This window comes from Stenotrophomonas sp. 610A2 (assembly GCF_030549615.1).
Classification (GTDB): Bacteria; Pseudomonadota; Gammaproteobacteria; order Xanthomonadales; family Xanthomonadaceae; genus Stenotrophomonas; species Stenotrophomonas pigmentata.
The window spans coordinates 4622501-4680171 of sequence record NZ_CP130832.1; the positions used below are offsets into that span (position 1 = coordinate 4622501).

The 57671-nt window shown below is 64.4% G+C and carries 42 protein-coding genes and 1 pseudogene (1 of these 43 cut by a window edge); 16 read left to right on the forward strand and 27 right to left on the reverse strand.

Annotated elements, in window-relative coordinates; translation table 11 throughout:
* The first annotated feature begins 31 nt into the window (after positions 1-31).
* A complete protein-coding gene (locus tag Q5Z11_RS20460; RefSeq protein ID WP_303748088.1) occupies positions 32-1222 on the forward strand; it encodes a benzoate/H(+) symporter BenE family transporter in 1191 nt (396 codons plus the stop codon).
* Between the two features lie 60 nt (positions 1223-1282).
* Here Q5Z11_RS20460 and Q5Z11_RS20465 read toward each other — a convergent pair whose 3' ends face one another.
* The 3 genes from Q5Z11_RS20465 to Q5Z11_RS20475 all read right to left on the reverse strand — a co-directional run bounded on the left by Q5Z11_RS20465 (position 1283) and on the right by Q5Z11_RS20475 (position 5066).
* Entirely contained in the window at positions 1283-2014 is a 732-nt protein-coding gene (locus Q5Z11_RS20465; RefSeq protein WP_303748089.1) for a GYF domain-containing protein, read from the reverse strand.
* 88 nt (positions 2015-2102) lie between these two features.
* Complete coding sequence (locus Q5Z11_RS20470; RefSeq protein ID WP_303748090.1) at positions 2103-4262, reverse strand: lytic murein transglycosylase; 2160 nt, start codon at positions 4260-4262, stop codon at positions 2103-2105.
* A 405-nt stretch (positions 4263-4667) separates the two neighbouring features.
* Positions 4668-5066, reverse strand: a complete 399-nt coding sequence (locus tag Q5Z11_RS20475; RefSeq protein ID WP_303748091.1) for a YchJ family metal-binding protein — start codon at positions 5064-5066, stop codon at positions 4668-4670.
* Between the two features lie 88 nt (positions 5067-5154).
* Here Q5Z11_RS20475 and Q5Z11_RS20480 point away from each other — a divergent pair, with 88 nt between their 5' ends.
* From Q5Z11_RS20480 to Q5Z11_RS20495, 4 genes are all read left to right on the forward strand, one after another.
* Entirely contained in the window at positions 5155-5934 is a 780-nt protein-coding gene (locus Q5Z11_RS20480; RefSeq protein ID WP_303748092.1) for a sulfite exporter TauE/SafE family protein, read from the forward strand.
* Between the two features lie 95 nt (positions 5935-6029).
* Entirely contained in the window at positions 6030-7661 is a 1632-nt protein-coding gene (locus Q5Z11_RS20485; RefSeq protein WP_303748093.1) for an EAL domain-containing protein, read from the forward strand.
* 76 nt (positions 7662-7737) lie between these two features.
* Positions 7738-8481 carry an SDR family NAD(P)-dependent oxidoreductase gene (locus Q5Z11_RS20490; RefSeq protein WP_303748094.1) on the forward strand — a complete coding sequence of 248 codons (744 nt, stop codon included), beginning with the start codon at positions 7738-7740 and terminating at the stop codon, positions 8479-8481.
* Between the two features lie 144 nt (positions 8482-8625).
* A complete protein-coding gene (locus Q5Z11_RS20495; protein WP_303748095.1) occupies positions 8626-11502 on the forward strand; it encodes a TonB-dependent receptor in 2877 nt (958 codons plus the stop codon).
* A gap of 192 nt (positions 11503-11694) precedes the next feature.
* On the opposite strand, the gene Q5Z11_RS20500 is transcribed toward Q5Z11_RS20495, so the two are convergent.
* From Q5Z11_RS20500 to Q5Z11_RS20565, 14 genes and pseudogenes are all read right to left on the reverse strand, one after another.
* A complete protein-coding gene (locus Q5Z11_RS20500; protein ID WP_303748096.1) occupies positions 11695-12072 on the reverse strand; it encodes an MAPEG family protein in 378 nt (125 codons plus the stop codon).
* A gap of 252 nt (positions 12073-12324) precedes the next feature.
* A pseudogene (locus tag Q5Z11_RS20505) lies at positions 12325-15882 on the reverse strand (ATP-binding protein); the annotation flags it as partial.
* 73 nt (positions 15883-15955) lie between these two features.
* Positions 15956-16666 carry a DUF4194 domain-containing protein gene (locus tag Q5Z11_RS20510; protein ID WP_303748097.1) on the reverse strand — a complete coding sequence of 237 codons (711 nt, stop codon included), beginning with the start codon at positions 16664-16666 and terminating at the stop codon, positions 15956-15958.
* On the reverse strand, positions 16653-18122 hold the full coding sequence (locus Q5Z11_RS20515) for a DUF3375 domain-containing protein (RefSeq protein WP_303748098.1): 1470 nt from the start codon (positions 18120-18122) through the stop codon (positions 16653-16655). Before Q5Z11_RS20515 ends, Q5Z11_RS20510 begins: the two co-directional genes overlap by 14 nt.
* A 22-nt stretch (positions 18123-18144) precedes the next feature.
* The gene (gene folE / locus Q5Z11_RS20520) at positions 18145-18744 is read right to left on the reverse strand and encodes a GTP cyclohydrolase I FolE (protein WP_303748099.1); all 600 of its coding nucleotides are present in this window, start codon (positions 18742-18744) and stop codon (positions 18145-18147) included.
* A gap of 163 nt (positions 18745-18907) precedes the next feature.
* Complete coding sequence (locus tag Q5Z11_RS20525; RefSeq protein ID WP_303748100.1) at positions 18908-20179, reverse strand: HipA domain-containing protein; 1272 nt, start codon at positions 20177-20179, stop codon at positions 18908-18910.
* A complete protein-coding gene (locus Q5Z11_RS20530; RefSeq protein ID WP_303748101.1) occupies positions 20179-20421 on the reverse strand; it encodes a helix-turn-helix domain-containing protein in 243 nt (80 codons plus the stop codon). The genes Q5Z11_RS20525 and Q5Z11_RS20530 overlap by 1 nt, the downstream gene beginning before the upstream one ends.
* A 178-nt stretch (positions 20422-20599) precedes the next feature.
* Positions 20600-21133, reverse strand: a complete 534-nt coding sequence (locus Q5Z11_RS20535; RefSeq protein ID WP_303748102.1) for a DUF3828 domain-containing protein — start codon at positions 21131-21133, stop codon at positions 20600-20602.
* Between the two features lie 203 nt (positions 21134-21336).
* Entirely contained in the window at positions 21337-23358 is a 2022-nt protein-coding gene (gene recD / locus Q5Z11_RS20540) for an exodeoxyribonuclease V subunit alpha (protein ID WP_303748103.1), read from the reverse strand.
* Complete coding sequence (locus tag Q5Z11_RS20545) at positions 23355-26981, reverse strand: UvrD-helicase domain-containing protein (protein WP_303748104.1); 3627 nt, start codon at positions 26979-26981, stop codon at positions 23355-23357. The genes recD and Q5Z11_RS20545 overlap by 4 nt, the downstream gene beginning before the upstream one ends.
* Positions 26978-30340: an exodeoxyribonuclease V subunit gamma gene (gene recC / locus Q5Z11_RS20550; RefSeq protein WP_303748105.1), complete on the reverse strand. Its 3363-nt coding sequence runs from the start codon at positions 30338-30340 to the stop codon at positions 26978-26980. The genes Q5Z11_RS20545 and recC overlap by 4 nt, the downstream gene beginning before the upstream one ends.
* A 164-nt stretch (positions 30341-30504) precedes the next feature.
* Positions 30505-31107 (reverse strand): hypothetical protein, encoded by a 603-nt coding sequence (locus tag Q5Z11_RS20555; RefSeq protein WP_303748106.1) that lies wholly within the window; start codon positions 31105-31107, stop codon positions 30505-30507.
* A 59-nt stretch (positions 31108-31166) separates the two neighbouring features.
* A complete protein-coding gene (locus Q5Z11_RS20560; protein WP_303748107.1) occupies positions 31167-31586 on the reverse strand; it encodes a hypothetical protein in 420 nt (139 codons plus the stop codon).
* Between the two features lie 44 nt (positions 31587-31630).
* A complete protein-coding gene (locus Q5Z11_RS20565; protein WP_303748108.1) occupies positions 31631-32746 on the reverse strand; it encodes a PAAR domain-containing protein in 1116 nt (371 codons plus the stop codon).
* A gap of 366 nt (positions 32747-33112) precedes the next feature.
* On the opposite strand from Q5Z11_RS20565, the gene Q5Z11_RS20570 reads away from it, so the two are divergent.
* The 6 genes from Q5Z11_RS20570 (at position 33113) to Q5Z11_RS20595 (ending at position 37453) form a co-directional block, all read left to right on the forward strand.
* Positions 33113-33910, forward strand: coding sequence for an ABC transporter ATP-binding protein (locus Q5Z11_RS20570; protein WP_303748109.1), 798 nt, complete (start codon positions 33113-33115; stop codon positions 33908-33910).
* A 214-nt stretch (positions 33911-34124) separates the two neighbouring features.
* Positions 34125-34874: an MlaE family lipid ABC transporter permease subunit gene (locus Q5Z11_RS20575; protein ID WP_282267696.1), complete on the forward strand. Its 750-nt coding sequence runs from the start codon at positions 34125-34127 to the stop codon at positions 34872-34874.
* A gap of 91 nt (positions 34875-34965) precedes the next feature.
* Complete coding sequence (mlaD, locus tag Q5Z11_RS20580) at positions 34966-35490, forward strand: outer membrane lipid asymmetry maintenance protein MlaD (RefSeq protein ID WP_296247276.1); 525 nt, start codon at positions 34966-34968, stop codon at positions 35488-35490.
* Complete coding sequence (locus Q5Z11_RS20585; RefSeq protein ID WP_303748110.1) at positions 35487-36155, forward strand: MlaC/ttg2D family ABC transporter substrate-binding protein; 669 nt, start codon at positions 35487-35489, stop codon at positions 36153-36155. Before mlaD ends, Q5Z11_RS20585 begins: the two co-directional genes overlap by 4 nt.
* Positions 36145-36453: an STAS domain-containing protein gene (locus Q5Z11_RS20590; protein WP_303748111.1), complete on the forward strand. Its 309-nt coding sequence runs from the start codon at positions 36145-36147 to the stop codon at positions 36451-36453. Before Q5Z11_RS20585 ends, Q5Z11_RS20590 begins: the two co-directional genes overlap by 11 nt.
* Position 36454: 1 nt before the next feature.
* Entirely contained in the window at positions 36455-37453 is a 999-nt protein-coding gene (locus Q5Z11_RS20595; protein WP_303748112.1) for an MlaA family lipoprotein, read from the forward strand.
* Positions 37454-37633: 180 nt separating this feature from the next.
* On the opposite strand, the gene Q5Z11_RS20600 is transcribed toward Q5Z11_RS20595, so the two are convergent.
* Both Q5Z11_RS20600 and rmuC read right to left on the reverse strand, forming a co-directional pair.
* A complete protein-coding gene (locus Q5Z11_RS20600; RefSeq protein WP_303748113.1) occupies positions 37634-38179 on the reverse strand; it encodes a glutathione peroxidase in 546 nt (181 codons plus the stop codon).
* A 482-nt stretch (positions 38180-38661) separates the two neighbouring features.
* A complete protein-coding gene (gene rmuC, locus Q5Z11_RS20605) occupies positions 38662-40200 on the reverse strand; it encodes a DNA recombination protein RmuC (RefSeq protein ID WP_303748114.1) in 1539 nt (512 codons plus the stop codon).
* 120 nt (positions 40201-40320) lie between these two features.
* Between rmuC and Q5Z11_RS20610 the strand changes: the two genes are divergently transcribed.
* From Q5Z11_RS20610 to Q5Z11_RS20620, 3 genes are all read left to right on the forward strand, one after another.
* Positions 40321-40869, forward strand: a complete 549-nt coding sequence (locus Q5Z11_RS20610) for a nucleoside 2-deoxyribosyltransferase domain-containing protein (protein ID WP_303748115.1) — start codon at positions 40321-40323, stop codon at positions 40867-40869.
* A gap of 18 nt (positions 40870-40887) precedes the next feature.
* Positions 40888-41517: a leucine efflux protein LeuE gene (leuE, locus tag Q5Z11_RS20615; protein ID WP_303748116.1), complete on the forward strand. Its 630-nt coding sequence runs from the start codon at positions 40888-40890 to the stop codon at positions 41515-41517.
* Between the two features lie 228 nt (positions 41518-41745).
* Positions 41746-43182, forward strand: a complete 1437-nt coding sequence (locus Q5Z11_RS20620) for an amino acid permease (protein ID WP_303748117.1) — start codon at positions 41746-41748, stop codon at positions 43180-43182.
* 312 nt (positions 43183-43494) lie between these two features.
* On the opposite strand, the gene Q5Z11_RS20625 is transcribed toward Q5Z11_RS20620, so the two are convergent.
* Complete coding sequence (locus Q5Z11_RS20625; RefSeq protein ID WP_303748118.1) at positions 43495-44736, reverse strand: dipeptidase; 1242 nt, start codon at positions 44734-44736, stop codon at positions 43495-43497.
* Positions 44737-45121: 385 nt separating this feature from the next.
* Complete coding sequence (locus Q5Z11_RS20630; protein WP_303748119.1) at positions 45122-46291, reverse strand: class I SAM-dependent rRNA methyltransferase; 1170 nt, start codon at positions 46289-46291, stop codon at positions 45122-45124.
* A gap of 285 nt (positions 46292-46576) precedes the next feature.
* Between Q5Z11_RS20630 and Q5Z11_RS20635 the strand changes: the two genes are divergently transcribed.
* Complete coding sequence (locus Q5Z11_RS20635; RefSeq protein WP_296247417.1) at positions 46577-47536, forward strand: TerC family protein; 960 nt, start codon at positions 46577-46579, stop codon at positions 47534-47536.
* 96 nt (positions 47537-47632) lie between these two features.
* On the forward strand, positions 47633-48421 hold the full coding sequence (locus Q5Z11_RS20640) for a rhomboid family intramembrane serine protease (protein ID WP_303748120.1): 789 nt from the start codon (positions 47633-47635) through the stop codon (positions 48419-48421).
* A gap of 254 nt (positions 48422-48675) precedes the next feature.
* Here Q5Z11_RS20640 and Q5Z11_RS20645 read toward each other — a convergent pair whose 3' ends face one another.
* The 6 genes from Q5Z11_RS20645 to yidC form a co-directional block, all read right to left on the reverse strand.
* Positions 48676-49710 (reverse strand): glycerophosphodiester phosphodiesterase, encoded by a 1035-nt coding sequence (locus Q5Z11_RS20645; RefSeq protein WP_303748121.1) that lies wholly within the window; start codon positions 49708-49710, stop codon positions 48676-48678.
* 127 nt (positions 49711-49837) lie between these two features.
* Positions 49838-51454, reverse strand: coding sequence for an ATP-binding cassette domain-containing protein (locus Q5Z11_RS20650; RefSeq protein WP_303748122.1), 1617 nt, complete (start codon positions 51452-51454; stop codon positions 49838-49840).
* A 213-nt stretch (positions 51455-51667) separates the two neighbouring features.
* Positions 51668-52054: a VOC family protein gene (locus Q5Z11_RS20655; protein ID WP_303748123.1), complete on the reverse strand. Its 387-nt coding sequence runs from the start codon at positions 52052-52054 to the stop codon at positions 51668-51670.
* A gap of 56 nt (positions 52055-52110) precedes the next feature.
* A complete protein-coding gene (gene mnmE, locus Q5Z11_RS20660) occupies positions 52111-53460 on the reverse strand; it encodes a tRNA uridine-5-carboxymethylaminomethyl(34) synthesis GTPase MnmE (RefSeq protein WP_303748124.1) in 1350 nt (449 codons plus the stop codon).
* Positions 53461-53463: 3 nt separating this feature from the next.
* Positions 53464-56142, reverse strand: coding sequence for a polysaccharide deacetylase family protein (locus tag Q5Z11_RS20665; protein WP_303748125.1), 2679 nt, complete (start codon positions 56140-56142; stop codon positions 53464-53466).
* A 258-nt stretch (positions 56143-56400) separates the two neighbouring features.
* Positions 56401-57671 carry the 3' portion of a membrane protein insertase YidC gene (yidC, locus tag Q5Z11_RS20670; RefSeq protein ID WP_303748126.1) on the reverse strand. Its footprint extends 439 nt past the window's final position, so only the last 1271 of its 1710 coding nucleotides appear in the window; its start codon lies off the right edge, out of view; the stop codon is at positions 56401-56403.

A 57671-nucleotide genomic window follows, 5' to 3' on the forward strand; every position in this document is an offset into this window, starting at 1 on the left:
ATGCGGGTTGATCTGTTGCACCTCTATATAGATGACCAATCCGGCTCCGCGTTCGTTCTTTCGTGATCTCTCGTTGCCTGCCGTGGTTGCCGGCTTCATTACGGTGCTGGTGGGCTTTGCCAGCTCGGCGGTGATCGTGTTCCAGGCAGCGCAGGCGGTTGGTGCCGGACAGGCCGAGATCGCGTCGTGGATGTGGGCACTGGGCATCGGCATGGGCGTCACCTGTATTGGTCTGTCGCTGCGCTACCGGGTGCCGGTGGTGACGGCCTGGTCCACGCCCGGTGCGGCGATGCTGGTGGTCGGGGCAACCACGCTGCCGCTGTCCGATGCGATCGGTGCATTTGTGCTGGCCGCGTTGATGGGCGCGTTGGCCGGTTTCTCGGGGGTGTTCGAGAAGGCGATGCGAAGGATCCCGGTGTCGCTGGCCTCAGGCATGTTGGCCGGTGTGCTGCTGCGCTTTGGCCTGGATGTCTTTGTATCGGTGAACACCCAGCCGCTCTTGGTGCTGCTGATGTTTGCCACCTACTTGATCGGGCGGCGCTGGTTGCCGCGCTATGCGGTGATCGCGACCTTGCTGGTGGGCGTGGCGATCGTCAGCGGCAAGGGGCTGATGCACATGGAACAGGTGCAGCTGCAGATGGCGCTGCCGGTGTTCACCATGCCGACGCTGTCCTGGGCGGCGCTGTTCGGCATCGCCCTGCCTTTGTTCATCGTCACCATGGCCTCGCAGAACGTGCCGGGCGTGGCGGTGTTGAAGGCCTCCGGCTATGACGCACCGATATCGCCGGTGATCGGTTGGATCGGGGTGGTCAATACCGCCTTGGCACCATTCGGTGGCTATGCCTTGAACCTGGCGGCGATCACCGCGGCGATCTGCATGGGCCGGGATGTGCATGAGGATCCGGCGCGGCGTTATACGGCGGCAGTGAGCGCAGGCGTGTTCTACATCGTGATCGGCTTGTTCGGGGCGACGGTGGCGGCGGTGTTTGCGGCATTCCCGAAGGAGCTGATCGCGACGCTGGCCGGCATCGCCCTGCTTGGAACCATCGGCAACAGCCTGGCGGTGGCCTTGAAGGAAGAGGCTGAGCGCGAGCCCGCGCTGGTGACCTTCCTGGTGACGGCGTCTGGGCTGTCGATGGCGGGTATTGGTTCTGCGTTCTGGGGCTTGGTCGCTGGTGTGATCACGCTACTGGTGCTGCGCCGGCCTGCGCCACTGCGCTGACTTCTGTACATGCAGTCAGTGCGCATCGGCTCGATATCAGCCGGTGCGCACTGACGTTTTTCACATGATAGTGAATGCGATTGTCACGTTGATCACGATCATCACAAAAATACCCGTGAACACGGCGGCGATGCTGGTTCCGCCACGCAGGCGCAGCTGCGCCCGCAGCGCATGGGCACCCCCGGTGTTTGCAGCGGTCACCTGCTGAATCTGCTTCTGCGCATGCTTCAGGTAGAAGGCGTTGCCCAGGCCACCCGCGGCAACCGCAATACCAACGCTGACACCCCATGCCGCAAGATCCGGGATACCCATCAAGCGCAGCGCGGTTGAAAGCAGCAGGGACCCAACTCCCCACATCACCGCGAGCAGGTACATCTTGCGGTACAGCATCCACATCAAACCGAAGCAGAAGGCAGGCCAATGCCAGGTGTCCTTGGCATGGGGATGTTTTGCATCCAGGTGCCACTTCCGGCGGTACTTATCAAAGTTGCTGCCGACAAAATCGGCGTAAGGCTTCAAGGTATCGTCCATCAACGCGAGCGACGGCTCACCGACAACGGCAGCTGGAGCCGCGTACGGATTACTGCCGTCGTGCTTGCCTTCTGCCGGCTCCGGCCAGGCCAGTTCCAGCGCGAAGTCCTGCACTGGCTGCCATTGCTCCATGCCCGCACGCCATACCAGCGCAGATGGCGCCAGCCCACCCTCGGCAAACAGCAGCTTCATCTGTGCGGTGGCGAGCGGACCCTGCCGCTCGTGCTGGGCGTCGGTGTAATACCACTGGGTATTCGGCATTGCTTCTTCCTTGATGGAACGACTACTGCCTTCATGGCAGCGGGATTGACGCTAGTTCGCGCGCGTAAGCCTCACAAGCGGATTGCACTCAAAGTGGTTTGACCTCGAATACTTGCTTGAGTGTGTGGCGTCCGCCGGGCGCCAGCTCGATCACGTCCGGGCCGGCATTGGCGGCTTCCACGCAGACGTAGTTGCGCCACGCTGCACCGATGTCGTCCATCTTTGCAGCACCGGCTTCGCCGGCATTCCAGACCACGGCGGTGCGGCTGCCGCTGGTGCTGATGTCGATGGCCCGCTTGAAGCCCGGGTCGCGCAGTACGTAATGGCCACCGGCCTGGGTGTAGAGGCGATCGCTGCGGCCGGGGTCACGCGGGTCGCGCAGGTTCCAATCACCCTTCTGCACGTGGGCGTTGCCGTTGTCGAGCTTGTCCAGGTAGGTGAGCCCATCCAGTCCGGTGACATCCACCTTCAAGGCATCGCTGACATTGAAGTAGTTGTGCAGGGCCTGGGTGAAGCTGGTCGCCTGGCTGCCGGTGTTCTCGGTGATCAACTCCTGCTCCAGGGTGCGGCCGATGCGCACCACCATCTGCAGGCGCAGCCCGAGGTTGTCCATCGGCGACGGTGCAAGGGTCAAGACCACGCTGCCATCGGCTTCGCGACGGGCGTCGCGCAGCTCCCAGGCGACAGTGCGCACGAAACCATGCGCAGGCACGTCATTGCCCTGCCCTTGCCGCGAGAAGTACGGCCAGCACACCGGCGCACCGCCACGGATGGGCGTGGGCGGTTGCTTGGCACTGGGCGAAAGCCACATCACGTCCTGGCCACCATTGGGCACGAAGGACAGCAACTGCCCGCCGAACACGCTGATGGCCGCGGTGGAGAACGGGGTTTCCACCTTCCAGGCGGTGAAGCCCTTGAAGTCGCCTGTGCTCAGGCCCTGCGCATCCTTCATTGAAACGTTGCTCCGTACGATCGGTGATTGGACAAGTTGCTGGTAATTGGGCGGCAGCTGGAACGCCGTCGGCTGCGCCGGCTTGGCACTGCGCAGTGCCTGCAGGATGCGGGTGCCGGCACGGCCGTCTGCGTTCTTCCAGCCGAGGCGCTGCTGTTCGACCTGGATGGCGCGGCGGGTGGCGGTGCCGACCATGCCGTCAGCGCTGCCGATATCGTGCCCGCGCGCGAGCAGCAGGGTCTGCAGTTCGCGACGCTCATCGCGGCCGATGCCGGGGTCATCGGTGGGCCAGGCCGCACTCAGACCGCTGCCGCCGCGCAGGCGGTCGGCCAAGGTGGCGATCGCCAATGCGTAGCTCTCTGCTGCGTTATAGGAATAAATCGCGTCGTAATTGCGGAATACCAGCAAGGCCGGGCCCTTGGCGCCGGCCGGCAACAGCAAAGCGGCATTGCTGTCGTCAGTGATCGCCGATACCTGCAGCGGCTTGCCGTCGGCCAAGGTGATACCCAGCGCGCGCCAGTCCGCCAGCGGCTTGCGCTTGGTGCGACCGGCGAGTGCGGCGTTGAAGTTGGCCGGGATGCGTACTTCCACGCCCCACGGCTGGCCGGTACGCCAGCCCGACTGCTTCAGGTAATTGGCGGTGGAGGCCAGCGCATCGGGAATGCTGGCGACCAGGTCACGGCGGCCATCGCCGTCGCCATCCACCGCGATGCGGGCGTAGGTGGATGGCATGAACTGGGTGTGGCCGAAGGCGCCGGCCCAGGAGCCGGTCAGGCCAGTCGGGTTCAGATCGCCTTTGTCGATCAGCTTGAGCAGAGCCAGCAGTTCACCTTTGAAGAAGGGCTGGCGGCGGCCGTTGCAGGACAGGGTGGCCAGCGACTGCAGCAACGGGCGCTTGCCGAACACGCGGCCGTAATCGCTCTCCACGCCCCAGACCGCGACGATGGTGGCTGGATCGACACCATACTGGGCGCTGACCTGATCCAGCAGCACGCGGTGCTGGCTGAGCAGCGCGCGGCCATCGGCGATGCGGCGGCTGTCGACCAGCGAGGCCAGATAATCCCAGATCGGGGTGGTGAACTCGGGCTGTGCATCGAGCAGTGGCAGCACGCTCAGGTCGGGGGTGATGCTGCTGAAAACCTGATCAAACTTTTCGCCGTTGATGCCCTGGGCGACGGCGGCGGTCTTGAGTGAGGCACCGCAGCTGCCGAAGTCGGTGATCGCAGCGTTGGCTGAGAAGGCCAGCGTGAGCGCGGCCAGCGTGGTGCCTGCACGCAGCAGGTTGATCGGGTTCATCCATACGCTCCTTGCACTGGAGCTTGATGATAAGCGGTGTGGGTGTGTGGTTGCGGCTGGTTCTGCTTGGTTGTGGGAACGGCGTGAGCTGCGAAGCTGGGGATGTTTGAGGGGCGAAAGCCGAAAATCCAAAAGCTGAAGGTCAAAAGCCAAAAGCACCCCTCCCCAACCCTCCCCTGCGCTGCGCGCAAGGGACGGGGCGGAAGCGTAGTGCCGAGCCGTGCTCGGCAGAGGCTTCACCGGTAAGGCCCCAGCCGAGCATGGCTCGGCTCTACCAAATGGCTTCACCGGTAAGGCCCCAGCCGAGCGTGGCTCGGCTCTACCAAATGGCTTGGCCGGTAACGCCCCTGCCGAGCATGGCTCGGCACTACCTGTGGGTTCCTGCGCTGCGCGCAAGGGAGGGAGTTAGGTGCCGGCGGCGTCCAGGTAATACCAGCGGCCGTCGATGCGCTGGAAGCGGCTGTGCTCGACCATCTTTACCGCGCTGCCACCGCCTACGCGGTAGCGGGCGGTGAATTCGACTTCGGCCGTGTCTTCGCCGGTGATCACGTGCCGCTGCACGCTCAGGCCCAGCCATTGCGTGCGTTGGCCCGGGGCATCGTCCAGCGACAGCGTGGCCGGGCGAGTGTCCGGGTGCCAGCTGGCGAGCAGGTAATCAACGTCCTTGATTACATAGGCGCTGTAGCGCGATCGCATCAGCGACTCGGCATCCGGCGCGGCTTCGCCGGCGTGGTAGCGACCACAGCAGGCGGCGTAGGTCTGGTCCCGGCCGCAGGGACAGGAAGATGTGGGAGATATCTGCATGCGCGCATTTTCATCCACGTCCGCCGCAGTTCCAAGCGATCTGCGGCCGCACTGAGCGTATGCTGTCGCGCCCTGCGCCGGAGTTGCCATGCTGGAGTTGATTCCACCCGAACTGCCTTGGTTGCTGGTCATCGCCTTCATCGCAGGGTTGGTGGACGCAGCGGTTGGCGGTGGTGGCTTGATCCAGTTGCCAGGCTTGTTCACTGCGTTGCCGCAGCAGACACCAGCGGCCTTGCTCGGCACCAACAAGTTCAGCTCGGTATTCGGCACCGGCGCCTCGGCGCTGCGCTATGCGCGCGCAGTGCGTTTCCCATGGCGGCCGGTGTTGCTGGCGGCTGCAGCCGCTTTCGCGTTCTCCTTCCTCGGTGCCACCGCGGTGACGCTGCTGTCGAAGGAAGCGGTACGGCCTTTGGTGCTGACCCTGCTGATCGTGATGCTGGGCTATACGCTGGCCAAGAAGGATTTCGGCGCACTGCACCGGCCACGCGAGGTTGGCCGCCGCGAATTGCTGATCGCGCTGGCGATGGGCGGGGTGATCGGTTTCTACGATGGCTTCTTCGGACCGGGCACCGGCAGCTTCCTGATCTTCCTGTTCGTGCGCTTCTTCGGGCTGGACTTCCTGCGTGCCTCGGCCGCTTCCAAGGTGGTCAACCTGGCAACCAATATCGCGGCATTGTCGTTCTTCGTGCCCAGCGGCAATGTGCTGCTGGCACTGGCCATCCCCATGGCGGCAGCCAACGTGCTGGGGGCGGTGACCGGCACCCGGCTTGCCCTGCGCGGCGGCACCCCATTGATTCGCAAGCTTTTTGTGGTGCTGGTAGTGGTGCTTATCGCACGCATGGCCTGGGATACCTTCAGCGCGGCGTGAAGCAGGCTTGCACATAGCTAAATTTCGATCACTGGAAATTCTTGACGTACGTCACATAGTGGTGCAGTAAGAAGCCAACCGGGGATGGCGCATCCATGACCAAACGTTATCGAATCGCTGCGTTGCTGCTGCTTGCCGCAGCGATACTTGCCTGTGTGCCAGTGCTGTATTCACTGCACCAGGCACGCAAACAGGCCATCCGCGAGAAGTATGTGTTGCTCGATGACGTCTCCACGAGCATCCGCCGCGAGGTCGCTGGCACCATCGGTGTGATCGAGCGCCTGAGCGCGGAGATGCGCAGCAGCGGTGATGCCCCCTGCAGCCCGGCCGGGCTGCTGCGGATGCAGCGCTTCGGCATCAGCTCGCACATCGTCAAGAGCACCCTGTACCTGCAGGACGGCAAGGTTGTCTGCTCCTCCGGCGGCGCACTGATGCAACAGATCGCGCTGCCTCCGAACCCGTTGCGTGCAGCGGACGGTGTGCTGGTCTACACCCAGGTGCAGGTTCCGGGTCTGCCCGGGCACGAGTACGTGATACTGGAGAAGGACGGCTACGCCCTGCTGGTCTATCCGGACGGGCTGATCTCCCCGTTCGCCCGCCCCGACCTGTCACTTGGCCTGTTCAACAGCATGGACGGCCGCTACGCCGCGCGTCAGGGCACCCTGCTGCCGGGCTGGACAACGACAACGGCGGACAAGAACCACGACGGCCACTTCACCGATGCCGAGGCGGGCTACCTGGTGGTACGCCGGGTACTGCGCCCCGGCGGCACCGGCGTGATCGTGGCCACGCCGCTGGCCACGATTGATACGCGCATGGCCCAGTTCGCCCATTGGTTCATTCCGATCGGCATCGTCGCCGGGCTGGCGGTGCTGGGCATGGCGCTGGTGATGATCCGCCGGCAATGGTCGACCCGTGCCGAGCTGTTGCGTGCCATCAACAAGGGCCACTTCTTCCTGGTGTACCAGCCGGTGTTCTGCCTGCAGGACGACACCTGCATCGGCGCGGAGGCGCTGCTGCGCTGGGAGCACGAGGACGGCACCGTGGTTCCACCGGACCGCTTCATTCCCTTTGCCGAGGATGCCGGGCTGATCCAGCTGGTCACCCGCCGGGTGCTGGAACTGGTGGTGCAGGACCTGAGCGGCTTCTTCCGCCAGTACCCTCGCTTCCGCCTCGGCGTGAACCTGTCGCCGCGCGACCTGCAATCGATGGACACCCCGCAGCTGCTGGCGGAGATGCAGCAGGCCATCGGCCCCGGCAATGGCCAGTTCGTGGTGGAAGCCACCGAACGCGGCCTGCTGGAGGAAACCAGCGCGCAGGATGTGGTGGCGGCGATCCACGCGCTGGGCATCGAGATCGCCATCGATGACTTCGGCACCGGCTATTCCAGCCTCGCCTATCTGACCACCTATCCGTTCGACATCCTCAAGGTGGACAAGAGCTTCACCTCCACCGCCTGCACTGAAGCGGTCACCAGCCAGGTCGCCACCCACATCATCGAGCTGGCATCCAGCCTGAACATGCAGACGCTGGTAGAGGGCATCGAGAGCCAGGAACAGGCCGATTTCTTCCGCAGCAGGGGCGTGCTGTACGGACAGGGCTATTTCTTCGCCCGCCCGATGCGTGCCGAAGACCTGGCCGCGTTCGTGCCCTTGCATACGCATCCCGGCCAGCATGCGGCGCGGCCGCCGGCCGAAAAACACGAATCCGCAACCACTCCGGATTGATCCCACGCAATGCGCCTGCAAGGCAAACGCGGGACGCTGCCCACATGCGGAATGACCGCAGCTGTGGAAATGTCACATGCAACACGATTTTGCCGGCCGCATCGCGCTGGTTACCGGTGCCGCCTCCGGCATAGGTGAGGCGGTAGTTCGACAGCTGGCCGCACGCGGTGCAAGCGTATTGGCCGCCGATATCGACGGTGATGCCGCCACCGCGGTCGCGCTGTCATTGGGCGAACGGGTACAGGCGCTGCAGGTGGATGTCAGCGACCCGGATGCAGTGCGGCTGATGGTCAACGCCTGCAACGAACGCTTCGGCGGCCTGCATCTGGCGGTCAACAACGCCGGCATCAGCGGCGCCAGCCTGCAGACCGCCGATTACCCGCTGGAAGAATGGCACCGCGTGCTCGGGGTCAACCTGCACGGCGTGTTCTATTCGATGAAGTACGAGATCCCGGCCATCCTCGCCAGCGGCGGCGGTGCGGTGGTCAACATGGCCTCGATCCTGGGCAGCAATGGCTGGGCCGGCGCGGCTGCTTACGTGGCCGCCAAGCACGCGTTGATCGGCATGACCAAGAGCGCAGCGCTGGAGTACTCCGCGCGCGGGCTGCGGATCAATGCCGTGGGCCCTGGTTTCATCGATACACCGCTGCTGCAGGACATGGATGACCGCGCCTACGCCGGACTGGTGGCGCTGCACCCGGCCGGTCGGCTGGGCAAGGCAGAGGAAGTCGCGGCGTTGACCTGCTTCCTGCTGTCGGACAAAGCCTCGTTCATCACCGGGAGCTACCACTTGGTCGACGGCGGCTATTCATCACGGTGAACTGACGTAACAACGGTTTCATTACGCGGATTCAGGTTCGCGTTGAGACGCCTCTGCTTGTTTGCGCCTAACGAATTGCTTACAAATCGGCTACGCCCGTCATGGTGGCGGGCACGTAGTCCGGCAATCACCAGGAGCATTCCGATGACGTTGTTACCGCTACGCCCGCGCCGCCTGAGCTGCGCTGTCCGCTTGTCATTGTTGTGTTTGCTGCCCGGCGCGGCCTTCGCGCAACAGGCGCCAGACAGTACCCCCAAGACCCTGGACAGCATTCAGGTCACGGGTACCCGCATCAAGAAAGCCGAGCTGGAAACTCAGGTTCCGGTGCAGGTACTCAGCCGCGAAGCCATCGAGCGCACCGGTTACAGTTCGGTCGCCGACGTGGTCCAGCACCTCACTGCCAGCGGCGCATCGCTGAGCACCAAGCTCAACTCCAGCGGCAACTTCGGCTTCCCGCCCGATGGCGGCGGTGTCGGCGCCGGTGCGGCAACGGTGGACCTGCGTCATCTCGGGCCCAAGCGCGTACTGGTGCTGGTGGATGGCATCCGCTGGGTCAATGAATCCTCCGGCTCGGGCGTGGGCTCGTCGGTGGACTTGAACACCATTCCACTGGCAATCGTCGATCGCATCGAAGTGCTGGAAGACGGCGCCTCCTCGATCTACGGTTCCGATGCCATTGCCGGCGTGGTCAACATCATCACCAAGAAAGGCGCCGAAGGCGGCCACGTCGAGGTGCAGTACGGCGACTACAACCTCAAGGGCGGCGACACCAGCAGCATCGACCTGAGCTTCGGCGGCAGCAGTGAGCGCGCGCAGTGGATTGTTGGTGCGTCGTGGTTCAAGCAGAAGGAGATCTCCTCCAGGGAGTACGAATGGGCGACGGTGCCGGTGCCCGGTACCGGCCTCGCCAACGGCAGCTCGGCCACGCCGCAGGGACGCCTGGTATTCGCCGACCCCAGCGGCAATACCTACAACATCACGTCCAACACCGGAGTTACCAACCCGGTATTCGATCCCAGCCAGACCGGCTGTACCCGCACCGATGACTATCACTGCTTCAGCACAGCGGACCGCTACAACTTCGCGCCCAACAACCTGTTGCTGACCCCGAACGAACGCAAGTCGGTATTCGGCCAGGTACGCTTCGAGTTCACCCCGAACGTCAGCGGTTGGTTCCGCGGCTTGTACAGCGAGCGCGAGTCCGCCAACCAGGCCGCGCCGGAACCGTTCTTCCTCGGCACCGATGCCGGCGTCTACAACGAATGGGCCGAAACCAAACTGGTCATCTCGGCCAACAATCCGTACAACCCCTTCGGCTTCGACCTGACCACGATGGGGGCCAATCCCAACCTGTTCCTGCTCGGCCGACGACCGGTGGAAGGTGGCCCGCGCCGCTACGAGCAGGACGTAAAAACCTGGTACGCGGCCGGTGGTCTGGACGGCATCTTCGAGGTCAACCAGCGCAGCTGGAACTGGGACATCAACGTGATGTCCAGCGAGAGCAAGGCCACCCAGACCAATACCGGCAGCTACAACGTCAAGCACATCAACCAGGCCTTGGGCGATCCAGCGGCCTGTGCGGCGATTGCCGGCTGCGTACCGCTGAACCTGTTCGGCGGACCGGGCACCATCACTCCCGAGATGCTGGCGTGGATCTCGCCGATCGTGCGCGACCGCAGCAAGAACACGCTGTCGCTGGGTTCGGCCAACATCACCGGTGAACTGTTCGACATCTGGGCCGGCCCGCTGTCCTTCGCCGCCGGCGCGGAATGGCGTCGCTACAAGGGCGAATACCACCCCGACCCGATCACCATCGCCGGCGAATACAACGGCGTGCCATCCGGCGTGACCATCGGCAGCTATTCGGTGAAGGAAGGCTACGTAGAGTTCGATGTACCACTGGCGCGCGAAGGCTTCTGGGGCAAGAGCCTGGACCTGAGCATCGCCGGCCGCTATTCGGACTACTCCACCTTCGGCGGCACCGGCACCGGCAAGATCGGCCTGCGCTGGCAGCCGGCCGATGAGCTGCTGCTGCGCATGTCGTTCGCACAGGGCTTCCGTGCGCCGTCCATCGGTGAGCTGTACGGCACGCTGAGCCGCTTCGACGCCACCATCGTCGACCCCTGCAACAACGCCGCTTCGACGACCCCGAAGTGCGTCGCCGATGGTGTACCGCCGGGCTATGAGCAGGCCAACCCGCAGATCTCGGTGGTGACTGCGGGCAACCGCGACCTGGAGCCGGAAGAGAGCCGCTCGTTCATGGCCGGCGCAGTATGGAGCCCGAGCTGGGCAGAGGACAGCAGCTGGGCCAGCAAGCTGGATCTGGGGGTGACCTTCTATCGCCACACCATCGACAAGGCGATCCAGGCACCGGATGCGCAGTCGATCATGGACCGTTGCATCGACACCCGCGATGCCTTCGCCTGCGCCAGCTATACCCGCAACGACCGCGGCCAGATCGTCCGCTTCGAGGACATCCTCGCCAACCTCGGCACCATCAACACCAGCGGCTGGGACTTCACCGCGCATTGGTTGCTGCCGGAAACCGGCTGGGGCCAGCTTGGCTTTGACTGGAAGGCGACCTGGGTAACCCGCTACGAACTGATCAACGAATCCGGCCAAGCCGAACCGAAGGGACCTGGCATCGAGGTCAGCGACAGCGCGATTCCGGAATGGAGCTCGACCTTCGCCACCAACTGGGATTACCAGAACTGGAACGTGAACTGGACGATGCGCTATATCGATCGTCTGCGCGAAAGCTGTGCTGGTGCCAATGGCTTTGCGATCTGTACCGACAGCGTTGCCGATCAACACTGGCTGGGTTCCACCACCTACCACGACGCGCAGATCAGCTGGCGTACCGATGCGTGGATGAAGGGCGTCAAGCTCAGCGTCGGTGTCAACAACGTGTTCGACAAGAACCCGCCGATCTGCCTGAGCTGCACGCTCAATGGCTATGACCCGGGAACCTACGACCTGCCCGGCCGCTACACCTACGCCAGGCTCAGCATGGATTTCTGAGTTGGAAAACGACCAAGGGAGCCGCGAGGCTCCCTTGGTTTCAGCATTGTTGTTGTGGGAGCGGTGTAAACCGCGAAGCTGGCGATGCCAGAGGCCGTGCAAGCAATGCAATTGCAGATCTAGCTGCAACTGCTAGGCCATGAGCTTCGCGGTTTACACCGCTCCCACAAAAGCGGGAAAAAGCCGGATTACTCAGCGCAGGAACGCGCCAGCGAGCGCCATCAGCAGCAGTACCAGCACCGGCAGCATCGACAGGCCGAAGCCCAGGCCGCGGCTGGACGGATTGCCGACATAGGCGCGCCAGTAGATGAAGCGGCCGACCAGGTACACCGCACCAATGCCTGCCACCCATTCGGCTGGCCAGAAGCGTGCGGCGATCAGCATGGACGGCAACAGCGCGACCATCAGCTCCAGGGTATTCATCTGTACGCGGTAAACGCGCTCGAAACCTTCGTGACCAGTGACCGCGGGGGCCTTGACGCCGTAGCGACCACGCGCGCGGCCGGCCAACACAATGAAGAACAGGTATTGCAGCACCACCAGGGCGGTGATGATTTCCACGTAATGCATGCTGATCTCCGTTGTATGTGTTTCTGGATATACAGAGGGTAACAAGCGCAGCGAAGGGAGCTTGGCTGTGCTCCCTCCCTTTGGCCGAAGGCCAAGGGGAGGGTTGGGGAGGGGTGCTTTGGCTTTGGCTTTGGCTTTGGCTTTGGCTCTGATGCGACAACCAAAGCAACGTCAAAAACTCCCCCATCCGCCCTCCGGGCACCTTCCCCCGCAAGCGGGAGAAGGGAAAGCCGGGTCTCCCCCTGGCTATCAGGCCGGAATGTTCTTCTTCGTCGAAGCCTTCTTCGCTGCCTTCTTCACCACAGGCTTGGCTTCCGCTTCCGCCGCGGCTTCAACGACCGGCGCTTCAAGCTCGGCATCGGCAGTCGCGCTGGACGCAACCGATACCTCGACAGCAACCGGCGCATCCACCACGTCCTCCGCACTGGCCTGCGCCATCGCACCACGTGCGCGCGCCGGCAGCTTCAGGCGATTGCCTGCGTCGTCGTACTCGATCAGCAACACGCCCGAATCGTGACGGCCGCTGATCTCGACGAAGCACGCGCCGCCGATGAACGGCTCCAGCGTCATCACCGACTTCAGCGGTGTTGCCACCACCATCTGGAAGCCGAAGTTCTCGAAGATGTTCATCGCCAGCGCGGTGAATTCGTTATCGGCCTTGTCGAAGGCTTCGTCCAATACCACTGCAGCGTAGCGCGGCAGTTCGCCATCTTCGCCACCGAGCTGGTAGCGCAAGGCGGCGGCAAGACAGGTCGTGGCCAGCTTCTGCCGCTGGCCACCGGACTTGCCGGCGCCACTGCGGTAGATCTCGACCTGCTCGCGGGTTTCGGCATCCAGCTCGACGCCGATGAATTCCACGTGCAGACGCACGTCGAGCACCTGCTCGCGCCAGCGACGCAGCTCGGGCTCCTGCGCGCCGAGGCGACGCACCAGCTCGCGCAGCACGTTGAACTGCGATTCGGCCAGCGAGCGGTCTTCGGTCTGCTGATGGGTCAGCACCGCGCGCAGCTGCAGCTGGAAATCCTGCACTTCCGGCAGGCGCCGGTCATGCACGTCGATGGCCAGCACGGTGCCGCGGTTGAATGCGACCTGCTCGAGCGAGGCGTTGACCTCGTCCATGCGCTGCTTGATCGCCTTGTGCGCTTCGGCGGTGTGGCGCTGCAGCGCGAGCAGATTGTTCTTGCTCTGGGTCTGCAGCAGCTCGAAGAAGCGGCCTTCGTGGCGCGGCAGGCCGTCGCTCTCAAGGCGGGTCAAACGCGCAAGGAAATCGTCGGCGCTGGTCAGCGACACGGTGAAATCACCGGAGTCTTCCGGCCACTGCTGGGTGTATTTGCGGAAGCAATCCAGCAGGTGCTGGGTCAGCTTGGCATCGCGGCCCTGGCTGCTGCCCAGCTCTTCGGCCAGGCCACGCTCGATCACGCGGAAATGGCTTTCCAGGCTTTCCAGGTTCAAGCCCGGCAGGATCTGCAGGCGCGATTCCAGACCTTCGCGCTGCAGCTCGGTCAGCGGTGCGCTGGAGACGCGCGACTGGCCATTGTCGCGCTGCTGTTCCAGGCGCACGCGCTCACGTGAGAACTGCGCGCGTTCCAGCCGCACATCTTCATAGGTGCGCTTGCCCTGATCGCGCAGGCCGCGGGTCAGTTCAATCTGCTGGCCGATGCGGGCCAAGGCGCTGTCGCCTTCGCGCAGGTCGAGCAACTGCTCATCGATATCGGTCAGGCGCTGCAGGCGCGGGCCCACATCGATCTCGTCCCACTCACGCTCGATCAGCGAGTGCGCGGCGAGCTGCTTCTCGTGGCCGCTTTCGCGCTGTTTGCGCAGCATCGCCACGTCGGCCTCGCTGCGCGCGATGCGCTGCGCCAGCTCCTGGCCTTCGCGTTCGAACACGCGACGCTTGTCGCGATTATCGTGGCCCAGCATCCAGCGCTTGCGATCATTGACCGCGTGGCGGTCGTCCTTTTCGTAGCGGTCGCCAGGGTGCTTGATCTGGCCTTCGCGGGTGATCGCGCGGTCTTCGTTACGTAGCTGGCCGGCGTTTTCCACGCAGGTGTAATCGAAACGACGCTGCAGCTCGTTGTAGACCCAGTCGCCGTAGGGGTGGTCACGCAACTGCAGCTTGTGGATCAGCGAACGCTTCTCCGGCTCACGCGAATGCAGCAGCTCGTTGTCACGGATGCGGAAATACACCAGCTTGGTGCCCAGGTGGGTGCGGTTGGCCCACTCGGCGACCTGCTGGTGATTCTTCTCGTCGACCAGCAGCGATTGCGCGAAGCCATGCAGCACGCGTTCGATCGCGCCGCGCCAGCCGATCTGGTCCTCGCGCACCTGGATCAATTCACCGACGAACGGCAATGCGGACTCGGACAGGCCGGTGTCGTCGCACAGGCGCGCGCGCAGCTGCTGCAGCGGTGCCGGGATCGAACTCGGCGCGGCCTTCAGCGATTCCAGTTCCACCCGCAGAGCGGCGAAACGCTTTTCATCATCGCGACGCTCGGCCATGCGCTCGGCAATGGCATCGTCCACGGTGCCGGCGCCGGACTTGGTGCCGTCGATCAAGGCACGCGCCTGCTCCACCTGCTCGGAGAAGCCGCTGGCGGTATCGGCCAGCGCCATGCCGAGCTGGCGGCAAGCGCCTTCCAGCTGCTTGCGGCGACGGCTGCGCTCTTCGACTTCGCGCTCGATGCGGATGCGCTCGCGCTCGAGTTCGTCGATGCGCTCGCCGCCCTGCTCGCGCTGCTGGCGTTCAAGTTCAACCAGCTTCAGTTCGTGGTTGTCCAGCGACTGCCGGCGCTGCCCTTCCTCGCCCATCAGGCCGCGGTCGAGCATCTCCACTTCTTTCAGGCGCTCGTTGACCAGCTCAAGGCGCTTTTCCTCGCGGAAGCCATCGATGCCGATCTGCAGGTCACGCAGCGTCGCCACGCCCTTGCGCAGCGTCATCAGGTCCTGGTGGAAATCACGCGCCGGGGTCAGCGTTTCGACCTGGCGGCGTGCGGTGACCACCGCGTGGTGGGCACCATCGAGCTCGGCGAAGTCTTCGACCAGGCGGTCGGCCGCTTCGAAGGTGCGCGGCTCTTCCAGCATGAAGCCACGCAGGAAGCCATTGAGGTCACCAAGGTTCTTGGCCGACTGGGTCTTGTGCAGCAGGCGCAGCGCCATGTCATTGCCGATGCCCAGCAAGTGGCGGAAGCGCTCGGCATAGCCGGTGAAGCTGTCGAAGTGGCCAACGTCTTCGCCAAGGCGACCGCGCAGCTTGCGCAGGTCCAGGTCGAAGCCTTCCATCTCCTTGGCCAGGTCGAAGCGGCGCGGGATCACCATGTAGTGCTTGCGCACGTCATTGGCCGAGGTACCGGAACCGGCGATCCAGAACAGGCGCACGATCGATACCGCATCACCGCGGGCGTTGAGGTATTCCAGTGCCAGCGCGCTCCAGGTGGCGCCCTTGCGCAGGTACTGGGTGGCGATCTCGCCGGACTCGCTGTCCTGCTGGTCGGCCCAGGCGCCACGCACATACGACACCAGCGAGCGGTCGCGGCCGGAGCGTTCTGCTTCGCGCGCAGCGGCGTTGAAGTCGACGATGCTCGGTGGCGTCAGCAGTGCACTCATGCCATCGAGCAGGGTCGACTTGCCCGAGCCGGAGCGGCCGACGAACAGGAAGCCACGTTCGGCGATCGGCACTTCGGTCAGGCCGGAGAACGTGCCCCAGTTGAGCACCTGCAGGCGGCGCATGCGGAACTGGTTCGCGCGTGCGTCGCTGGCCGGGTCGTTGAACAACGCGGCGTTGGGAAGCAGGGTGTGGGAAGTGGTTTCCATACGGCTCATCCTTCAGCCGCCACGCACTGCGCGGCGGTGGTCATTCTGGTCAGCGTGGCGTGGGTGCCAGGCATCATTCGGTGGCGCTGTCGCTGCTGGCTTCTTCGTCGTCGGCAACCGCGTCGGTGACGGCATCGCCATCGCGCAACTGGCGGTAGGCCTCGACCAGCACCTGCACGTCCTCGGCCGAGAACAGCAGTTTCAGCGCCGGCGATACTTCGTAGCGGTCCTCGCTGCCGCGCAGCTTGGACAGCAGCTGGTTCTCGCGCAGCTTGGCGATGGCGGCGGCCACGCGCTTGCCGTAACCGGCCTGGTCGGTGGAGACATTCTTCTGGTAGATGCTCATCGCTTCCACCAGCTGGAACTCGGCCACCACCGCGCGTTCGCCGCGGGTATCGGCCTCGGCCAGCTGCTGGCGCAGGAACAACAACAGCACCGACTCGATGAAGGTCAGCGGCGCGGCGCGCAACAGGTTGGGCGAGTCCAGTTCGGCGGTATCGAACTGGCGGGTGAAGGCCACGCCGCCGTCACGGTCCAGCACCAGTTCCAGGAACAGTTCGCACAGCAGGCTGCGCACTTCGTCTTCGTTGCGCAACAGTGCCGCCCATTGCGCCGGCTGGCGCTGGGCATCGACGCTGGGGCCGGCCAGCAGCAGGCACAGCGCGCGGCGTGCATCGACCGGCAGGCGGCCGCTGTCGCCGACGAACAAGGCGCCACCGGTCAGCACCGGGGCGGCCGGCGCCGGGGCTGCTTCCATTTCAGTTTCGGTCTCAGACCAGTTCATCGCGTCTTTCCTTGAGGAACCAGATCAGCGGCACGCGGGCGCGTCGCACCACGCCGTCACCGCCGGTCCATTCCACGGTTTCAAGTTGGTCGGTCATCACCTTGCCATGGCGGGTGCCGATGGAGAGATAGCCGATCACGCTGCCCAGGCCCTGCCGCGCCGGCCGCTCGCGCAATACCTGCGAGATGCTCAAACGCGGGCGCGAACCCAGCAGCATGAAGAGATTGTCTTTCAGCGTGCGCACATCGATTTCCGACTGCGCGACCAGATCACCGACGCTGTCGAGGGTGATCTCGGCGGCTTCGGCGTAATAGATGGAGGTGTCGACCTGATGCGTGCGCGGGTCGTGCAGGCGCCACTGGCCGATCGAACGGATGCGCGCCGACGACAGTGGCAGCACGAAGCCGGTGGGCGCGGTCGGCCGAACTTCATCGCGCAGCTGCAGGGCCTGGCCCTGCGCCTGCTTGAGCAGTTGGTTTAGCCGGCGCTGTTCCAGGTAGCCACGGCTCTGCACGAAGCCACGCAGGCTGCGGGCAAAATGCTGCATCACCTCGTGCACCTGGCCGCCGCGTTCCAGCAAGGTGCTGGTGAAGTTGCGCAGGAAGTTGCGCTCGTTGCGGTCCAGCTTGCGGGTGAAGCCACGGTTGAGCACGGTGTCCAGCGCGGCGTCGAGTTCGCCGCTGCGGCGCGGGTCATTGAGCAGGTCCCAGAAGGCCTGGAAGCTGCGTCCGGCATCGGACTCGCCGATCACATCGACGCCGTTGAACAGGCGGTCGAGCACGTCGCCGCGCGCGCCTTCGTCGTCGATGATGCGTTCGCGGAAACGGCGGTTGAGCTGCTCGAAGTCATCGCGCACGCGGCGGAAGTCTTCGGCCAGATCATCGGCCAGGCGGATCACGTCGCGGGTGCGTTCCAGCGCGCGCTTGCCATCCAGCGCGCTGACCTTGCCGGTGGACACCTGCGCGATTTCGGCATCGATGCGGTCGCGCTCGGCCTTCAACGCGGCCAAGCGTGCTTCCGGATTGGCCTCGGTCTGCTGCGCCAGCTGCGAGATCTGCTGCATCACCATGGCCAGCCGGCTTTCGGTGGCCAGGCTGGCGTTGTGCTCGATGCCGGCGATGAAGCGGATCGCCTGCACGGCGTGCCGCGACAGCTCGTATTCCTCCTCGCTCGCGCCTTCAGGCAGGCGCCGTACCAGCCAGCCCTGGGCCAGCCAGTAGGCGATGTAAGCCGGCGCGGTGCGCGGCAGCTCGACCTCGAGCTCCTCGCCATTGAGCGTGTCCAGCTGCTGCTGCAGGCGCTCGGCGAGGATGGAGCCGGGAATGCGGCGGTCCGCTTCCAGCAGCAGGCCCTGCAACAGGCCCACCAACACCGGCGCGCGGTCGGAGGCCAGCAGTTTCCATAGCGGCTGCTCGCGCAGACGCTGGTAGCCGGCGATACGTTGGCGGTACTTCATCGAGCGCGTGCGATCCCTGGGCTCAGCGTCGGGCGTGGCCGACTTCGATGAAACGCAGGAACTCGGCACGGGTACGTGCGTCGTCATGGAAGGTGCCGCGCATGCGCGAGGTGACCATGCTGACGCCACGCTTGTGGATGCCGCGGGTGGTCATGCACTCGTGTGCGCCTTCCACCACGATGCCCACGCCCATCGGCTGCAGCACGTCCTGGATGACGTCGGCGATCTGCGCGGTCATCTTTTCCTGCACCTGGAAGCGGCGTGCATAGGCCTCGACCACGCGTGCCAGCTTGGAGATGCCGACCACGCGGCCATTGGGGATGTAGCCGACATGCACACGACCAATGATCGGCGCCATGTGGTGCTCGCAGTGGCTTTCGTACTCGATGTCGCGCAGCACGATCATTTCGTCGTAGCCGGCCACTTCCTCGAAGGTACGGGCCAGATACTCGCGCGGGTCGTCGTTATAGCCCTTGAACCAGTCGCCATAGGCCTCGGCCACCCGGCGCGGGGTGTCGAGCAGGCCTTCGCGGGAGGGATCTTCACCGGCCCAGCGCAGCAGGGTGCGCACGGCGTCTTCAGCCTGGGCTTGGGTGACGGACGGGTTCTTGGGATCGGCCATTACAGAACTGCGCTTGGATTACGGGGTGGACATGCTACCAGCCGGGGGTGAAGTGGGGATGGAGAGTCCCTTAATCGCGTTGTACGCACAACTGATAAAAATCATAAGACATTGTTTTTGTTTGATTTAGTGAGTACTCACTTCTACCCAAGAGCGATTTCAGCTAGTTGGATACCAAGCCAAGCGCGTCGGTGATGGGGCTATAGACAATTTGCCGCAACAAACGCGCCTCGCCCGGATCTACCTGGTGGGTGATGCCCTCCTCATAGGCCTGCAGCAACACCTGCGCTTCCCGCCACAGGTTCTTGGCCAAGCGATCCAGCTCCAGCAGCGTCAGCTTCACCGGGACGCCAATGCTCAAGCCAAACGCCTCTACCTCTGCCTTGGTTACCTCCGCAAAACGCGCGGCATTGCCCATTGGGAATACCAACGTCTCCATGCCCCAATCCGGTGCCCGATAGACCGCTGTGCTGAGCAGGTCGTAATGCGGCGCCAGCTCCCAGCCCTTCTCGCCCCACAGGAAGCTGAGATTCTTCAGATGGGCGTCGGCATTGCCAATAAGGAAGTTGAACAACTGCCAGCGCAGCAGCGCCAAACGTGTAGCTGCCGGTGTTCGGGTTGTATCCAGCAGCTGCCGCAGGGTGGCGCTGTTGGCTTGTTGGTATTTGAACACCGCGTCCAGCGACAGCAACTGGCACCCATCCAGCGCGTAGCGGCGTCGAACCTGCAGTCCCTCACCTTCCCGGTCGAAGCGACGCACCAGATAGACCGGATCCGGCACCCGCCGCACCTGCACCTCCGGCACCGGCAGGCCACAAGCGGCAGCCAGGCGCATGCAGAACCACTCGTTCACAACACTGTGCGGGTAGTGATCCACCTGCTCATGGTCCGGCTTGAGGATGTGGGTGGAAGCGGCCTGCCCGATCGGTTCCCACAGCTGCTTCTGGTCGAACACCACCGCCAGCTTGTGCTGCGCGCCCGCCAGCGACATGCGCTTTGGCGCGCCGTGGGACAGCGGCTGCCTTGGCAGCGCCTGGATACGTGCCGAGAGCTCGGCATCGGACAGGGGCCGCAACTTGGGCGGCGGCAGCTGCTGCCCGGGCGACAACAAGGTCAATGCGCCAGCCGACTCCGGGCCAAAACGCTGCAGCAGGCCGAATGCGTCGGCCGCATTGATGCCGGCATCGGCGGCAACCAACTGGCGCCCGCCCTCCTCCGGCAGCAGATTGTCGAAGAACCACTGCACGGGGCGCTGGCTGCCACCGTCCCGGATCTCACCCGCATTACGCGGCAGGGCCGGCGACAGGTCAAAGCCGTTGTCGCGCCAGAGCGGATCGTAGTGCAGCACCCACAGGTTGCCCTGCTCGTACAGCTCACCGATGCGCTGTTGTTCCAGCCACACATCAAGCTGGCGCGGTTCGATCTCCATCGCCATCAACCGCGCTCCGGCGGCGGCAGGTCCACGGGCAGATCAAGCTGCACGCGAATGCCCAGCTGTCGCAGCAATTCGAATACCCGGCCGATCTGCACGGTGTCCTTGCCCCGTTCCACATTGCCCAGGACCACGTGGCTGGTGCCCGCCATTGCTGCCAGATCATCCTGACGCAGGCCCTGCGCCTTGCGTACCGCGCGAACGTATTGGCCGATGTCTGACGCCTGATCGATCTGCACCTGCATGGCTCACACTCCAAAATATAACGCAGGCTTTAGATTGCGCTATAGAAGCGCCCAGCTCAAGAAAAAACTAAAGCGAGCGTTAGAAATATCGCCTTGGGGGTCGCTCGATGTCGAAATATAACGTAGACGTTATAAATTGATGCGGAAAGGTCAAATACTTCAAAAACTAAAGCAGACTTTATTTTCTGCCTGCAACGGTCTGGGTATCGCGCTCCAGAGCCTGCAGAAGACTGGGCGCACGCGCGTTGGCGATATCGGCGACACGCCAGCTGCTGCCTTGGCGCTGCAGGGTCAATTGCAGCTGGAAAGGGTGCTGGGGGTCATCGAGCTGGGTGCTGGCGCGAAGCTGGCCGTCTGCCAGTGGCTGGATGTCGAAGCTGAGCTGGCGCAGATCCTGCGCGGTGTCCTGACAATCGCAGAGCGGATCGCCGTCCAGGTAGCCGACTTCGCCGGCGTACGCGTCGCTATTGGCCTCCATCGCGGCAATCAGGGCCGGTGTGTAGACCTCTTCGTCGGGCAGGATGGCGTCCAAGCCTGCGTCGGGGTGGTAGCCGGCGTAGATGTGGCTGAGGAAGTTGCGGGCACTGCTGATGTCCTCGGCGCTGGTGCCAGCAGTAGCCGGGGGTGCTGCGTGCGTGGCAGTGACGGGGGCGTCCTTGTTGCAGCCGGTCAGGGCCAGGAGCAGCAGCGCGGTGGTTGCCAGGGTTTTCATGGGCGTCCTTGCGTGTTCGTTTGACGGGTCTTTTTAGGCGGGTCGGTGGCGGAAAGCAAAGGCTTTGAAGCACCCCTCCCCAACCCTCCCCTTCGCCTTTGGCGAAAGGGAGGGAGACAAGCGCTCTGCCCCCTCCCTTTGGCGCAGCCGAGGGGAGGGTTGGGGAGGGGGGCTGTTTGCGCGGACTGATCGCCCCCCTTTGCCTACGGCGAAAGGGAGGGAGACAAGCGCTGCGCCAGGCCTGACCAGCGGCTGGCATGGCGGGCCAGCGCAGCTTCGATGACCTCGGCACTACCGGCCAGATGCAGGCCGTTGCGAGCGCGGGTGATGCCGGTATAGAGCAGCTCGCGGCTGAGCACGCGGTTGTCGCGGCGCGGCAGCTGCAACCAGACCTGGTCGAACTCCGAGCCCTGCGCCTTGTGCACGGTCATCGCGAAGGCGCTTTCGTGCAGCGGCAGCGCCGCCGGGTGGAAGGCGCGCGGATTGGCCGGATCGTCGCCGGGGAACCAGGCACTGACACCGCGGCCATCACCATCGCGCAGGCAGATGCCTACATCACCGTTGAACAGGCGGTGGCGGTAGCTGTTTTCGCCAATGATCAACAGGCGGCCGTGGAACCAGCCCGGACCCAGCGCGCGGCCACGGGTTCCGGCCAGCAGGTCTTCGATGCGGGCGTTGAGCCCGCGCGCGCCCTGCGGCCCTTCGCGTACGGCGGTGAGCAGGCGCATGCGGCCGGCCAGGGCCAGCGCGTCGGCCGGCGTAGCTGCATCGGCCAACGCCTGCCAGTACTGCTGAAGTGGCTCGCGCCAGGCTTGCAGCGGATCGATATCGCCTTCGTGGAAGTGCACGCCGGTCAGTTGGGCGTCGCGCAGCAGTTGCAGGGTCTGCACTGCGTCGCCATCGCGCATGGCGCTGGCCAGTGGTGCCAGCTGCAGGGCTTCACTCTGGCGGTAGCCGCGCTGTAGCTGCACGCGGGCACCGGCGAAATCGGCAGGTCTGGTGTCGATCGCATCGGCCGGCAATTCGCCCAGCAACGGGCGCAGCGCTTCAGCGTCCGTTGCGGTCGTGCGTTGGCCATCGCCAGCAGCGCGCAGAATCGCGCTGAGCACGTCGCCCGCCTCCACCGAGGGCAGCTGATCGGGATCGCCTAGCAGTACCAGGCGGGTGCCGGGAGCGATGGCTTCGACCAGCTTGGTCATCAGCGGCAGGTCGATCATCGAGGCTTCGTCGACCACGATGACGTCATAAGGCAATGGGTTGTCGGCGTGGTGGCGGAAGCGCGGGGAGTCCGGGATCACGCCGAGCAGGCGGTGCAAGGTGGTGCCGGTGCTTGGCAGTTGCTCGCACAGGGCGCTGTCGATGCCTTCCACCGAGAGCTTCTGCAGGGCGTGGCGCAGGCTTTCGGCCATGCGCTCGGCGGCGCGGCCGGTGGGCGCGGCCAAGGCCACGCGCGGGGCGGGCTGGTTTGCGGCCTGCGCTTGTGCGGCCAGCAACACCAGCAGGCGGGTGATGGTGGTGGTCTTGCCAGTGCCGGGGCCGCCTGTGACCAGCAGCAGGTTGTGGCGCAGGGCGGTGGCTGCGGCTCTTGCCTGGTGGTCTAGAAGCTTCCCCTCATCCGCCCTTCGGGCACCTTCTCCCGCAGGCGGGAGAAGGGAGAGGTCCAGCTGCTCGGCGGTCTGCGAGTCTTGCAGCACTGCACGCTTCTTGCCCCCTCTCCCGCTTGCGGGAGAGGGTTGGGGTGAGGGCGCTCCGAACAGGTCCAACTGAGCTGCGACGACCTGCCCGGGAAAAAGGCGAGTGAACACACCTGCCAATCCAGCAACATCACCTCCAGCAACCGGTGCCTGCCCGATTCGCTGCAACCCCGCCGCCAAGCGGCGTTCATACTCACGGTAACGACGCAGATACAGCAGCCCGTTCTCCCACACCAAGGGCGCCTGCTGCGACTCCACGCTGTTATCCACAGCTGTGGATATCCATTTGGACGACGCAAGCTGCGCAATCCACTCCTCGGCAGCCGGCCATTCCACACCGGCATCCACCAATCGCTGCGGCTGGGTCGGATCAAAGCCCGCATGCCCCTGCGATACCGCTAGCGATGCCAAGGCCGAAGCAGCCAGCACCGCGTCCGGAGTCTCCGTATCCAGCCGCTGCAGGCTCTGCGCCAAGGCATGATCCAGCGCGCGCAGCGCACCGGCTTTGTTCAATGCGGCCAGCAGGCTCATGCCTCGCCTCCCAGTCGTGCCAACAAGGCCGCGTGGCCGTCGCGGCCACCGGCAAACAATTCGTCCACCGCGTGTACCAGCTCCGGCGCGAAGTTGTGCGCGTACAGGCCGGGTGACTGAGGGCGCGTTGCATCCAGCCCGCGACAGAACAGATAGCGGATGCCACCGAAGTCCCGCGCATAGTCGTAACCGGCACCAATGCGGAAACGCAGCCAGCGATGCAGGGCCACGGTATAGATCAGCGCCTGCAGGTCGTACTCGCTATGGCGCATGGCCGCGTCCAGCTGCGCCACCGAGTAATCCGGCAGGCGATTGGACTTGTAATCGAGCACGTACCAACGCCCGTCGCGGACGTAGGTAAGGTCGATCTTGCCGGTCATCAGTCCTTCCAGCTGGCGGCGCAGGCCGAAGCCGTTGCGGCCGCGCACAACCCCATGTGCATGCAGTACGCGCAGCAATGCCGGCACCGTGGTCGGCTGCATGGCGAAATGGAACTCGATTTCGGCGCGGCGCTCGCCTTCGTCCAGCGAATGCAGGGCACCGCCTTCGGGCAGGGTGACGGTCAAGGTCTGGCCGATCAACTCGGTCAGCAAGGCCACGCCGTCGTCAATCTCTTCGTCGATGTAGCCATCGGCGCGCATTGCCTTGGCGATGATCTCGGCCTGACCTTCCGGCGCTGCTTGGCCGGGCTGCCAATCGCACCAGATGCCGAAGTCGACGTTCTCCAACGCGGCATGCAGCACGTTGCCGAAGCGACTGCCAGCAAAACGCGGATCAAATACTTCCGGCTGCGTGGTGGCGGCTTCGCTGGCCGGTTCGGCATCCACATCGACCTGCGCCGGTTCGTCGGCGGCACCGCCACTGTCTTCGGTGGCAGCAGCTGCAGTGTCGTGGCCGCCGTCGGCATGGGCGAGCTGGGTGAAGCTGTAGACCCACCAGTCGTGCGGCACGCTGCGGCGCACCTCGCGTACCGGCGGCAAGGCCTGTTCGCGCTCGGGTGGCAGGCGCGTCGGCACCGGGCTGCCGTCGTCTTCGATCACCTGGATATCGGCATGCTCGGGCAAGCCCTGCAGCATCGGCCCGAGCCGCGAGGTGGCCAAGCCAGTCAAGGCGCCGCCACTTATCCACAAGGCGTGCTCGGCGCGGGTCAGGCCGACGTAGAGCAGACGCGCGGTTTCGGCCTCCTCATCGGCGTTGACCCGCTGGCCCACGGCCTTCCAGTCGGGATCTTCCTTGTCGATCTTCCAATGCAGCACGCGCTGTTCGCCGTCATGCACAGTGCGATGGTTGCTGCTGTCCGGCGCATTGGTGGCGATGCCGACGAAGGGCAGGTAGACCAGCGGGTATTCCAGGCCCTTGCTCTTGTGCAGGGTGATGATCTGCACGCGGCGGGCATCCGATTCCAGCCGCAGCAGCTGCGCTTCGTCGCCTTCGTCGGCGTGGGCGATCTGTGCCTGCAGCCAGTCGAGCAGGCCATGCAGGCCGATGCTGCGGTTGCTGGCTTCCTGCAGGGCTTCGGCCAACTGCAGGTAGTTGGTGAGGCGGCGCTCGCCGTCGATCAGCAGCAACAGGCGTTCGGCCTGTTCGGCGCACAGGTCCGATAGCAGGGCGAGCACGCCGCCGCGCTGCCAGCGCTCACGCCATTGCAGCAGGCGTTCCTGGTGCAGGCGCTGTTGTTCGCCTTCATGTTCCATCGCGGCGATGGCGGTTGCGCTTTCGCCGAGCAGCACGGTGGCCAATGCGGCGCGCAGGCGGCCTTCGTCAGCCGGTTGCAGCAAAGCCAACAGCAGCAGGCGCAGTTCGTGCGCCTCGGCGCTGGCGAATAGACTCTGCTTGCCGGCTGCTACCGCCGGGATGCCGAGCGCGGCCAGGGCCTGCTGCACACGCGAGGCTTCCTTGTGCGAGCGCACCAGCACGGCGATATCACCCGGCTGCACCGGCTTGCCATCGACCAATGCACGATCTTCGCGGGCAGCGCTGAGTACCTTGTGGATATCTGCCACGCAGGCGGCGGTGGCGGCGTCGCGCGAAGCATCGGCCTTCAGCGGCTTGCCGTCGGCGTCGCCTGCAATCAACTGCAGGGTCAGGGCAGGTGCCGGCTTGCCTTCGAACAGATAGTCGGCGTCGCTGCGCTTGCTGCCCGGCAAGACCGGCTCGAACTGGATGCGCTCGTCGAGGAAGGCTTCGGGGCCGGCGTTGTCGTACAGCGCCTGGATCGCACGCAGCACGCCGGGGCGTGAGCGGAAGTTGCGGTCCAGTGCGGGTGCGGCTTCTGCCAGTGCCTTGGCCTGCAGGTAGGTATGCACGTCGCCGCCACGGAAGCCGTAGATGGCCTGCTTGGGGTCGCCGATCAGGAACAGCGCGGCATCGCCATCATCGGCTGCGAACACGCGGCGGAAAATGTCCCACTGGCGCGGGTCGGTGTCCTGGAACTCGTCGACCAGGGCAAAACGATACTGCGCACGCAGGCGCTCTGCCAGATGCGCGCCATGCGGGCCGTGCAAGGCATTGGCGACGTTGTCGATCAGGTCGTCATAGGTCTGCTGGCGACGCAGCTGCTTGAGCTGGGCCAGACGCTGGCGAACCTCGCTGCGCAGCTGGTGCAGCAGCACGATCGACTGTTGCCGCTGCCACTGTGTCACCTGTGCCAAGGCCTGCAGGTAATCGGCGATCAGCGGCTGCAGCGGCGATTGCGGGGTGCTGCCGGCCTTGGCCTTGTTGGTCTTGGCGGTGAGCACGTCCAGCGTCAGCCGCTCCAGGCGATCATCCAGTTCGGCAGTAGGATCGGGGCGGCGGCTCCACTGCAGCAGTTGCTGGAACAGCGGCTCGATCCAGTCGGACTTGTAGCTGGACTTGTTGAGGATGCCGCCTTCCACCGCGCCACGCAGCTGCTGCAGATAGGTGTCGCCATGCTCCGTGATGCCGGCGGCCAAACGTTGTGCAGCACCGTCGCGGAACGGGCGGGTGTCTTCGATCAGGGTCTGCGGTGGCTGTGGATAAAGCGGCAGCTCCGCGGCCAGTGCCGGCAGATCCCGAGCCAGTGCATCTGGACTTTTCCACAGGCCGAGCAGCGCCTCCAGATGCTCGCCCTGCCCTGCGTGCAGGCGCCACAGATCGGCAGCCAGCTCAGCATGCAGCTCGCGGGTATTGGCCAACAGCTCGGGCGCGGCAAAGGTGTGGCCGCTTTCCAGAGCGTATTCGCCCAACACGCGGGTACAGAAGCCGTGGATGGTGAAGATCGAGGCCAGGTCGGTTTCTTCGGCGGCAATGCGCAGGCGCCGGCCCAGTTGTGCGGCACTCTCGCTGCCCTGCTGCAGGTGGCGTTGCAGGATGGCGCGGGTCAGTGTGGTTTCGGGGCTGTCGTTGTCGTCCGGCGTGCTGTCCACCACGCGCGCAGCCAGTTCCAGACGCTCGCGGATGCGCTTGCGCAGTTCCTGGGTAGCCGCATCGGTGAAAGTCACCGCCAGGATCTGGCCCATGCGCAGGCCCTGCTCCACCACCAACCGGGTGAACAGCGTGGCCAGGGTGAAGGTCTTGCCGGTGCCAGCGCTGGCTTCGATCAGGCGCAGGCCATCCAAGGGCAGGTGCAGATACGGATCCTGCTGCAGCGCTTCGGTGCTCATGCGCCGGCTCCGTTCATGACATCGGTTTCAGCGTCGAAATCGGGCAAAACGCGGCCCTCGCGCAGCGCGGTAAATATCAACAAGGCGTTGTGGATAAATCTGTGAGTAGTGCTTGGCGAAACGAACGGATCGGCGCCGCGCAAGGCCAATTGCAGGGCTTCGCCGTTGCGCTCGCCCCAGCTGTGTTCGCTGCCGAACCAGCGCGCATGCGCGGCGTTTTCACGTTTGTCATCGTCGGCGTTGTAGATCTCCCAACCGGTGTATGGGGCGAACAGCAGCGGTGCCTGCATTCCTTCGGAACGCAGGCGCAGCAAGGCTTTCAAGGCTGTCTGCGCAGCCTCTGATGACAGCTCTGGAAGGCGATGTGGACCGTATCCAGCCTGCCCGTTGTCATGGAACTGCAGCATCGCTGACTGTGCACCAGCAGCGTTGGCCAGCAGCCAATCCAGTCCACCGCGCAGCACATAGGCCACCCCCGGCGCACCCGCCTGCAGGCGAATCAGACCCTGTGGATGAATTTGATCGACACGCCCATGCAGGCGCAGGCCATCGAGCTGAACTTCGTAACGTTGCGAGCCCAGCGGCTGGCCGTCGTACCACTGCGAAAACGTTTCCGCGCAGGGCCGGATGCGGCTCAACATGCGTTCGAACTGCTGCCGCCCAAGCGCACCGGATGGCAACAACGCGCGGGCACGCAGGCGTTGGTACAGGCCAGCTTCGCGACCTTCCAGCAAGGCGCTCAGCACATGTTGCTGCAAGGACGAATGCAAGCGGCCACCGCTGGGCAGCAGCAGCGGCTCGATGTCTTCGCTGTCGTCGATGTCACCGGCCAGGCGTAGGCCAAGTCGCTGATTCAGGAACTGCCCAGCCGGGTCACTGATGAAACGCCGCAATGCGTCCAGCGACAGGCTGTCGTCATTGAGTGCGGTGGGCAGCGGCGCATTCAGCGGGCCGTCGAACCACGGCGCAAGCCGTTGCCGGCTGCCGCCGACCGCGCTGGCCGCCGGGTGCCACTGGCGCCGGTAGCTGAAACGGCGCGGCTCGCCATCACCTCCAAACGCCGCCGGTGCGAAGGGCTGCAACGGATGCCGCACCACCAGCTGCTTGCGCGCCGCAGCGCTGTCCAAGTGATACGCCGACGCAGCGTTGACCAGTTCGCTGACCAGCACCGAGGGTTCGCGCACGCTGCCATCGCGGGCATCTGCGCCGAGGTAGCTCAGGTAAAACACGTCCTGGGCCGAGGCGAACAGCTGCAGGAACAGGAAGCGGTCGTCCTCGCGCAGTGAGCGGTCGCCGTAACGGCGCCGCTCGGTGCCCAGCTCCGCAGTGAGTCGGCTCAGGCCGGCAGCCGGGTCGCGGCGCGGGAAATCGCCGTCGTTCAAACCCAGCACGCAGATCACCCGGAACGGCAGCAGGCGCATCGGCACCATGCGCCCGAAGCTGATACCGCCGGTCAGCAGCGGCGCGCGGGTATCGGCCTCGGACAGCACCGAGGCGAAATGTGCGCGCACGACTTCGGCCGGTACCGGCGCTTCGAAGCCGGCGGTTTTGGCCTCTTCGGCGAATTCGTTGACCAGTTTGCGCAGACGGTCCAGCGCGCGCACAGCGGAAGGCTCGGTCGGCGTTTCCGGCAACAGCGCCAGCAACAAGCCGAGCAGGCGTTCGCGCCATTGGTTGGGAGTCAGTGCTTCGGCCAGGGTTTTCTGGTGGCGGGCGAGAACACGCAGCAGGCGGATCAGCGCATCGAGTGCAGCCAGACCGCCGCCTTCCAGCTCCGGCCACGGCGCAACACCGCCTATGTCCTCATCGCTGCCGCTGGCGTGACCAAGCAGCAGCCGGTCCAGTGCGAACTGCCAGGTGTAGGCATCGTCGGCAGGAGCCTGATGCTGCTTGCGATGGCCTGCATCCAGGCCCCAGCGCACGCCCGCGGCCTGCAGCCAGCCGTGCAGGAGTTCGAATGCAGCTGCGTCCAGACCAGAGGCGGACGCCAGCGGTGCGCTGGACAGCAGGTCGAGGACTTCATTGAGGCCGAAGCGCGATACCGGCAGGCCCAGCAGCTGCACGAACACCTCGGCCAGCGGCTCACCCTGCAGCGGACTGGCATCGGCCAGTGCCCACGGAATATGCGCATCGTTGCCGCCACGGCCGCCGAACACCGATTCCAGGTAGGGCACGTAGGGATCGATATCCGGCGCCAGCACTGCGATCTCGCGCGGCTGCAGTGGCGGATCGAAGCGCGGGTCTTCCAGCAGCGCGCGCAGCTGCTCATGCAGCACCTGCATCTCGCGCAGGCGGGTGTGACAGGCGTGGATCTGGATGCTGGGGTCGTCCACCCGCAGCGCTTCGCGCAACGGTGGCGAGGGCAGCGCGCGGCGGTGGAACAGGTCGGCCTGCAGGCGGTGCAGCAGGCTGTCGCCGAGCCCGCCATCATCAAGCCCGGGGACTGGAATACTTTCCGGGTCCACATAGGCGGCGATTTCGCCGCTGGGGTGGACCACTTCGTAGTCGCCCAGCACCGCCATGAAGTCGCGGCCGGCCTCACCCCAGGCCTGCAACAAGGGGTTTTCACCGGCTTCGGTGCCGAATGGCTCGGCCAGTCCGCTGCGCAGCTTTTCCTTCAGCGTCTGCAGATCGCCCCAATAGGAACGGGTCGGGGTCGGCATATAGAAGTGCAGCGTGCCGACCCGCGCCTGGGTGGCGATCACCCGCAGCACGTCCGGCGAGACATTGAGCGTGGCGAAAGCGAACAGGCGCTGCGGCAGCCCTTGCGGCAGCGGTTGGTGCGCGCCTTCGAAGCGGGCCAGGTAGTCGTTGATTCGGCGTGCGCGGTAATTCTGGCCACCAGCAATATGCCGCCACAGGATGGCCTGCGGGTCGTCCGGCTCGGCACCGTCCTCCCAGCGCAGCAGCCAGTCGCGACGCCAGGCCTGGTACTTCTCGAACACCCCGCCCAGCTCGGCCGCCAGCGCCCACGGTCGCAGTGGATCGTTGCGGTCAAGGTAGGCACGCAAGCCGGCCATCGCCGGTTTCTGCATCAAGCTGCTGTCGGTCAACGCCCCGTACAAGCGCCAGTGCAGGCCCGTAGCACCAAGATCATCGCGCTCGCCCGGCACATTGGCCTTCAACGCCTTGGCGACGAACTCGCCCGGGGTCAGGAACTCCAGGTTGGCGGACACACCGTACTCGGCGGCCAGGGTCGACTGCAGCCAGCGGCGCATCGCCACCTGCGGAATCAGGACGATGTCGGCAGCCAGCAAGGGCTGGCCGGGCGCCGGCTCGCGCAGCGCATGGGCCAACAGCTGGGCCAACACGTCCAGGGCATTGGAGTGGTACAGGCGGAAATCGGGGGCATTGCTCATCGCCACATCTTGCCGCAGTGGGATGGTTTCGACGAGTAATCTGGGAGGTGGTTGGGTGAGTCAGGGGCTGGAAGGCAACATTTGGCCTAGCTACGTCCGATGGCAAGGTGTCGCATGGGGCTCCACTTCAACCGACAACTACCGAGCCGGAGCGTGATAACGCCTCATTCGCGAGAAACAGCTGCGCCCCCATCGCGCTCTATAAGCAGCGCTGTGTATACAGTCCTCGCACCTGGAAACACGTCACTCGGCTCAAGATAGAACCGGAAAATCGCAGTGATACTTGATGATCGCAACGTCGCTCTGGATAGATCGTGACTGGAAATAGACCAAGGAATGCGGATAGTTTGCCCAGGCGCCAACATTTCAAACTTATCGCGTAAGCGAGGGTTGGGCGGCCCCATACACAAGCGAGTTTCCTTGTTTGATTGGTTGTCGACAAGAATGATCTTCGGCCCCCGTTTGCGAAGGTACTCCACAGGTAGGACCGCGTTCTCTTCACCTGTGTTCACAAGCAGCAACTCCACCGCGATTGTCTCGCCGGTGAAGCGACAGGGATCACCGGTCAAGCAACGCGCACGCAGTTCGAGCGTTGGGGCAGCTTCTGTACACATCGCAATCGACGGCACCGTCGCGATTATCGCAACGACGCCCCGCAGGAAGTGGCGAGCGAAAAGCAATGCAGTCTTGATCGCAAGCGCCCCTGCTACCTTAATAGCGCGACCATGCATGGTTGCAACTTCCGAGAACGGCCCCTCATGCTGCATTGCTGATGCTTCTCTCACAATGTTCTACTGGCAGTTGAATGGCCGTCGTTATCTTCAACTTATTCATTGATCCATCTTGCGTCGACAATATGCAGCTGCGAGCTAACAAATGTGGAGTCTTCAAAGGATTTTCGCGGCGTCAGATGAAAAGTAAATTTTGCCGTTATATCGATAGGCCGCAATGCGAAAGTCACGATATGGGAATCAGGTATCCACCATGGGATCCGGATCATTTCCCCAGGAGCAACCGTTTGTAGCTTGTCGATCAGGTGGGCCTTTGGTGGTCCCATACCCAACCTTTCCTCTTTTCCAGAATGATTATCGACAAGCGTCACGCGCGGACCACGGCGACGAAGGTACTCAATTGGGAGCGCGACAGGCTCTGATCCCGCATTGAACAACTCGAGTTCCAGCGCGAACATTTCACCGGTGAAGTAGCACGGATTCCCCTCTATACAGCGGGCACGCAGTTCAATCATATATTTATCCTCCGCGTTGCTTGCCGATCCTGAGTTGGAAATGCTCATAAAGATGACGAACAGCAAGAAATTTCGCACGCGAACTGCCTCCCAATTTCTTTTGTTAGAAGCTCCTGAACTTCAAGACCGATGTTCCATGCGTGCCGGGGTTGCACGCCCCGAAGGTACTCATTGAACAGAAAGGTGCTAGATGGCTCAGGCGGCAAGCTGGAAGAGCGCGTCACAAGTACATTTGGACTGAGGGTTCCGTCAGGCAGGAAGTAGCTGATCATATTGGGCGCTGGCTGATCCGGATCCATGTATTCATCTGGTAGCCCAAGGCAGTGTCCGAATTCATGCGCATACACCCACTCATCGGTGTTTATGTTGACGAAAATCCCTTTCCCTTTGACCTCCTCGCGCGGATATACGTCGTGCAAGTACAGCACGTAGTCCTCTCCTGAAGACACAAATTCAAGCGAGTACCGAATTGGAAAATTTCGACTCCCACATAGTGGATCCGTAAGCTTCAGGTTGAACTGCCCGTTGAGAACCTGGTTGATACCAAGCTGCATACGTTCCTTAGCTACGTCGATATCTGCATTGGACACAACCCCGCGCTTGACGATTCTGATTTTTGCGGTCACCTCGATATCGCCGCCAGACTTCAACGGGACATCTATGCGAAAGCTGGAAATCAAGTCGTATTCGAGAAGCACACCATCAGAAGCGTAGGACTCAAAATAGCGGTTGTCCGGATACTCCAAAACCTGGCAACTATGATCATTGAGCCAACATTGCTCTGGCTGGTCCGGCGGCGTTCGAGTGTTGGTCAAAGAGGAAGTAGTTGGCTTCACTGATGGCACTTGGATCAGATCGACAGTTTTCGCCGCCGCAGCAGCAAGCCGCGCACCACCCGCACTCACATGCGCCAACTGCTGCTTGCCCGCCAACAACGCGCAGCCACAACTGGCTTTGTCGCCATGCCGCGCGACCGGCTGGCCATCGATGACCAGCGTTGCATCGCCGGTGAGAATGGAGCCCGGTCCATGGCGGGCGCAGATGACGCGATCACCGATTCGCGCCACCGCCCGGCCTTCGATATCGGTCTGCGGTGAGCCGGTCAGTACCGAACCACCGGCTTGCAGGGCGTCGCCTACTACGATCAGCGTCCTTGCCATCGTGCTCGGCCCCTCCGTGGCCGATGCATTGAATGCAGTCGGTCCCGACCTTAGGCGGCCTCTTCCTGATCAGGAATCGGATACGTCTGGAAATGGCGTAGGCGTCCAGCCCGGCGGCTAATCGTTGTTTACAGAGGCAGCCGTGGGATATCGCCGATGCCGCCAGGGCATCAGCACCCGTCACAGGCTGTGCACAGATCCCCGGACACCGATTCGGCCACGGGGGAGACAGTGTGTTGCCACCAATACTGAGCTTCCGTGCATCCCCGGAGCCGCGCGGGGTGCGACAATACTGCACGGTCCAGTACGCTTATGTTCAGGCGCTGCTGGCAATCCTAGAACGTTGGTTTTCCGTTAAAGGCCGTCATGCCCTCAGCCCGGACTCCCTTGGTGCAGTTGTCCAACGTGCGAATCGATCGCGGCGGACGCACCATTCTGCGCGACGTTTCGCTGCAGGTACCGCAAGGCAGCATCACCGCCGTGCTTGGTCCTTCGGGCAGTGGCAAGTCGACGATGCTGGCGGCGCTGACCGGTGAATTGCGGCCGGTATCCGGCACGGTGCAGCTGTTTGGTCGGGATATCCCGCACGGCAACCGTGACCTGCTGGAGATGCGCAAGAACGTCGGCGTGCTGCTGCAGGGCAATGGTCTGCTGACCGACCTGAGCGTGGCCGACAACGTTGCGCTGCCGCTGCGTGCACACACCAAACTGCCCGAGCCGGTGCTGCGCCGCCTGGTACAGATGAAGCTGCATGCGGTCGGCCTGCTGGCCGCTGCCGACGCCTGGCCGCGCGAGCTGTCCGGCGGCATGGCGCGGCGTGTGGCGCTGGCGCGCGCATTGGCGCTGGACCCGCCGTTGATGATCTACGACGAGCCGCTGACCGGGCTGGACCCGATCGCCTCGGGCGTGATCATGAGCCTGATCCAGCGTTTGAACGACAGCCTGGGCCTGACCAGCATCATCGTCAGCCACCATGTCCACGAGACCCTGCCGATCAGTGATCAGGCGGTGGTGATCGCCAATGGCGGCATCGTGTTCTCCGGCACGCCGGACGAACTGCAGGCCAGCACCGACCCGCTGGTGCGGCAGTTCCTGCACGGGCAGCCGGACGGCCCGATCCCGTTTGACGCACCGACACGCAATTACGGGTTGGAGAACGCGTGATGACAACCGTGCACGCGATTTCTGATACCTGCCCCCTCTCCCGCACAGCGGGAGAGGGCTGGGGTGAGGGCGCTTTTGAAGCACGTGGAGCAAAAGCTCCCCTCATCCGCCCTTCGGGCACCCCCGCCTTCGCGGGGGCAGGCCCTTCGTTCTCCCGCTTGCGGGAGAAGGGCTTGTCGTCCAGCACCTTCAGTACTTCAAGGGACGCTAGCTGATGCCCTTCACCTCCTCCATCCGCTCGCTGGGCCGCGCCGGGCTGTTCTCGCTGACGGTGCTGCGCGGCTCGTTGCCGACCCGTGACTTCCTGGCCGAGCTGACCCGCGAGATCTACAAGATCGGCGCGCGTTCGCTGCCGATCATCGCCGTTGGCGGTGCCTTCGTCGGCCTGGTGCTGACCCTGCAGGGCTACCGCACGCTGACCACGTTCGGTGCCTCCGATGCGCTGTCCACCCTGCTCGGCCTGTCGTTGTACCGCGAACTGGCACCGGTGCTGACCGCGCTGCTGTTCATCGGCCGCGCCGGCAGTTCGATCGCCGCCGAACTCGGCCTGATGCGGGCCACCGACCAGATCAAGGCGCTGGAGCTGATGGCCATCGACCCGATCGCCAAGGCGGTTGCGCCGCGCTTCTGGGCGGCGGTTCTGACCGTGCCGCTGCTGACCGGCATCTTCTGCTCGCTGGCCATTGCCGGTGGTTACTTCGAGGCCGTGCATGTGCTGGGCCAGGACAACGGCACGTTCTGGTCGGGGCTGCGCGGCAGCGTCGACTTCTGGGACGACTTTGCCGTGGCCCTGCTCAAGTCGGCGATCTTCGGCGGCACCGCGGCACTGGTGGCGGCCTATGTCGGCTTCCATGCCGAGCCGACCATCGAGGGCACCTCGGTAGCCACCACCCGCGCGGTGGTGAACGCCTCGTTGCTGGTGCTGATGTTCAACTTCGTGCTGTCGGCACTGCTTTTCCAATAAGTAACCCCCAAAGCCTGCGCTAGTGCGCGGAACCAACGAACAACCCGCTTCGCTTCGCGAAGCACCAGATGGATCAGGAGTGAGACACAACATGGCCATCCGTGGACCCAGACTCGAATTTTCCGTTGGCGCCTTCCTGCTGCTGGCCTTGGCCTCGCTGCTGGTACTGGCCGTTGCCTCGACCAACCAGCGCTTCGGCACCGGCGGCGGTGGCTACGAACTGAAGGCACGCTTCAGCCAGATCGGCCAGCTGCGCAAGCAGGCGCCAGTGAAGGTCGGTGGCGTGACCATCGGCCAAGTAGCTGACATTCAGCTCGACCCGATTAAATACGATTCCATCGTCACCCTGTCGCTGGACAGCAAGTTCAAGGACCTGCCCGCCGATACCTCCGCCGGCATCTTCACCAGCGGTCTGCTGGGCGAAAGCTACATCGGCCTGCAGCCCGGTGGTGATCCGGACGTGTTGAAGTCCGGTGATGAAATCGTCTTCACCCAGCCGGCGGTAGACCTGCTGCAGCTGGTTGGCAAATACATGTTCAGCGGTGGCGGCAATGCCGGCGCTGCTGCAAACGAAACCCCCGGCGCAGACGCGCCCGCAACGGAACCGCAACCATGAAAGTGAAACTGCTTACCGTCGTGCTCGCCTCTGCCCTGTTGGCCGCCGCTCCGTCGGTCACGCTGGCACAGGCGCGCCCGGCCGCCACCGCCGCGCAGCCTTCGGCCGCCGCCCGCACCGTATTGGATTCCAGCACCCGCATCATCAATTCGCTGCAGACCCGTCGCGCTGAATTCCGCGCCAACCCGGCAACGCTGCGCAGCTACATCGATGGCGAGCTGAGCCGCGCCTTCGACCGCGACTACGCGGCCCGCCTGGTGCTGGGCGTGCATGGCCGTGGTGCTGCCGATGCCGACGTCAAGCTGTTCGCCGATGCCATGGCCGACAACCTGATGTCGCGTTACGGCTCGGCCCTGCTCGATATCCAGGGCCGGCCCAGCTTCCGCTACAAGAGCGAGCAGCCGCTGCCGGGCAACCGCGGCGTCAAGGTCTCCACCGAGCTGGTGCGCGCAGGCAGCGAGCCGACCCCGGTCGAGTACCTGATGCGCAATGTCGACGGCCAGTGGAAGATCTTCGACGTGATGATCGAAGGCATCTCCTACGTGCAGACCTTCAAGAACCAGTTCGACGCCCCGCTGCGGCAGAAGTCGATCAAGCAGGTTGCCACCGAACTGCGCAGCGGCAGCATGCAGGCCAACGCAGGTCCGGCTCCCCGTGGCAAGTAACGCCACGTTCCGCTGCGACGGCGACACCCTGCTGCTGGCAGGCGTGATCGACCGCGCGGCTGCGGTCGCGTTGTGGCCGCAGCTGACGCGCGCGCTTGCGCCCGTGCGTCGGCTCGACCTGGCCGCAGTTGAAGGCATCGACAGCGCCGGCTTGGCGCTGTTGGGTGAACTGGCTGCACGTTTGCGGGCGCAAGGTGGCGGCAACGTCAGCGGCAGCCCGGCTGGTCTGGACGAATTGTGCGCGGCCTACCGGCTGTCACCGTCCCTCGATTTCAACGCCTCCTCGGCAGGAAGCTGACATGAAACTTCTCCGTACCCTCCTTCTCCTGATCACCGTTGCGCTGCTGGCTGCCTGTGCCGGCAAGCCGACGCGCGATGCGGCACCAGCATCCACGCTGGTTGCGCCGCAGGCCAGCGAGCAGGTTGTCGACAACACTGACGTTGCTCCAGCCGCAGCGGCGCAGGACAACGCTGGCACCACCGCAAGCGGTGCTGCACAGAGTGACGCAGTCGCCAGCGATGGCACCGTGCCGACCGGCGCCGAAGATGATTTCGCAGCGCTCTACGGCGGCCCCGCACCGGGCAGTGAAAACGCAGACGGCACCAGCACCACCGCCATGACCTACGATCCGTGGGAGAAGTACAACCGCGGCGTGCATCGCTTCAACAATGCCGTCGACCGTGGCGTCGCGCGCCCGTTGGCGACCGCGTATACCAATGTCGTGCCGCAGTTCGCCCGCACTGGCGTCAGCAACTTCTTCAGCAACCTGCGTTCGCCGCTGACCATGGTCAACCAGCTGCTGCAGGGCCATGCCGATGATGCCTGGGACACGCTGGGCCGTTTCCTGATGAACTCCACCTTCGGTATTGGTGGCCTGTTCGATCCGGCCAGCAAGGCGATGGTGCCCAAGCGCAGCGAAGACTTCGGTCAGACCCTGGGTGCCTGGGGCTGGCGTCGTTCGCGTTACGTGGAACTGCCGTTCTTCGGTCCGCGTACCGTGCGTGATGTGTTCGGCCTGGCCGGTGACATTCCGCTGTCGCCGATGCGCCAGATCGAGATGGACAAGGTCCGCATCGGCCTGCAGGGCCTGCAGCTGGTGGACATGCGTGCGCAGTTGATGGCGGTCGATTCGCTGCGTGACACCGCGGTGGACGAATACGCATTGACCCGCGATGCCTGGCTGCAACGCCGCAACTACCAGATCGAAAAGGATCTGCGTCACGGCGGCAAGCGCGACGATGACGACCAGAGCCCGATTCCGGTCGACGCGATGCCGATGCCGAATTGGGGCGACTGATTCTGGATGCTGCTGGAAAACAAAAAGCCCGGGGAAACCCGGGCTTTTTTGCTTTCCGCTTTTTTCTTTTGTGGGAGCGGTGTCAACCGCGAAGCTGATGGATCAGCAGATCGCAGTTGGAACCGGCTGCCAAGCAATTCCAGCTTCGCGGCTTACGCCGCTCCTACAACAACCGGGGGTTTACGCAGCCAGCGCTGCATCGATGGCCTTGCGCAGGCCTTCGTCATCGGCAGTGGTGTCCGGTGCGAAGCGGGCAACGACGGTGCCGTCCTTGCCGATCAGGAACTTCTCGAAGTTCCACAGCACGGCCGGGGCCGGGTTGGTCTCGATGCCGAAGCCAGCCAGCTTCTCGCGCAGCGGGCCTTCGCCGATGGCCGCCGGCTGGGCAGCGGTCAGCTGCTGGTACAGCGGGTGGATGTCGGCACCTGCGACGCTGATCTTGGAGAACATCGGGAAGCTGACGTCATAGGTGAGCGCGCAGAACTGCTTGATCTCGTCCTCGCTGCCCGGCTCCTGGCCGTTGAAGTTGTTGGCCGGGAAACCCAGCACTTCAAGGCCGGCGTCCTTCTTTTCGCGGTAGAGCTTTTCCAGGCCTTCGTACTGCGGGGTGAGACCGCACTTGGAGGCGGTGTTGACCAGCAGCAACACCTTGCCGCGGTAGTCGGCCAGCGAAGTCGGTGCACCATCGATGGTGGTCAGCGCGGTGTCGTATACGGAAGCGGTCATGCGGTTGCCTGCTGTGTGGGATTGGAGAGCACGCAAGCATAAACGGCGCAGGTGGCACTGACACGACCGCAGTGCTGCAACACTGTAGTGCCGAGCCATGCTCGGCACTACCGCTTCAGCCCCTCTCCCGTTCACGGGGTGAGAGGGGCAGCTTGCGAACCACCGGTTCGCTGCCCATCGAACGCCCTTGCGCCAGCGCCAGCGCAAGGGCCGGGGCGCGGAGCGGGGGTTGGGGTAAGGGCAGCTTTTGAGGCCTTACCCGTAAATCCTTTGCCGAGCATGGCTCGGCACTACATGGGTGTTGCCGGCATTCTGTAGGAGCTGCGTAAGCTGCGAAGCCAGCGCTGCATCAGCCAGCGAAGAGCGTACCCCTCCCCAGCCCTCCCCTTCGCTATGCGAAAGGGAGGGAGCAGAAGCGGTAGAGCCGAGCCATGCTCGACTGGGGCGTTACCGGGAAGGCCCCTGCCGAGCATGGCTCGGCACTACGCTGTCGGGCTTTCGTCTTCTACTTCGTCGGCGTCGTCATCTGTACTCAGCATTGCCTGCGAGGCGTCGCTGGACAGTGACTCCACGCCACGCAGCTTGCGCTCGATAGTGCGGGTCTTGCGGCTGGCGTCACCCAGGCTCTTGCCGACCGTGTTGATCTGCTTCTCAGCACGCTCAAGAATGCCGGCGAACTTGCCGAACTCGCTCTTGACCGCACCCAGCAGACTCCACACTTCCGAGGAGCGCTGCTCGATGGCCAGGGTACGGAAGCCCATCTGCAGGCTGTTCAACAGCGCCGTCACCGTGGTCGGGCCGGCAATCACCACACGGTGCTCGCGCTGCAGGGCATCGACCAGCCCGGCTCGGCGGATCACCTCGGCATACAGGCCCTCGGTTGGCAGGAACATCACCGCGAAGTCGGTGCTGTGCGGCGGCACGATGTACTTCTCGCTGATCGACTTGGCCTGGATGCGGATCGCGCGCTCCAGCTGGTTGCCGCTGTTGCGCACCGCCTCCGCATCGCCGGCTTCCTGTGCGTCGAGCAGGCGTTCGTAGTCCTCGCGCGGGAACTTGGAATCGATCGGCAGCCAGACCGGCGACTCGGCATCACCACGGCCGGGCAGGCGCACGGCGAAGTCGACCATCTCGCCGCTGTCAGCGCGAAGCTTTACGCCACGTGCGTACTGCTCGGCAGTCAGGGTCTGCTCGAGGATGTTGTCTAGCTGTACTTCGCCCCAGCCACCGCGGTTCTTGACGTTGCTCAGCACCCGCTTGAGGTCACCAACGCCTGTCGCCAGCTGCTGCATTTCGCCCAAGCCGCGCTGCACCTGCTCCAGTCGTTCGGAGACCAGCTTGAACGAGGAATCCAGACGCGTATTGAGCGTGCTCTGCAGCTTCTCGTCGACGGTCTGGCGCATCAGTTCGAGCTTGGCGGCGTTGTCGCCCTGCAGGTCCTTCAAGCGCGCTTCCAGGGTCTGCCGCATCTCGGTGATGCGCTGCTCGTTGCGCTGGGTCAGTTCGCCCAGCTTCTGGTTCAGCGTCTCACCGAAACGCAGCTGTACCTGCGCGCCTTCCTCACGGCCCTTGCGGGTTTCCTCGACCAGGCTTTGCTGCAGGCCGGCCAGCTGGCGGGCGAAGGCCTCCATGCGCGCTTCCTGCTGCTGGCCGAACACGTCGAGCTGGCCGCGCACGTCCTGCAGCCGCGTACCCAGCAATTGCGCCATCAGCTGCTGGGCGTTGGCGGTCTCCTCGCGGCCCTTGCGGGCGTCGTCGTTGAGGCTGTCACGCAGCAGGTCCAGGCGCTGGTCGGTGCGGGTGGACAAGTCGGTAAGGTTGCGGCCGAAGCCATCGATGCGGATGTCCTGCTGCCGCGCCATGGTTTCCAGCTGCTCGCGCAGCTCGCCGCGGCCGCTGCGCTGTTCTTCGCGCAAGGTACTTTCCAGCACGCTGTTGTCATTACGGCGCAGCAACAGCAGCAGCTGCAGCACGAGGACGGCGACCAGCAGGCCGCCAAGGATCAGGGTTTCGGTTTGCATGGGGAGAAGTGTAGCCCTGCCCGTCTCAGAAGCTGATCCTGAAGCAACCCAGCCATCGCTGAAAACTGCCTGCGGCATACATCTGCGATCATAAGCACCCCCACCCGCTGCATCCCTGCCATGAAATCGCTGTCGCTGCTGCTGTTGTCGAGCCTGTTGTGCCTGCTGCCGATGGCAGCCCTGGCCAGTGATTCGCAGACCATTACCTCGCCCAACGCCCTGCCCGCCAATGACGCGCGACCCAAGGTGTTCCTGGCGGGAAGCATCGAGATGGGCAAGGCCGGTGATTGGCAGCAGCAGGTGCAGGCGGCGCTGGCAGACCAGGGCGTGCTGATGCTCAATCCCCGCCGCGCCGACTGGAACCCGGCCTGGCGCGCCGAGGCCGACGAGCCCGAGTTCCGCCGTCAGGTGGAGTGGGAACTGAACGCGCTGGAACAGGCCGACATCGTCCTGATGTACTTCGCGCCAGGCACGCAGAGCCCGATCACCCTGCTCGAATTCGGCCTGTACGCGCGTTCGGGCAAGTTGCTGGTGGCGGCACCGGCCGGTTACTGGCGCAAGGGCAACCTGGACATCACCGGTGACCGCTACGGCGTGCCGCGTTTTGATGACCTGCAAGCGTTGATCGATGCGGTGAAGCAACGCATCGCCACCCAGCGCGCGCGCTGATCCCCACGGAGAACCGCCATGCCGTGGATGGGTATCAACGACCTGGGCACCTTCGTGGTGGCCGTCATACTGTTCCTGATGTTGCCGGGTCCGGGCACCTTCACCCTGCTCACCGCTACCGCGCGCGGCGGGGTACGCGCCGGTTACGCCACCCTGGCCGGGCTGATGCTGGGCGACCAGATCCTGATCGCCATCGCCGCCACCGGTGTGGCCGCGCTGCTGCAGGCGCATCCGATGCTGTTCGCCGCGCTGCGTTACGTGGGTGCGGCCTACCTGATCTGGGTAGGCATCAACCTGCTGCGTGAGCCGGCAGCAGCTGCCGTCGGTGAGAGTGCGCCGGTGCAACATGGGCGACGCTGGTTCCGCCAGGCCTTGCTGGTCGGCCTGCTCAATCCCAAGGCGATCCTGTTCTACATGGCGTTCTTCCCGCTGTTCATCGACCCGGTGCGGCAGCGCGGCGCGCTGACCCTGGCGACGATGGCAGTGCTGATCGCCATCCTCAGCATCGGCTGGTGCTCGGTGCTTATCTTCGGCGGCCAGTTCATCGCCCGCCGCCTGGCCGGCTATCCGCGCGTCGGCGTATGGCTGCGGCGTGGGGTTGGCGTCTGCCTGGTGGTGTTCGGGCTGCGCCTGGGAATTGCCGATTGAGGCTGCTGCCGACGCGGCGTTGACCAACGCCACAAGCCGCCTTGGCGGCGTAAGCTCGGTTGCCGGGTCCACAACCCGGCCTGCACCCACGCTTTTTATGCCGAATTCGGCGCGTTGGCATCTGTACGCGGCAAAAGCGCGCCAAATGGCGGGTTTTTCTAGCTTTGCTGCACTGCGTTAAGCCAAACTCGGCCGCTTCTCCGAACCACCACGAACCGTGAGGTCCGCATGCAATCCTGGCTCCGGCGCAAGCCCATCGACCAACTCACCGAACACGAAGAAGGCCGTCGGCTTATTCCAACGCTGAGCTGGCCCCATCTGGTCGCGCTTGGCATCGGCGCCATCGTCGGCACCGGCATCTACACGCTGATCGGCGTGGGTGCGGACAAGGCCGGCCCGGCGGTGCTGCTGTCCTTCATCATCGCCGGCGCCATCTGCGCCTGTGCGGCACTGGCCTATGCCGAGCTGTCGACGATGATGCCTGCCGCCGGCAGCGCCTATACCTATAGCTACAGCGCGCTGGGCGAGACCATCGCCTGGGTGGTGGGCTGGAGCCTGATCCTGGAGTACTCGCTGGTGGTCAGCACGGTGGCGGTCGGCTGGTCCGGCTACTTCGTCGGCTTCCTCGAATGGCTGCACACCTCGTTCGGCTGGAACGTGGCCTTGCCGCAGGCCCTTGCTGCCGGCCCGCACGTGGAGGGCGGTTTCCTCAACGTGCCAGCCATCGTCATCACCTTCCTGGTCGCCGGCATGTTGATGGTCGGTACCAAGGAAAGCGCCACCCTCAACGCGGTGCTGGTGGTGTTCAAGCTGATCGCGCTGGCAGTGTTTGTCGCGGTGGCCCTGCCGGCCTTCGACAGCGCCAACCTGCAGCCGTTCATGCCCTATGGCTTCCCCAAGTCGGTCAGTGCCGATGGCGTGGAACGCGGGGTAATGGCGGCGGCGGCGATCATCTTCTTCGCCTTCTATGGCTTCGATGCGATCTCCACCGCAGCCGAGGAAACCAAGAATCCGAAGCGCGACCTGTCGATCGGCATCATCGGTTCGATGGTCGGCTGCACCATCATCTACCTGCTGGTAGCGCTGGCCGCGGTCGGTGCGATGAGCTACACGGTGTTCGGCAAGAGCGCCGAGCCGCTGGCGCTGATCATGCGCGAACTCGGCCATGGCACCGCTGCGCTGGTGATCGGCATCGTCGCCATCATCGCGCTGCCAACCGTGCTGCTGGCGTTCTTCTACGGCCAGAGCCGCATCTTCTTCGTGATGTCGCGTGACGGCCTGTTGCCGCGCGGCCTGTCCAAGGTCAACCAGCGCACCGGTACGCCGGTGGTCATCACCGTGTTCACCGCGGTACTGGTGGCTGCGCTGGCCGGTGTAGCGCGCCTGGATGAAATCGCCGCGCTGGCCAATGCCGGCACCCTGGCAGCGTTCACCGCGGTAGGCCTGTGCCTGCTGGTGCTGCGCAAGCGCGAGCCGAACCGTCCGCGTACCTTCCGCACGCCGCTGGCATGGGTGGTGGGGCCGCTGGCGATCGGCGGCTGCATCTACCTGTTCATCAGCCTGCCGGTTCGCACCCAGCTGTGGTTCCTGGCGTGGAACGTGTTTGGCTTGCTGGTCTATGCCGTATACAGCCGCCGCAATGCGGTGCTGGGGCGTAGCAAGTAATCCACAGGTTGTTGTGGATAAGGCGAAAAGCGGGCTTCGGCCCGCTTTTTGTTTTTGGGGAGTTGTTGGTTCTGCTTGAAGAGCCCCCCTCCCCAGCCCTCCCCTTGCCTGCGGCAAAGGGAGGGAGCAGAGCAGCCCCCTCCCTTGCGCATAGCGCAGGGGAGGGTTGGGGAGGGGTGCCTTTGCTTTAAATCTCTAAACCCTCAAGGCTCAAGCCAACCTGTGGACAACCCACTTATCCCCAGCAACGTGTGGATAAAAACAAAGCGGGCCTGAGCCCGCTTCGTCATCCCACGCATCAACAGCGCGCGATCAGGGCTTCTTCTGCGCCGCCGCGTAGTCCTGCGCCTGGCGCATCACCCGCAGCACGTTGCCGCTCCAGATGTTACCGATCTGCGCGTCGGTCAAACCACGACGCTGCATCCAGGCGGTGATCTTGGGCAGGTCGGCTGCGTCTTCCATGCCGGTCACGCCGCCACCGCCGTCCCAATCCATGCCGATGCCGACATGGTCCGGGCCGACCACATCGAGCATATGGCCGAAGTGCTGGAAGAAATCATCCAGCGTGGCCTTGCGCCGCGGGTACTTCTGGTCGAGCTCGGCCATCGCCTTGCGCAGTTCCACGCCCTTGGCCATGGTCATGTTCTCCCAGCCGCCGAGGCGCTTCTCCAGTTCCTCTTCGGCCTGTTTGCGCTCGGCGCTCTTGGTTTCGTCGACCAGATAGCCGCCGTAGGCATTGGCCTGGATCACGCCGCCCTTGGCCGCCAGCTGGCGCAGGCGCGTGTCGTCGAGGTTGCGCGGGTGGTTGAACACCGCCTTGGCCGAGCTGTGCGAGAGGATGAAGGGCACCGGCATCATTTCGATCAGGTTGTCGAACACTGCATCGGAGGCGTGCGACTGGTCGATCACGATGCCGAGCTTCACCGCCTCATTGACCAGCGCCTTGCCGGCCGGGCTCAGCCCCTTCCACTCCGCGCCCTTGGGATCGGTGGCCGAATCGGCGAACTCATTGTTGGCGAAGTGCACCGTCGACATCAGCCGCAGGCCAGCCTTGTAGTAGTAGCTCAGCAAGGTCGGGTCAGCGACCAGCGGGCTGCCGTTCTCCATGCTGATGTAGACCACGCGCTTGCCGGCGGCCTTGATCCGCGCTGCGTCATCGGCGGTGAGTGCGAGCTGGAACTTGTCCGGGTTGGCGGCCAGCATTTCGTGGATCTCCTGCATGCGCTGCAGGCCATGATCGCGTTCGGCGATATGCGCGGCCGGGCTGCGGTCGCCCTGGTCGGTATAGATCGCGAAGAAGCCGCCATCCAGCGCGCCTTCTACCATACGCGGGTAATCCACCTGCGACAGGGCGTTGTGGTCGTGGCGCTGCATGATGTTGAAGTCGGCGCGGCCGAAGTTGGCCGGCGTATCCAGATGCGAATCCAGGGTCAGCAGCTTGTGCTGCAAGGCGCTGGCCTTGCTCAGCTCAGCCTGGCTGAACTCCACCGCCGAGGCTGCCAGCGGGGTACACAGCGACAGGGATACCAGCAGGGACAGGGGACGCAGCGTCATGAGGCCTCACCGTGAAGGGAAAGGCCAGACCTTAGCGCTGTAGTAGAGCTGCGGGCCAGTGACGGACGGCATGGAGCAGGCTTTTGTAGAGCCGAGCCATGCTCGGCTGGAGCTTTACCGGGAAGGCCCCTGCCGAGCATGGCTCGGCACTACCGCTTCAACCCCTCTCCCGCATGCGGGGTGAGAGGGGCAGCTTGCGAACCATTGGTTCGCTGCCCATCGAAAGCCCTTGCTCTGGCGCAAGGGCCGGGGCGCGGAGCCGGGGTTGGGGTGAGGGCAGCCTTTCGCTTGTAACGCCCCTGCCGAGCATGGCTCGGCACTACCGATGCAGAGCCCTCCCTTTCGCGCAGCGAAGGGGAGGGTTGGGAGGGGTGCCGTTGCCTGCTTAGTCCAGCACGCGGCAGAACACCGCCTTGAGGTAGCGCGATTCCTGCACGTGCGCCATGAACGGGTGGTCCGGGCCGGCGCCGGCTACCTTCAGGATCTGGATGGTGCGGCCCGAGAAATAGGCGGCACGGCGCAGCATGTCGAGGAACTGGTCCTCGGCCACCAGGCCGGTGCAGGAGAAGGTGGCGAACAGGCCGCCGGGCTTGACCACGCCCAAGGCCAGCTTGTTCATGTCCAGGTACTTCTTCAGCGCGGTGATGACCTGGTCGCGGTCACGGGTCATCTTGGCCGGATCCAGGATCACCACGTCGTACTGGTCGCCGCGGTTGGCCGCTTCACGCAGCCACGGGAAGATATCGGCCTGCACGAACTTGGGCTTGGCGTTGTTCAAACGCGCATTGCCCTTGGCGATCTGGATCACGTCCTGGTCGATGTCCACGCCCAGCACCTCGGCCGCACCGCGCGCTGCGGCGTACACCGCAAAGCCACCGGTGTTGCAGCACAGGTCGAGCACGGTCTTGCCTTCCACCTGCTGGCTCAGCCACTCACGGTTCTCGCGCTGGTCGGCGAAGAAACCGGTCTTGTGTGCGCCGGCCGGATCAGCACGGAACTTGATCCCGTACTCGGTGATCACCGCCGGTTCGGTGGTGGTATTGCCGTGGAAATCGAAGCTTTCCTGCTTCTGCACGTGTTCGTCGGCGAAGCTGTGGAAGCGGCAGCCCGGGAACAGGTCGCGCAGTGCCTCGTAGATCCATTCGCGGTGGCGGAACATGCCAGCGGCGAAGAACTCTACCACCAGCAGGTCGTCATAGCGGTCCACCACCAGGCCGGACAAGCCGTCGCCCTCGCTGTGGACAACGCGCCAGGCATTGGAGATTGCATCCAGCTTGAGCACGTCGCGGCGCAGCGACACGGCCTGCGCCAGCTTCTGCGCGAACCAGGCCTGGTCCACCGCCACGTCCGGGTTGGTTTCCAGGATGCGCACGGCGATGCGCGAGTGGCCGTTGTAGAAACCACGGCCAATCCACTCGCCGTCCACGCCGACCACGTCGACGATGGTGCCGGACTTCGGCTTGACGGTCGGCTTCTCGACCAGTTTCTGGAAAATCCACGGGTGGCTGGAGCGCCACGCGTTCTTCAGGCGTACGACGGGGAGTGGGGTATTCATGGGCGCTATTGTAGCCGGGCGCCGCCCCCTGCCTGCAGCGTATTCATTGACTGTAATGGGCATAGGCCGCACTATTCGCCCCAGAAGGGGAGTAGCTCCCAGACGTTGTCGCCGTCAATTCGAGCCGCAAGGCTCCGGTGCAACGGCAGTTCCAACCATTGGAGCTGTGAGCAAGACCTTCGCCGCAACGGCGAAGCTCTGTCCCCGGTCTCCCCGATTCCGTGTCCAGCTCTTGGCCTTTGTGGTTCCGAGTTATCCCCGTTCACGACCGGAATTTTTCCAATGATGCAGACAATCGGTAATCCTTGGCTGTGGGGCGGCTTCATCGTCGTCGTCATCGCCGCACTGTTGATCGACCTGGTGCTGATGCGCCACGGTGGCCCGCACAAGGTCACCTTCAAGGAGGCCATTTACTGGTCGCTGGGCTGGGTGGCGCTGGCCTTGGCCTTCAATGCCGGCCTCTGGTACTACCTGCACGAGACCGCAGGTGCGGCAGTCGCCAATGAAGTGGGCCTGCAGTTCCTGACCGGCTACCTGATCGAAAAGGCCCTGGCGGTCGACAACATTTTCGTCTTCCTGCTGATCATGGGTTACTTCGCGGTGCCCGAGACCCAGCGCCAGCGCGTGCTGATCATCGGCATCCTTGGCGCGATCGTGCTGCGTACGATCATGATCTTCGCCGGTTCCGTGTTGGTTACCCAGTTCCATTGGCTGCTCTACGTGTTCGGCGCCTTCCTGCTCTACACCGGCTGGAAGATGTGGTTCGCCGCCAGCGAGGAACCCAGCCTGGACAACAACCCGGCGCTGAAGTTCATGCGCAAGCACCTGCGCATCACCCACGAGTACAGCGGCAACAACCTGGTCACCGAAAAAGACGGCGTGCGCTGGTTCACCCCGATGTTCGTGGTGCTGATCCTCATCGCGGTCACCGACGTGATCTTCGCGGTGGACTCGATCCCGGCCATCTTCGCCATCACCACCGACCCGTTCATCGTGCTGACCTCGAACGTGTTCGCGGTGCTGGGCCTGCGCGCGATGTTCTTCCTGCTGGCCGGTATGGCTGACCGCTTCCACCTGTTGCCCTACGGCCTGGCCGTCATCCTGGCCTTCATCGGTACCAAGATGCTGCTGATCGACATCTTCAAGATCCCGGTACCGGTATCGCTGGGTGTGGTTGCCGCGGTACTGGTCGCCACCGTGATCCTGAGCCTGAAGATCCCGCCGAAGGGCGGCCACAAGGCCTGATGTGAACACCACCGGCGGGATTGTCCCGCCGGTGGCACGCCAGATCCCATGCGCGGCGCCCTTGGCTTTGGCCAAAGGCGCCGCAATCCCTTGATCATGGACACGCCAACCCTGCTCGACTCCGGCGACACGCCGGCCACCACTGCCCGCAACGACCGCAGCCGGGTGCTGCGCGCGTTCAACATCAGCCTGGGCTTTGTCCTGCTGCTGGTGGCGATGTTCGCCCTGCAGAGCAGCGGCTGGGATTGGCGGCCGTGGGCAGTAGCGCCGCTGGAAGCCAGCGGTCTGGCCGGCCTGCTTGGCGCGCCCCTGCTGCATGGTTCAATCGAACACCTGGGCGCCAACGCGGTCGCCCTGCTTATTCTCGGTACCTTGGCTGGCAGCGTTTATCCCAAAGCCACCCTGCGTGCCCTGCCCTTGCTGTGGATAGGTTCCGGTCTGGGCGCCTGGATGCTGGGTGATGCCGGCAGTCGCCACCTCGGCGCCAGTGGCCTGACCCACGGCCTGATGTTCCTGGTCTTCGTGCTCGGCCTGCTGCGCCGCGACCGGCCGGCGATCGCCGCCAGCCTGATCGGCTTCCTGTTCTACGGCAGCATGCTGATCACCATCCTCCCGCACGAGCCGGGCGTGTCCTGGCAATCGCATATGGGCGGAGCCGCCGCTGGCGTGATCGCCGCGCTGCTGTTCCGCAACGTCGACCCGCGCGCTGCGCGCAAGCGTTACAGCTGGGAAGACGAGGAAGACGCCGAGCAACTCGCTGAAGCCGACAACGAACTGGAGCCGCCCGCACCAGGGCAAGTGCCGGTGCTGTGGCAGCCGCGCGAAGGCCGTGACTATGAGGTGGTGGTGCCGTTGCGGCGGCGGGATTCGAACGAGCCGTCCTAAGAGCAGAAGCGGTAGTGCCGAGCCATGCTCGGCAGAGGCTCTACCATCGAACCATCAACCTGCAGGAGCGGCATAGGCCGCGAAGCTGCCGGTGCTTGAAAGGCCTAAGAGCTAACCCCTCCCCAGCCCTCCCCTTGGCTGCGCCAAAGGGAGGGAGCCAAGCAGCTAAGCTGCTCACTGGCAGATCGCCGAGAACGGCCCCCTCCCTTTGCCGTAGCCAAGGGGAGGGCTGGGGAGGGGCCGCTCTTCAGCCTTTAAGAACCACCATCCACCGCCCGCCGCCCCAGCGCCGGGTCATCGGTAAAGAAGGCATCGATGCCCGCCTGCAGGTAGGCGCGGATCTCGGCCACCGAGGCCTCCGGGTTGCGCGCGTTCTCCGCGCCCTGGCGCAGTGCCGGTGGCAGGAACGGGTTTTCCGGGCGGAAGCTGTAAGCCACTACCTGCAGGCCGGCGGCATGCGCATCGCCAATCAAGGCGGTAGGTGCGGCCAACTTGCCCTGCGCGTCCAGCGGCACCAGCGCGCGCCGTTCCACGCCAATCGCATCGGCATAGCCGGCGATATCGCGCAGGCCGGCTGGCGTCATCATCTGTGCATACGTCAGGCTGCCACCGGTGAGTGCTATGTCAGCTGGCTTTTCATTCCCGCTGCCCAGCAACTGCAGCAAACGGATATTGCTGTCCTTGCCGAGCTTGCCACGGATCTGCCGCAGGTTGGCGGTCTCGAAGGACTGCAGCAGGATCGGCGCGACCTTGGTGTAGCTGTTGCCCTGCAGGCTGGCCAGCAGCTTGTCCTCCATCGGCAGGCCGATGCTCTTGAAGTAGCTGCCGTGCTTGATCTCCGGCGCCAGGCCGATACCGCGGTTGGCACGCCCAGCCTGCTGCACCAGGAAGCTGATGATCTCGTCCAGGGTGGCAATGCGGAACTGCCCGTCGAAGGCGGTGCCGCGGATCTGCGGCAGGCGCTCACGCGCGTACAGCGTCTTCAGCTCGGCGACGGTGAAGTCCTCGGTGAACCACCCCTCGACCTGCTGGCCGTCGATCAGCTTGCGGGTGCGACGGCTGGCGAACTCGGGATGACTGGCGACATCGGTGGTCGAACCGATCTCGTTCTCGTGCCGGGCCAGCATCACCCCGTCCTTGCTCATCACCAGGTCCGGCTCGATGTAATCGGCGCCGTCGCTGATGGCCTGTGCATAGGCGGCCAGGGTGTGCTCGGGCAGCAGTGCGCTGGCACCGCGGTGCGCGTACACCGAAACCTGGGGATAAGTCTGTGCGGCTGAGCTGTCCATTGCCCAACAGCATGCCACGCCAACCCCCACCGCCATCAACCAGGCCCAGCTTCGCACCGTCAGCACTCCAATCGAAAACAAGGCGCGCAGCATGACGGCTGGATGTGACGTGCGGAAGAACATCGCGTCACTGATTGCGTTGCCACTCCCAGCCATCGGCGCTGGCATGCAGGCGCGCGCTGATGCCGATGGCCTGCAGCAGCGCCTCGTCATGCGATACCAGCAACAGGCTGCCCTGGTATTGCCGAAGCAGATCCTCAAGAGCCGCCAGCGCATCCAGGTCCAGGTGATTGCCGGGTTCGTCCAGCAACAGCAGCTGTGCCGGTGGATCGGCATACAGCGCGCAGGCCAGGCCGGCTTTCAGTCGCTGCCCGCCGCTGAGCAGGCCAGAAGGTATCTGTACCTGGTTTGCATCCAGACCAAGCAGGGCCAGCCGGCTACGCAACTCGCCCTCGGCCATGGCTGGATTCCGCAGGCGCAAGGCGTCCAGCACGCTGCTGTGCGCGGGTAGCAACTGCAGCTGCTGATCCAGCAAGGCAGCAGGCACTTGCACGCTCACCTCGCCAGCCAGCGCTGGCAGCTGTCCGGCCAACACCTTCAACAACGTCGACTTACCCACACCGTTGGCACCGGTTATGGCAATGCGTTCGCCGCGGCGCAGGTTGAACTCCAGCGCGCGCAGCTCCGGTGCTACGTGTGGCAGCTGCAGCTCGGTGGAACGCACCACCCACTCCGGCCCGCTGGTTTGCACGCTTGGGAGCAGCAAGACCGGGGCGGCGGCTTCGCTATCGGCCTGTGCCTCGCGCACGGCGTCGTGCAGCTGCAGCTGCCGCTGATCCAGCTGCGCGCGTGCCTTGCCGAGGCTGGCTTCGGCACGCTGCCGCTGCAGGCCAAGCAGGATCGGCGCCTGATTGGCGTTGGCGGCATCGCGGTTACCGCGCGCGCTGCGTTGTTCCAGCCGCTGGCGTTGATCGCGCAGTGCCTGCTCGCCTTTGCGGCGTTCGTGCCTGCGTTGCTGAAGCAAGGCCTCGGCCGCTGCGCGTTCGCCAGCGCGGGCCTGTGCATAAAACGCATGGTTGCCGCCGTAGCTGCGCAGCCCCTGCGGCGACAGTTCGACGATGCGTTCAACCTGCTGCAGCAGCAGGCGATCGTGGCTGACCAGGATCAGCCCCTGCTTCCTTGCCTGCAGTTGTTCGGCCAGCCATTGCCGGCCGGCATGATCGAGATGATTGCTGGGTTCGTCGAGGATCAGCCATTCCACCGGCTGCAACAGCGCACCCACCAGAGCGACGCGCATGCATTGGCCGCCACTGAGCTTATCCACAGGTGTATCCGCATCCACGCCGTGCAGACCTGCATTGGACAGTGATTGCTGCAGGGTTTCACACAGGCTCCATTGCTCGCCAATCGCGTCGAAATCCGCTTGCAGCGTGCTTCCAGCTTCAATCCTGCGCAATGCATCCACACGCTTATCCACAGCTGCGAGCTCGGCTACGCGCTGTCCTGTTCGTGGCTGTACCTGCTGTGCGAGGTAGTAGGCCTCACCGATGCGACGGCAGTGCCCGGCACTGGGTTGACGCAGCCCGGCCAGTATCTGCGCGAGTACGCTTTTGCCCACGCCATTGCGGCCGACCAGACCGGTGGGCCGGTCATCGAACTGTGCGTTGAGGTTGGAGAACAGGCTGCGCCCGTCAGGCGTATGCCATGCGACGCCGTCCAGCGTCACTGAAATTGAGTTTGTCATGCGGTTTTCCATCGATGCCCTAAGCACCCGGCCGCCAGCGGCAGCAGGGACTGGTTGGGACCGTCATCAAGACGGTGACATCAATGGCGCATTGGACTGGCTCCGTTGGCGGGGGGATCCCGTAACAGGGCCTAGCCTAACGGTGGCAAACAGAACTGTCAGTAACCGGCGGCGCGTACTGGCCCGCGCCGCCGCTGCCGGGAAAGGCGGTGCTCAGGTCTGTGCCGCACGGTGCGTGGCGCACAGCTTGTTGCCCGCCGGGTCACGCAGATACGCCAGGTAGAGCGGGCCGAACGGGCTTTGCCGCGGCCCCGGCGGATCTTCCACGCTCACGCCACCGTTGCCCACTCCTGCCGCATGCCAAGCCTCCACCACGTCCGGCGAAGCACAGCTGAAGCCGATGGTTCCGCCATTGGCATGGGTGGCCGGCTCGCCGTTGCGCGGATGGCCGACGATCAGCAAGGCACCGGCGTGGAGATAGACCACATTGCCTTTGGGGTCGATGAAGCCCGGCTTTGCGCCGAGCGTGGCAAGCAGCGCGTCATAGAACGCCTTGGATGCCTCTATGTCGTTGGCGCCCACTACGATGTGCGAAAACATCCCAACTCCTGTCTTGTGGTGTCTGGCCCTTGCGGGCCGTTGGCGCTACACCGGCATCATTTGCCGATGCAGAAGCTCGAAAAAATCCTGCCGAGCAGATCGTCAGCGGTCATACGGCCGGTGATTTCGCCGAGGGCATCATGTGCGAGGCGCAGTTCCTCGGCTGCCAGTTCCAACTGGTCGTAATGCAGCTGACCATCGGCGGCGTCGAGGTGTTCGCTGGCCAGGGCCAGCGCTTCGACGTGGCGCAGGCGCGCGGAAAATTCGCCCTGCATGCCCTCGCCCGCACCGTGGCTGGCGATCTCGCGCAGGCGTGCGTGCAGCAGCTCCAGGCCTTCGCCGTTGGCGGCAGACAGGGCAATGCTGGCTTCGCCGAGGTCCTGCGGCCACTGCGGCAACAGGTCGCTCTTGTTGTAGATCCACAGCTGCCGCGCGGCCTGCGCGGCAGCGTCGCCGATCGCTGCCCTGCCCGCCTCCGGGTCGCGGGCGTCGAGCACGACGATGGCAAGGTCCGCCCGCTGCATCTCGGCGCGGGCGCGGCGCATACCTTCGCGTTCGATGGCATCGCCACCTTCACGCAGGCCAGCGGTGTCGACCAGTTCCAGCTCGAGACCGTCGATGCGGATGGTCTCGCGCAAGGTGTCGCGGGTGGTGCCGGCGATATCGGTGACGATGGCCCGCTCGCTGCCGGCGAGTGCATTGAGCAGCGAGCTCTTGCCGGCGTTCGGCGGACCGATCAACACCGCATGCAGGCCATCGCGCAGCTTGCGGCCGCGTTCGGCGTCGATACGCAGCTGGGCGAGCAAGGCCTTGGCCTGCTCGATGCCGGCGCGCACCTGCGCGCCGCCCAGCGTGTCCAGCGGCTCATCGGCGAAGTCGATGGCGGCTTCGACATGGATACGCAGCCGTACCAGTTGCTCGCCAACTTCTTCCACCCGGCGCGAGAACACACCATCGAGCGAGCGACGGGCGGCGCGGGCAGCGCGCACATCGCCAGCGGCGATCAGATCGGCGATGGCCTCGGCCTGGGCCAGATCGAGCTTGCCGTTGAGGAATGCGCGTTCGCTGAACTCACCGGCTCGGGCCTGGCGTGCGCCCAGTTCGATGCAGCGGGCCAGCAGCTGGCGCAGCACGACCGGGCTGCCGTGACCCTGCAGTTCCACCACGTCCTCGCCGGTAAAGCTGCGCGGGCCGGGGAAGTAAAGGGCGATGCCGTCGTCGATGACCTCGCCTGCGTCATCGCGGAATTTTGCGTAGTGCGCATGGCGCGGCTTGAGCTGTGGACAGCCCAACGCAACGGCGATGCGCAGTGACTGCGGGCCGGAGACACGCAGCATGCCAACGCCACCGGCAGCGGCGCCGCTGGCGATGGCAGCAATGGTCTGGCCTGTGGACACGTCGCTCATGGCTTACAGCTTCTGCAGTTGTGCGCGGGCCTGGGCGGCACCACTGCCTTGCGGCTGCAGCTCCAGGTAGGTGCTGTAGGCCTGCTTGGCCTTCACCTTGTCGCCGGCATTGAAGTAAGCGTCGCCTAGATTCAGATAGGCCACCGCGCGCGAGGGGTCGATCTTCAAGGTGTTCTCCAGCCAGCGGGCTGCTTCGGCGTAGCGCTGCTGGCGGTAATAGACGAAGCCGAGGTTGTTCGCGGCCTGAGCGAAATCGGGACGCAACTTCAATGCTTCGGTGAACTGCGTCACCGCTTCGTCATAGCGCTTCTCGCGGTACAGCTGCAGGCCGCGGTCGTTGGCCTGCTGCGCGCGCTGACGGTCCGAAGTCGGAACGGCGGCCGGCACCACCAGGGTGCTCTTGCCCCCCTGCAGATCGGCCACGGTTACCGGTGCTTCGGTCTTGCCCGCAGGCTTGGCGTCCTGCGCCGCATCGACACGACTATTGAGCGCGATGGCATCAGCCGACAGCTGGCTTGTGTCGGCGTTGAGGAATTCCTGGCTGTCCGGCACCTGGAACACGAACTCGCCGCCCTGCGAACCGGGCAGGCTGCCGAAGGCCGGGGTCTGTCGCGATACCGCCGACACCGCAGGCGCCACATACGCTGCCAACTCGGTGCCGGTGATCAGGCCATCGCCATTGAGATCGCCCTTGCCGGCCAGGGCCTGCAACAGCACCCAGGTGAATACCGAATGCCCGTTCGGGCCGCTGTCGGCGACCTGCTGATCGGCACCGCCGGCAGTCAGCATCTGCCGCGCGCTGCGGCGGGCGTTCTCGCGCAGGAACGAAGAAGAACTGCCGCCGCGGGTCAGCCCAAGGCCGCTGTAACAGGCATCCATCACGAACAGCACATGCTTGGCCTGCATGCTCTCGGCGATGTTCTGGATGTCGGTCATCGCGATTGCATCGGTGGCGAATTCGTTCGGGTCCGAATCCACCGGAATGATGTAGCCGAGGTCACGGCCGGAGGCTAGCTGGCGGGTCGCGCCATGGCCGGCGAAGAACACGAACACGCGGTCGTTCTTGCCGGTGCGCTCATCGGCCAGGCGGTCGTGGAAGGCAGCGAGGATGTTGTTGCGGGTGGCCTGCTGGTTTTTCAGCACGATCACCTGCGAGGACGGGAAGCCGAACTGCCCGGTCAGCGTATCGGCGATGGACTGTGCGTCGCGGCCGGCGTATTCGAGCTTGGGCCACTTGGCGTAGTCATCGATGCCAATGACAATCGCCCAGGATTTTTCGTAGCCGGTGGTGACCGTGGTGTCGGCCACCGCGCCCTTGCGCGCACGGCTGACGCTGAAGTCGCGGCCGTTCCAGCCAGCGAACTGGTAGCCATCGGCGATCAGCTTGTCGAGGATCTGCGGCAGCGCCTTCACCGCGCGGTCGTGGATGTCATGGAACAGGATGATGCCGCGCTGTTCCTTCTGCACCTGGTCGACCACGCGCTGCACGATGGACTCGGGCACCGGGTCGGCCCAGTCCATCGAGTCGATGTTCCACATGATGGATTTCAGGCCAGCTTCGTTGAGCAGCTGCAGGCCTTCGGCATTGCGCGCGCCATACGGGAAGCGGAACAGCGGTGCGCGCTTGGCATCCACACCTTTGAGAAGCGTGTCGGTATCCAGCACCTGCTGACGCAGCGCATCGCCGGTGGTACGCGACAGCTGCGCGTGGGTCAGGCTGTGATTGCCGACCGCATAGCCGTGCTCCATCAGGTTGCGGCTGATGCCGGCCATCGACCCGAGCTTGACCTTGCCATCGGCCTCGACTGTTCCGAGATTGCGGCCCACTTCGAAGAACACGCCCGGCACGTCGTAGCGCTGCAGGATGGCGACGACTTCATCGGTGTAGGCCTTGTGCGGGCCATCGTCGAAGGTCAGAACCACGGTTTTTGCCGGCAAGTCGCGGCCGAAGATCTCGCGGTCGCTGTCCTGCATCGACATCGGATAGGGCTCGATCACACCAAAGTCACGCAGGATCGCATCGCGCTTGTAGAGGGTGTTGAGGTGGGCAACATAGTCGTCCCACTTCTCACGCTTGAGTTCGATCGCACGGGTGCGCTCGAAGCGACTGAAGATGCGGGTCAGTTCCTGGTTGTAGTTGCGCTCGATCTCATCGAGCGCATCCAGGTCTTCGCCGATGCGCTGGTGCAGCTTTACTGCTGGCAGCGAGGAGTCCGCGCCCACGCGCTGATGCAGTTCGCGCAATGTTTCTCGGAAGGCGAGACGGTCGGCGTCGTAGAGCTCGGGCGAGGATTCGATGTAATCCAGCACCGTGCCCAGGGTAGCGAAGCGTTGCGGATTGGGGTCACGCAGCAAGGCGTCGAACTGTGCGGCGATGGCCTGGCGTTGTTCCAGGCCGTCATGGAACAGCTGTTGGCCGATGCGGCTGGATGTCTGGCGATCGGCCGGTGATTGCTGCGCCTCATCGGCCAGCAACACGACGATGCGGCGGTGCCCGTCCAACTGTTTCTGCAGTGCAGTCAACAGCGGTGCCGCCGCTGGGTTTGCCGCGGCTGCAGCCTGCGCGCTGGCCTGGGTGGGCGTCGCCGTACCGGCCTCGTCCTGTTTGGAACAGCCGGCGACCGTCAACGCGGCAAGCAACACGGCAGGCAGGATCAGGCGGCGCAACGACGAACGGGGCATGGCAGGCTCGGAGAAAAGGGTGCAACGGGCGTGGTGATTCTAACGCCACAGGCGAAGAGGCCGGCTTGCGACCAAATGCCGCCCCCTTTGTAGGAGCGGCGTAAGCCGCGAAGCTGGCCTTGCTGGAACACCGGGAAGCTGTGCGATCTGATGCTGCGTCGGCTTCGCGGCTTACGCCGCTCCTACAAACAGCCGAACGCCCTGTCTTGGCGCGGCCTCCCCCACATGCGAAAAGCCCGCCTTGCGGCGGGCTTTTGCTTACTTGGCTTCGATCACCTTGCTCGGCGCGTCTTCGCCGTGCTTCTTGATCATCCACCACTGCTGCAGCAGGCTCAGGCCGCCGTTGACCACCCAGTACAGGACCAGGCCGGACGGCATGAAGGCCATCATCACGCCGAATACCAGCGGCATGAACTGCATCATCTTCTGCTGCATCGGGTCCATGCCCACAGCCGGGGTCAGCTTCTGGGTGAACCACATTACCGCGATGTTGATGATCGGCAGGATGAAGTACGGGTCACGTGCGGTCAGATCCTGGATCCAGCCCAGCCACGGCGCCTGACGCAGTTCCACCGACTCCACCAGCACCCAGTACAGGGCGAAGAAGATCGGCATCTGGATCAGCAGCGGCAGGCAGCCACCCAGCGGATTGATCTTCTCCTTCTTGTACAGCTCCATCATCGCAGTCTGGAACTTCTGCTTGTCGTCGCCGTAGCGCTCCTTCAGCTGCGCGATACGCGGCTGGAACTTGCGCATCTTGGCCTGCGACTTGAACTGCGCATTGGCCAGCGGGAACAGCGCCATCTTCAACAGGATCACCAGGCCGATGATGGCCCAGCCCCAGTTGCCGACCAGCTTGTGCACCTGGTTCATCACCCAGAACAAGCCCTGGCCGATGATGGCCATGATCGAGAAGCGGCTGTAGTCGACCACGCGGTCCAGGCCCTTCACGTCTTCCTTGGCGATCTGGTTGACCAGCTTCGGGCCGACCCACAGGCGTGCCTCGGTGCTGACCTTCTGTCCCGGAGCCACGGTGAAACCAGGACCGCGGGTTTCGATCACGTTGCGCGGGCCGTTCTGCGACAGAAGGTACAGCGCAGACTGGTCAGCCTGCGGAATCCAGGCAGTGAAGAAATGGTGCTGCAGCATCGCCACCCAGCCACCACTGATGGTCTGGTTGATGGTGCCGTCTTCCAGGTAGTCCTTGAACGCACGACGCTGGTAGCCATCAGCCGGGCTGAACCAGGTGGCGCCGTTGAAGCTGAAGGAATCCGGGTTTGTCATGCCCTTGGTGATCACCGGCGGCACGCGGTCCAGCTTTCGGAACACATAGCCCTGCCACGGTGCGGCACCGGTGTTGACCACTTCATCCTTCACGCTGATGGCGTAATCGCCACGCTTGAAGGTGTAGGTGCGGTGGATGCTGACGCCGTTCGGACCGTTCCACACGAACGGCACCTGCACTTCGTCCTGGCCGTCAGCCAGGGCGACGGTGGTGACACCCTGCACTGGCTGGAAGCCGTTCGCGC

Coding starts and splice junctions, on each gene's coding strand:
- Q5Z11_RS20460 (WP_303748088.1), top strand. CDS start 32: ATGACCAATCCGGCTCCGCGTTCGTTCTTTCGTGATCTCTCGTTGCCT.
- Q5Z11_RS20465 (WP_303748089.1), bottom strand. CDS start 2,014: ATGCCGAATACCCAGTGGTATTACACCGACGCCCAGCACGAGCGGCAG.
- Q5Z11_RS20470 (WP_303748090.1), bottom strand. CDS start 4,262: ATGAACCCGATCAACCTGCTGCGTGCAGGCACCACGCTGGCCGCGCTC.
- Q5Z11_RS20475 (WP_303748091.1), bottom strand. CDS start 5,066: ATGCAGATATCTCCCACATCTTCCTGTCCCTGCGGCCGGGACCAGACC.
- Q5Z11_RS20480 (WP_303748092.1), top strand. CDS start 5,155: ATGCTGGAGTTGATTCCACCCGAACTGCCTTGGTTGCTGGTCATCGCC.
- Q5Z11_RS20485 (WP_303748093.1), top strand. CDS start 6,030: ATGACCAAACGTTATCGAATCGCTGCGTTGCTGCTGCTTGCCGCAGCG.
- Q5Z11_RS20490 (WP_303748094.1), top strand. CDS start 7,738: ATGCAACACGATTTTGCCGGCCGCATCGCGCTGGTTACCGGTGCCGCC.
- Q5Z11_RS20495 (WP_303748095.1), top strand. CDS start 8,626: ATGACGTTGTTACCGCTACGCCCGCGCCGCCTGAGCTGCGCTGTCCGC.
- Q5Z11_RS20500 (WP_303748096.1), bottom strand. CDS start 12,072: ATGCATTACGTGGAAATCATCACCGCCCTGGTGGTGCTGCAATACCTG.
- Q5Z11_RS20510 (WP_303748097.1), bottom strand. CDS start 16,666: ATGAACTGGTCTGAGACCGAAACTGAAATGGAAGCAGCCCCGGCGCCG.
- Q5Z11_RS20515 (WP_303748098.1), bottom strand. CDS start 18,122: ATGAAGTACCGCCAACGTATCGCCGGCTACCAGCGTCTGCGCGAGCAG.
- folE (WP_303748099.1), bottom strand. CDS start 18,744: ATGGCCGATCCCAAGAACCCGTCCGTCACCCAAGCCCAGGCTGAAGAC.
- Q5Z11_RS20525 (WP_303748100.1), bottom strand. CDS start 20,179: ATGGCGATGGAGATCGAACCGCGCCAGCTTGATGTGTGGCTGGAACAA.
- Q5Z11_RS20530 (WP_303748101.1), bottom strand. CDS start 20,421: ATGCAGGTGCAGATCGATCAGGCGTCAGACATCGGCCAATACGTTCGC.
- Q5Z11_RS20535 (WP_303748102.1), bottom strand. CDS start 21,133: ATGAAAACCCTGGCAACCACCGCGCTGCTGCTCCTGGCCCTGACCGGC.
- recD (WP_303748103.1), bottom strand. CDS start 23,358: ATGAGCCTGCTGGCCGCATTGAACAAAGCCGGTGCGCTGCGCGCGCTG.
- Q5Z11_RS20545 (WP_303748104.1), bottom strand. CDS start 26,981: ATGAGCACCGAAGCGCTGCAGCAGGATCCGTATCTGCACCTGCCCTTG.
- recC (WP_303748105.1), bottom strand. CDS start 30,340: ATGAGCAATGCCCCCGATTTCCGCCTGTACCACTCCAATGCCCTGGAC.
- Q5Z11_RS20555 (WP_303748106.1), bottom strand. CDS start 31,107: ATGCAGCATGAGGGGCCGTTCTCGGAAGTTGCAACCATGCATGGTCGC.
- Q5Z11_RS20560 (WP_303748107.1), bottom strand. CDS start 31,586: ATGATTGAACTGCGTGCCCGCTGTATAGAGGGGAATCCGTGCTACTTC.
- Q5Z11_RS20565 (WP_303748108.1), bottom strand. CDS start 32,746: ATGGCAAGGACGCTGATCGTAGTAGGCGACGCCCTGCAAGCCGGTGGT.
- Q5Z11_RS20570 (WP_303748109.1), top strand. CDS start 33,113: ATGCCCTCAGCCCGGACTCCCTTGGTGCAGTTGTCCAACGTGCGAATC.
- Q5Z11_RS20575 (WP_282267696.1), top strand. CDS start 34,125: ATGCCCTTCACCTCCTCCATCCGCTCGCTGGGCCGCGCCGGGCTGTTC.
- mlaD (WP_296247276.1), top strand. CDS start 34,966: ATGGCCATCCGTGGACCCAGACTCGAATTTTCCGTTGGCGCCTTCCTG.
- Q5Z11_RS20585 (WP_303748110.1), top strand. CDS start 35,487: ATGAAAGTGAAACTGCTTACCGTCGTGCTCGCCTCTGCCCTGTTGGCC.
- Q5Z11_RS20595 (WP_303748112.1), top strand. CDS start 36,455: ATGAAACTTCTCCGTACCCTCCTTCTCCTGATCACCGTTGCGCTGCTG.
- Q5Z11_RS20600 (WP_303748113.1), bottom strand. CDS start 38,179: ATGACCGCTTCCGTATACGACACCGCGCTGACCACCATCGATGGTGCA.
- rmuC (WP_303748114.1), bottom strand. CDS start 40,200: ATGCAAACCGAAACCCTGATCCTTGGCGGCCTGCTGGTCGCCGTCCTC.
- Q5Z11_RS20610 (WP_303748115.1), top strand. CDS start 40,321: ATGAAATCGCTGTCGCTGCTGCTGTTGTCGAGCCTGTTGTGCCTGCTG.
- leuE (WP_303748116.1), top strand. CDS start 40,888: ATGCCGTGGATGGGTATCAACGACCTGGGCACCTTCGTGGTGGCCGTC.
- Q5Z11_RS20620 (WP_303748117.1), top strand. CDS start 41,746: ATGCAATCCTGGCTCCGGCGCAAGCCCATCGACCAACTCACCGAACAC.
- Q5Z11_RS20625 (WP_303748118.1), bottom strand. CDS start 44,736: ATGACGCTGCGTCCCCTGTCCCTGCTGGTATCCCTGTCGCTGTGTACC.
- Q5Z11_RS20630 (WP_303748119.1), bottom strand. CDS start 46,291: ATGAATACCCCACTCCCCGTCGTACGCCTGAAGAACGCGTGGCGCTCC.
- Q5Z11_RS20635 (WP_296247417.1), top strand. CDS start 46,577: ATGCAGACAATCGGTAATCCTTGGCTGTGGGGCGGCTTCATCGTCGTC.
- Q5Z11_RS20640 (WP_303748120.1), top strand. CDS start 47,633: ATGGACACGCCAACCCTGCTCGACTCCGGCGACACGCCGGCCACCACT.
- Q5Z11_RS20645 (WP_303748121.1), bottom strand. CDS start 49,710: ATGGACAGCTCAGCCGCACAGACTTATCCCCAGGTTTCGGTGTACGCG.
- Q5Z11_RS20650 (WP_303748122.1), bottom strand. CDS start 51,454: ATGACAAACTCAATTTCAGTGACGCTGGACGGCGTCGCATGGCATACG.
- Q5Z11_RS20655 (WP_303748123.1), bottom strand. CDS start 52,054: ATGTTTTCGCACATCGTAGTGGGCGCCAACGACATAGAGGCATCCAAG.
- mnmE (WP_303748124.1), bottom strand. CDS start 53,460: ATGAGCGACGTGTCCACAGGCCAGACCATTGCTGCCATCGCCAGCGGC.
- Q5Z11_RS20665 (WP_303748125.1), bottom strand. CDS start 56,142: ATGCCCCGTTCGTCGTTGCGCCGCCTGATCCTGCCTGCCGTGTTGCTT.